The organism is Bacillus sp. PSXD-155, assembly GCF_049310765.1.
GTDB classification, from domain to species: Bacteria; Bacillota; Bacilli; order Bacillales; family Bacillaceae_G; genus Bacillus_A; species Bacillus_A cereus.
The window spans coordinates 115344-173014 of record NZ_JBMOWC010000009.1 but is presented as its reverse complement, the minus strand read 5'-3'; the positions used below and the strand labels follow the sequence as shown (position 1 = coordinate 173014).

Sequence of the window (57671 nt, the reverse complement as noted above, 5' to 3'; positions counted from 1 at the left end):
GAAGTTAGGGGTGGCTAGGATGGTTGCAGAAAAGGAACGAGTGTTAATGGATTTAAAAGATGTATTTGAATATGCGTTTGACGAAATTTTTGTTACAGATGAGCAAGGGATCGTTGTGCGTGTAAATAGTACATGTGAAAGGCACTACCAACTAGCTGCAGAAGAGTTAGTTGGTAAGCATGTAAAAGAACTACAAAAGGATGGAATCTTTTATCCATCAGCGACATTAGAAGTGATTGAAAAAACGAGGCCAATTGAACTCGTTCAAACTACAAAATCAGGAGAGTATTTACACGTTCGTACAAGGCCTGTTTTTGATGATGAGGGAAATTTAAGAAGAGTGATTAGTTATTCTCGCGACCTTACTGAACTCTATCAATTACGTCAAAAGGTAGAGGAAATGGATAATCAGCTAAAAACATATAAAAAAGAATTAAGAGAAACATATGAGCATGAAGGACTTATTTTTAAAAGTCTAGCTATGCAAAAAATAGTCGATACAATCAAAAAAGTATCTGTAGTGGATAGTACTGTTCTCGTTTTAGGCGAGACTGGAGTAGGAAAAAGTCGATTAGTACGCCATTTACATGAAGTGAGTCATCGGAAGAATGAAAGTTTCTATGAAATTAATTGTGCGGCATTGCCAACTAATTTAATTGAATCGGAGCTTTTTGGATATTCAGGTGGATCTTTTACAGGTGCGAATCGTGAAGGGAAAAAGGGACTATTAGAATCCGCGCATAAAGGAACTCTTTTTTTAGATGAAATCGGTGAAATGCCGCTTGAAATTCAAGCGAAGCTTTTGCAAGTATTGCAAGAAAAAACATTTCGTCCTATAGGCGGAAGAGAATTAAAAAAAGTAGATGTTCGAATTGTGGCGGCAACAAATAGAGATTTAAGCGAGATGGTGAAACAAGGAACATTTCGGAAAGATTTATACTATCGTTTGAATGTCATTCCAATTGCAATTCCCCCGCTTAGGGAAAGAACAGAAGATATTTTGCCGCTTATTTATCATTACTTGCAGCACTTTAATAAAAAGTACGGACGTGATGTGAAACTAGCGCCGAGTACGTTACAAATTTTTGTTGGATATCCGTGGGAAGGGAACAATAGAGAAATAGAGAATGTAATTGAGAGAATTGTTATTACTGTTGATGATGTTGTAACGGTAGAGGATTTGCCACTCTCTATGCAAGAGGCTGCAGTTGAACAATCGGGGCAAAGCCTTTATAAAATGCTGGAAGAGGTAGAGAGAAATATAATTCTTAAAGCGTATAAAACGTATGGATCAAGTTATAAAGTGGCTGAGTTTTTGCAAATTAGTCAATCTGCTGCTACTAGGAAAATTAAGAAGTTCATAGAGGAGGAAGAAAACATTGGATAAAAAGGCGATGTATATAAATGGTGAGTGGATTACACTACAAGAACAAATTGAAGTAAATAATCCTGCGACGAAGGAAATATTTGCAACTGTACCAAAAGGTGGAGTAACAGAGGCAAAGCAAGCTGTTGATGCTGCACATGAAGCTTTTAAAACGTGGTCTAAGTTAACGGCAGCAGATCGTGCCACGAAGTTAAAAAAGTGGTTCATGCTTATTGATAAGAATAAAGAAGAGATCGCAGCGATTATGACGAAGGAACAAGGAAAGCCGTTTGCAGAAGCGCTTGGTGAAGTAAATTATGCAAATAGTTTTGTTGAATGGTATGCAGAAGAGGGGAAACGTGTATATGGTGAAATGATTCCTGCTTCTCATCCGAATAAGCGCATTTTAGTTATGAAGCAACCAGTTGGCGTTATGGCAGCTATTACACCTTGGAACTTCCCGGCAGCGATGATTACGAGAAAGGTAGCCCCAGCGCTTGCAGCAGGCTGTACAGCCGTTGTGAAACCGGCGAGTCAAACGCCATTAACTGCATTGAAATTAGCTGAATTAGCCCATGAAGCAGATATTCCAAAGGGCGTAATCAATATCGTAACAGGTAGTGCAAAAGCAATTGCTGATACATGGATGGAAGATAGTCGCGTTCGAAAAGTGTCCTTTACAGGGTCAACGGAAATCGGGAAAGAGTTAATGGCTAGTGCGGCGCAAACGATGAAAAAAGTTTCGCTTGAGTTAGGTGGACACGCTCCGTTTATCGTAATGAATGATGCAGATTTAGATAAAGCAGTAGAAGCGGTGATTGGTTCGAAATTCCGTAATGCAGGACAAACGTGTATATGTACAAACCGAGTATTCGTTCAAGAAGAAGTATACGAAGTATTTGTAGAGAAGTTCCAAAAGGCAGTAGGGCAGTTGAAAGTAGGAGACGGTTTCGGTGACGGAACGACTGTCGGGCCACTTATTGATGAGAATGCAGTTTCAAAAGTACAAGAACATATTGAAGATGCTATTCAAAAAGGTGGAACAGTTTTATATGGTGGTCAAAAGGTCGCAGAGTTAGAGGGACATTTCATTCAACCGACTGTAATTGGGTTGGCAAATGATACGATGCTTTGTATGAATGAAGAAACATTTGGGCCAGTGGCACCAGTTGCGAAATTTAAAACAGTTGATGAAGTAATCGAACGTGCAAACAATACACCATACGGTTTAGCTGCGTATATTTTCACGAAAGACATTAGCCAAGCATTCCAAATTAGTGAAGCGTTAGAGTACGGTATTATCGGTCTAAACGATGGTCTTCCATCAGTTGCACAAGCACCATTCGGTGGATTTAAAGAAAGTGGTATTGGCCGTGAAGGAGGCCATTTCGGCATCGAGGAATATTTAGAAATTAAATATATTTCATTAGGACTATAAGTAGTATACTAGAATCTCTATAAGGTAACAGAGAAGGAGATTCTAGTATGGTATATTGGCTATTATTACTTGTTACAATTATTTTTGAAGTAGCTGGAACAATCGCAATGAAACTATCAAATGGTTTAACAAAGCTCGTTCCAAGTGTACTTATTTTCGTATTTTATGGAATTTGTTTCAGCGTGTTTGCTATCGTCGTTAAAAAGATTCATTTAAGTATTGCTTATGCCATTTGGTCTGGCGTTGGAACGTTACTTATTACAATCATTAGTGTGTACTTTTTTAAAGAGCATATTAGTTTATTCCAAGCATTTTGTATTCTCTTTATCGTATTAGGAGTAATTGGGCTTAAAGTATCATCAGCATCATAAAAGGCTATCTTCCTGTGTGGAAGATAGCCTTTTACTTTTATCCCGCTATTTTCCGGGCAGTAAGACCCCTACCTCAAAATTCAGCGAAAGCAAAGAAGTTAGATGGGGAATCGGGCTGCCCGGAAAAGCCCAATTGGTGAGGGCTGATTAAAGTTTCACTTTATTAAAACGCCCAGTTACCTTTACGGAAGATAGGCTCATGTCTGTCATCAGCTGTAATACCGTCGATATCAAGCTCAGCTGATCCAATCATGAAGTCGTTGTGTGTGATACTAGCGTTTGCGCCGTTTTCAGCAAGTTCTTCTTTAGACATTGTTTTTCCGCCAACTAAGTTAAATGCATAAGCATTTCCGATTGCAAGGTGGCAAGATGCATTTTCGTCAAATAGTGTATTGTAGAATAAAACATTTGTGTTTGAAATTGGTGAGTCATGAGGTACTAAAGCTACTTCTCCTAAGAAGTGAGAACCTTCATCTGTTTCTACTAAATGTTTTAAAGCTTCTTCACCAGCTTCAGCTTTATAGTCTACGATACGTCCGTTTTCAAATGTTAACGTGAAATTATCGATAATATTACCTGCAAATACTAACGGTTTTGTACTAGAAACTTGGCCGTTTACACCTGTTTTAAGTGGCATTGTAAATACTTCTTCAGTTGGAATATTAGCCATAAATGGTACGTTTTTTTCATTTAAGCTACCAGCGCCAGCCCATACATGTTTTTCTGGAAGTTCGATTGTTAAATCTGTTCCAGGACCTGTATAGTGAAGAGCTTTATAATGCTTTTCGTTTAAGTAATCCACTTTTGTATGTAATGTTTCATCATGTTCTTTCCATGCTTCTACAGGATTTTCTAAATCAGCACGAGTAGCTTTGAAAATAGCATCCCATAACTTTGCTTCTTGTTCTTCTGGCGCTACGTCAGGGAATACTTTCGCAGCCCATTCTTTCGTAGGAACAGAAATTACACACCAGCTTACTTTATCGGCTTGTACGTAATCACGGTATACTTTCATCGCTTCTCCAGCTACTTTATGAGCTGTTGCGATACGTGTTGCCTCTACACCTTTTAATAAATCAGGGTTTTCTGCATAGATAGACATAAATGCAGCGCCTTCTTTTGCTAATTCTTCACGAGCATGTGCTTTCCAAGAAGGAAATTCAGAGAAAGCTTCTTCAGGAGCTAGATCGAACTTTAAGCGTGTTAACGTCTCATCATTCCAATCCACATATACGTGTTTTGCACCAGATTTATATGCTTTCTCTGTAACGAGGCGTACAAATTGTACAGCTTCAAGAGGTGCGCTAATTGATAAAGTTTGTCCTGGTTGAATATTAACACCAACATTAACTGCAAGAGCAGCATATTTCTCTAACGTTTGTTCAAATGACATATGTATAATCTCCTTTAATTTGAAAGATTTCTTACTATATATAATACAAGAAAATTCTAAAAATATATATAAATATAAAGTAAAAAGAGAGCTCAAAATGTATTGAGCTCTTACATTTACTTAATTGAAGAAGCAAACTGCTCTACAGTCGTTGTATGGTGTATACGAACGCGCTTCATCTTTAACAATTCATCAGGTTCACCCTTCATAATGAATTGTCCAGGTTTTGTTGTCGTCGCAAATTGATAATACTTCTTCGTTTCTGCAACAACCTTATCATCTACATGACCGAATGGATAAGCAATTGCGATAACAGGCTTACCTGTTATTTTTTCTAGCTTTTCTTTTGAACCTTTTAACTCTTCCTCATAGTTTGTAATTTTCGGCAAGTCTGCATGTGTGGCAGTATGAGATTGCACGGAGAAAATGCCGGAATCAACCATTTCGTTTATTTCAGAAGTAGACAATGCACCTTCTACATCAACGTTATCAACAATCATATATTCTGTTGCTGCCGGTTTAAAAGTATCATCTTTTAGCTTTTGTAAAACGCGAAATGCATTCATATTATTTTTCATACCGTCATCAAATGTAACAAAAATAGGCTTATTTACTTTATTTATATCGCCCCAGCGTTCAAACGTTAACAACGTATAACCATTGTCCTTTAAATGTTTCATTTGTGCTTCAAAGTTAGCTGGTGATACGAATAAGTCTTTAATACCTTGACCATGATAATCATCAATTGCGTGATACATAAGAACAGGAACCTTTTGTTCGAAAGTAATAGTAGATTTCGTAAGCGGGATTGTTTTCCCATCTTCCTTCATTCCTGTTGCTTCAATTTGGAACTCACCGCGTTTTCCTTCAAATTCCTTGATATCAAAAGGAAGTGTAAATTGTTCCTCCTTTTCTTTAGAAGAAAAAGGTTTAGCACGTTCCTTTCCATCAGCTGTGCGCCAAATTTTATATTGTACCTCAGTTAAATTATCTTTTATATCTGTCATATGAATAGCAGTATTTGTAGATTCGTGTGTAACGGGCTGATAAGAAATTTTACCTTGTTCTTGCATAGTTTCTGTTTGTTTCTTAACTTCTTGAACCTTTTTCTCTTTTTTAGGTTCCTGGCTTACATCACTAGTATTACAGCCTACTAGAATGGCAGATGTACATAAAGCAATTGCTGCGTATTTTCTCATAAAAATCACCTTCTATTGTGTAGTATGTTGCATATTGACATTAAAATCCCCACCGCTATAAGAGTGGTGGGGGTATACCCTTGTTCATCATATCATTTGAAGAAAATGAGGGGAATATGATTTTTAGGAGGTTATTAATGTAATAGATTAGTAACTTTGAATAGATGTGTTTTTTTGTTTCTTATTAGAATTAATAATAATATAACCGACTACAAAGATAAGAGGAATAATGAAGACATAGATAGGCATTCCCCATACATAATAGCTTTTCAGGGTTAAGACTAGTAAATGTAAGAAATCGAAAAGGGCGTGAATTTTCATAAGGTCCTCCAATGTTTTTTACAAATTATAACATTAAATACTTGTTATTTGTATAATTTGGAAAGTGATTTAAGCTAATTTTAAAGTAAGAAGAAGACTTATTAATATGCAATTTTGCATAAGGATATGTATTTTATTAAAATATAAAGATTTTATACTATAATAAAAACCGCTATAAAACTAAGTAAGAATAATGTATGGAGTGGAGAATAGAAATGAAATATAAAAAAATAATATATATCTTTTTCATATCGCTATTTATAGTTGGTTGCCAAAGTGAAGTGAGTAAAGCGAATAGTGTGGAAGAGTATATTCCATCGCATCTTATGAATGCGGAAGTGACGGCGGATATTATGACACTAGAATTTCCTTATGAGATAAAAGAGAAATTAGAGAAAATCGGAAATAAAATGAGTGATAGTATTACAAATAATTTAGATTGGTATTTGAAGTATGCCGAAGAAGAAATTATACCGAAAAAAACGTTTCCTTATCATCAAAACTTAGGTATTACAAAAGAAGAATATGATTTTATGATAGATAAAATGAATAATGCAGAATATATAAATACCAAAGACGGAAAACTCTTTTTTAAACAGAAAGATCATGAAATTCAAATTCTCTCTGATGAAAATTTGAAGCTAATTAAAAATATTCGAATTGATACAGAGAAGAATACAATTAAAACTCCTTTAGGAGAATGCGAATATGAAGGTGAAATAAAGGCGTCGGATGAACAAAAAGCTACTGGTCCATGGAGTGGGAAGATGTGGACTTTAAAAAGCGATGGATTACTTTATCATTTTTCATTAGGAAAGTTAAAAAACATAAACAAATCTATCATTTACATTTCAATAAAAGGTATATATAAAGATAGGATTATCAATACAGAAGAAGCAGTTGAATTTCACTCGATTTCATAAAGAATCAAAAAAATCACCTTACTCGTTAAAGTAAGGTGATTTTTTATTAAATAAACAATCCAGCGATTGTCGCAGATAAAATAGAAGCAAGTGTTGATGCAAATAGCATTTTCCAACCAAATTTAGAAACAACGCTTCCTTGTTTTTCAGAAAGGGCACGGATTGTACCAACGATTGCACCAATTTGGCTAATACTTGCGAAGCTAATTAAGAATACTGTAACGATTCCAACTGTACGTGGAGCTAATGTTGTAGCTGTGTCTTTTAAATCAAGGATTGCTACAAACTCATTTAAAACAATCTTCGTACCCATAATACCACCAGCTGGGATAATATCTTGAGTTGGAATACCCATTAAGAATGCGAATGGAGAAAGTACGTAACCGAAGATTTGTTGTAAAGTAACAGCATGTCCCATTGCGCCTGAAGCTGCACTAATTACGTAGTTTACAACTTCCATCACACCGATAAAGGCGATCATTAATGCGGCAACGATACCAGCGACTTTTAAACCATCAAGCGCACCGTTAATCATTGCGCCGATAAAGCTGTCTCCGAATAGAGTTCTATCAAATTTCTGAATCACTTCATCTTCTTTTTTCGTATCAACTGGTGTTAATAACGAACAAACGATTAAGCTTGAGAATAAATTTAGCGGAAGAGCTGCTAGTACGTATTTTGCATCTAACATCATTACGTATGATGCTGTAACAGAAGCAGAAACGGAGCTCATCGCAGAACAACAAATGATAAACATACGATTTTTATTGAAATGCTGTAAATCGTTTTTAATAACGATTAACGCTTCACTTGAACCGAAGAATACAGAGTTTACTGCGTGGAATGATTCAACGCGTGGTAAACCAGTAATTTTTGAAATAGCACCGCCGACAACGCGAACGATGAATGGTAAAACACCTAAATAACTAAAGATTGAAAGTAGTGCTGAGAAAAATACGATAATTAATAATACGTTTAAGAAAAAGACAAAATCTCTGTGAATTCCATTAAAGAGAAAATCGACACCTGTCGTACCAAGTTTAATTAGTTTGTTGAAAACTTTACTAATGAAAATAATGATTTGTTGACCAACCTTTGTAGCAAACATAAACCAACCGATTAAAATTTGGAAACCAATCATAATTGCAATTGCACGGAAGTTGATTTTACTTTTGTTGTTTGACAAAGCAAAACATAAACCTAACACGGCAAGAATACCGATAATGCTCATTACATATTGCATGTAGTTGCCCCTTTCAGAAGTTCGTATAAAGTTTGTACATAAAACGCTCGTTATATTACTAAAAATAAAAGAACGAGGTTTTATGTCATACGTAAGATGTCTGACCTTTTAGAAAAATAAAAATAAAAAAAGACCCATATGGATTCACTTTCATCTATGAGAGAAAGCTAATCAATATGAGTCCTTTTTTGCGCATAGGCTAATATTCATTAGTTTTCCCCATAGTCCAGCAATTTAAGGTTGCCGGGTAGAAACTCTCGATCCATATTATCAAGTATATATGAGGTAACATCGTCCGTATTAAATTAGTAGTAGCGTAACATTAACAGAGAACTATCGTCAATAGCTTTTTTTCTTCCAATAGAAAAAGACCATATAAGTATGATAAAATGTAACGCAGTGTTATGAAAAAGAGAGGTCGGAAAATGAGTACTAAAATGACGCCACCAGTTGAGAAAAACGAGTTTATAGATGTAGTATTTGAAGATTTAACACATGATGGTGCCGGTGTTGCGAAAGTAAAGGGCTATCCTATTTTCGTTAAAAACGGATTACCAGGTGAAGAAGCGCAAATTAAAATTATTAAAGTGAAGAAAAACTTCGCATTTGGTCGTTTAATGAAGCTTCATACAGAAAGTCCATATCGTAAAGATGCAGAATGCCCAGTATATAACCAGTGCGGCGGTTGTCAGCTTCAGCATTTAACTTATGAAGGACAGTTACAAGCGAAAGAAAAACAAGTACGTGACGTTATGCAGCGTATCGGAGGACTAGGTGATGTTCCTGTTCATCCTGTACTTGGCATGAAGAACCCGTGGGTATATCGCAATAAAGCACAAGTACCAATCGGAGAACGTGAAGGCGGACTTGTAGCTGGTTTCTATCGCCAAGGAACGCATGACATCATTAATATGGAATCATGCTTAATTCAGGCAGAAGAAAACGATACATTAATTCAAGAAGTAAAACGTATTTGTGAAAAGCACGGTATCACTGCATACAACGAAGAGCGTAACAAAGGAACACTTCGTCACGTAATGGCTCGTTACGGACAAGTAACAGGGGAAATTATGCTTGTCTTCATTACACGTACAGCAGAATTGCCGAACAAAAAAGCGATCATTGAAGAAATTGCAGCGAAATTCCCAGAAGTAAAATCAATCGTTCAAAACGTAAATACGAAGCGTACAAACGTAATTTTCGGAGACAAAACGACAGTACTATACGGATCAGAATATATTTATGACTTTATCGGTGACATTAAATTTGCGATTTCAGCACGTTCATTCTATCAAGTAAACCCAGAACAAACGAAAGTGCTATACGATAAAACGTTAGAATACGCAAAATTAAATGGTAACGAAACCGTAATCGATGCCTATTGCGGAATCGGATCAATCTCGTTGTTCCTAGCGCAAAAAGCGAAAAAAGTGTACGGCGTTGAAATCGTCCCAGAAGCAATTGAAGACGCAAACCGAAATGCAGCACTAAACAACATGACAAACGCTGAATTTGGTGTAGGAGAAGCAGAAGTAGTCATTCCAAAATGGTATAAAGAAGGCGTAATTGCTGACACAATGGTCGTAGACCCACCGCGTAAAGGCTGTGATGAAGCATTACTAAACACAATCATCGACATGAAGCCAAACCGCGTCGTATACGTATCGTGTAACCCAGCAACATTAGCACGTGATTTAAAAGTACTAGAAGAAGGCGGATATAAAACACAGGAAGTACAACCTGTTGATATGTTCCCGCATACGACGCATGTGGAGTGTGTGGCTTGGCTTAAGTTAGTATAATAGGAAAGCAGTTGATATAGAAAAAATCTATACCATCTGCTTTTTGGTTTACAAAAATACCATTCATAAGCGATTTTAGTTAAAATAAATATTGCTGATTTTCACAAATTATAAATTGAGATTTTGAAATTGTATTCATAGTGAGAGGATTTGAATTTGAAATGATAGATAATTTTTGGCGTGAATTACCACGACCATTTTTCGTACTTGCACCAATGGAAGATGTGACAGACGTTGTTTTCCGTCACGTAGTAAGTGAAGCTGGTCGTCCGGACGTATTCTTCACAGAGTTTACAAACTCGGATAGCTATTGTCATCCAGAAGGTATGAAAAGTGTACGTGGCCGTTTAATTTTTACAGAAGACGAGCAGCCGATGGTAGCACATATTTGGGGAGACAATCCCGAATACTTCCGTCAAATGAGTATTGGTATGGCAGAACTAGGATTTAAAGGCATCGATATTAATATGGGTTGCCCAGTACCGAATGTAGCATCGAGAGGAAAAGGCAGTGGCCTTATTCTACGTCCAGACGTTGCAGCAGAACTTATCCAAGCAGCAAAAGCGGGCGGACTACCTGTCAGCGTAAAAACAAGACTTGGCTTTAAAGAGTTAAGCGAGTGGGAAGATTGGTTAACTCACATTTTCAAACAAGATATTGCAAACCTTTCTATTCATTTACGCACAAGAGAAGAAATGAGCCAAGTAGATGCGCACTGGGAACTAATTCCGGAAATTAAAAAATTACGTGATCGCATTGCACCCAATACGTTAATAACAATCAATGGAGACATCCTTGATCGTAAAATGGGGCTGGAACTTGCTGAAAAATACGGCATTGATGGCGTAATGATCGGACGAGGCATCTTCAAAAATCCATTTGCTTTTGAAAAAGAGCCAAGAGAGCATAGCAGTAAAGAGCATCTAGATCTTTTAAGACTACAACTTGATCTTCAAGATCAATATGCAGAAGTACTGCCACGCTCAATCACAGGACTTCATCGCTTCTTCAAAATTTATGTAAAAGGCTTCCCTGGAGCTGCTGAATTGAGAAATCAATTGATGAGTACGAAATCTACTGATGAGGTGCGTGCTTTGTTGGATAGGTTTGAGGATAGTGTTGGTGTGGCTCAGGATAGTGAGACGGTTTAACTTTTAAGCAGTTAAATCATTTCATATGTAGTGTATGACATGAGTGAGTTGAAAATAAGCGTAGAGCTGGAAAAGAACAGTGTATTTGAGAAATCAAAGCACTGTTTTTTTCTTTTAGTTAATGTTAAGAGAGAAATCTTTTTAAAGGCATATAAAAAACACGTAAGAGCTCGGTAGATACAATGATAGAGAAAAGTTCGGGTAAGACTATAAAACATATCTTTAAAATGTTAAAGTATTAATTTAGCGGACAATAACTAAAAGGTTAGATTTAAACATGATAATTTAAAGCACGTTATAGGATAAACTTTAACTGCTGAATAAATAATCAACATTTCAGGAGGAAACCCAATGGCAATGAGCAACAACGATATATTAAAAAGAGTAAGATACGCTTTAGATATAAAAGATATAGATATGGTAGAAATCTTTAAACTAGGCGGGATGGAAGTAACGAAAGAAGACGTAGTTGATATGCTTACAAAAATAAAGAAAACTCCGCAACATGAAGCTGAAAATGATGATGTAATCGAAGATGAGTACGTACTAACATGCGATATGATGATGTTAGAGGCATTTTTAAATGGATTTATTACGTTAAAAAGAGGAAAGCAAGATCCGAAACCAGGGCAGCCTGCACCTGTACAGAGCAAGGAGAGTGCCAATAACCTTCTTCTAAAGAAAATGAAAATCGCACTATCTTTAACGAGTGAGGATGTACTTGATATATTAGATAGCGTAGGCGTTACGGTAACAAAAGGAGAGTTAGGCGCTCTATTAAGAAAAAAAGGTCATAAAAATTACAAAGAGTGCGGCGATAGATACGCAAGGAATTTCATTAAGGGATTAGGTGTAAAGTATAGAGGGTAAGTACTGTAGCATTTATGGTAAAGCAGTAAATGATATAATAGGTAGAGTAGGACGTTCGTATCCTACTCTTTTTTATTTGTAAAAATACTATGCTAGGTGATGAAATGGTACATACATATTTAGGTGAGACGATTAATTTTCATATAACTTATAAGAAGAAAAAGTCCGTGCGTCTTTTTGTAGATTCATACGGAAATGTGGAAGTGCAGGCTCCGAAAGGAACACCTGTTGAATACTTAGTTCAGTTGCTAGAGGAGAAGTGGGATTGGATTCAGACAACACGTAAGGAAATGCAGGAGCGAGCGCATGGACCACAGGAAAAGGATTATGATCAAGGAGAGGGCTTTTTGTATTTAGGGAATACGTATCCGATACAGATTTCCAAAGATGCCAGTATTACGCAAGACAATGCGGTGTTTGAAGGAGATAAGCTACATATTTATGTGAAAGAGCTTAAGGATGAGAAAATACAGCAAGCTTTAAAACGATTTTATTATAAGCAGTGTAAAACTTTAGTAGAGAAGAGTATTAAAGCGCATCAAAGCAATTTCAAAACAAAACCACGTTCTATTCGTATTACAGATAGTAGTCGTACTTGGGGTACTTGCGATTCGAATTTACAACTAACATTCAATTGGAAGCTAGCGATGGCACCACAGCGAGTAATTGATTATGTAGTTGTTCATGAAATGTGTCATATGGTTCATTTAAATCATGATCGCTCTTTTTGGCGTCTTGTTGGGAAGATAATGCCTGATTATAAGGAAATGGAGAACTGGTTAGCGTTATCTAGTTGGAAGATGACGGTTTAGGAAGGGATATCGATTTTTGTCGGTAAATCGATATTTCTTGTCGAATCGTTGATATATTGTGAGTTTTGATAGATATATTTTAAAAATCGTTGATATATTGTAAGTTATGATAGATATATTCGAAAAATCGTTGATATAATTTCATTTACTACAGGATTGTTCAACAAATCGAAAAGAGGAGATGTCACAAGGGACATCTCCTCTTTTCGAGTACATAGATTATCGTCCAAACTTCACAACAAAATCCCCATCCACTTTCTCCATCTCATACCCACGATACCCTTCCGAAAGCAAAGCCTGCTGTCCACTAGCATCACTCATTAGAATACTTTGAATATCCGTCCAATCTCTTTCTTTATCTCCGCGCAATTTCTTCACAAAAACATACCGCAGACTACCACCATACTTCTCCTTCAGCGCAGCAATCTCCATCCCTTGCGCAAATTTATCCTTCAAACTCGGGATGTTAAAAGGAGCAACGGTGCAGCATACATAATCGTATTTGCTATCTTCTTTTTGCAATTCTTCCATAATGACTTTTGCTAATATTTTTTGCATCCCATTTCCTCTGCATCCCGGATGAACGTTTGAGATTTCTTGATAGATGACGCGGTGCAGTTCACTTTCTGATAGACCAATATCAAGCCCTAAATGTTCATCGTCGATAGGAGGGACGAGTAGAGCGCGAAATGCGATGAGTTCGTTTTCGATAAAAGCACCGATCATCATGCCGTTTCCTTCTAGAATGTATTGAAATTCTTCTTGTGAGAGTGGTTGTAAACGACTTTTATCTTCTAGTACTTCAACTACGATGTTTTGTAGTGATAAAATTTGTTCGATGTGCTCTAGTGATAGTAATGTAACGTGAAATGATTCGTTATTTTGTTTTAATGTTCCTTCGTATAGAACCGTCATATGATAGTCCTCCTTTAGCGTACAACGTCTTGAAAGACGGTTAGTTCTTGTAGTGTATCTTCGTTTATTTCAATGCCGAGTCCGGGCTTTTCGTTTAAGCGAATGAATGGTACATCGTAATGTAAGTTTCCAATGTCTTTCGTGAATTTTAATGGTCCTGTTAGCTCTACGCTCGTAATGATTTTCTTTGAGAAAGCGACATGGAATCCTGCGGAAGAGGCAACAGATGATTCGACCATTGATCCCACTTGGCATTCAATTCCGGCCATTTCAGCTTGATGAGCGAGCTTTACAGCTGGATATATGCCACCGCATTTCATTAGTTTTATATTCACTTTATCAGCAGCTTCTAATTTAATAATTTGGCGCATTTCACGAGAACTTTTTAGTCCTTCATCAATCATAAGCGGGAGGTCTGTTTTAGAACGAATATGAGCCATGGCATCAATATCGTCCGCGATAACAGGTTGTTCAATCCAGTCAATGTTTAAATGTCCTAATGAACGTAGTGCTGTTAATGTGTTTGCGCTATTTTTCCAGCCTTGGTTTACATCAACGCGAATAGCGATGTCATTTCCTACACGTTCTCGTACAGCTTCAATACGTTTTACATCTTCTTTTACATTTGTACCAACTTTCATTTTGAAAGATTGGTAACCTTTTTGAATCATAGAAGCAGCTTCTCCAGCCATATCTTCAGGATCGGCAATACTTAAAACGTGAGTGACAGGGAATTCTTCATGGTAGCGCCCGCCAATTAATTGATATACAGGTTGATTTAGCTTTTTGCCCATTATATCAAAACAAGCAATATCAATTGCGGCTTTCGCTGTTGGAACACCGTAAATTGTATTGTCCATCATGTCGTGTATTTTTTCGATATTCATTGGATTTTGCCCGATTAGAGCAGGGGTTAGCGTATGTTTTAAAGTATGGAAAGTACTTTCCCATGATTCACCTGTGACGTGATCATCAGCAACGCCTTCACCGTAACCGATAATACCTTCATCTGTTTCCATTTTGACGATAATAGAGGGCATATCAGAATAAGAACCATAACTAATAACAAACGGATTGCGAAGCGGTAAACGAATTGCGTAAAGATGAATAGCTGTAATTTTCATTGAATAGAAACCCCTTCCTGTTTACAATAGTTTTATACATTTGATATAGTTGACGTTAAATAGTCGTTAATTAATGATAAGGAGTTAGAGAAAATGATGATAAAAATTGCAGTTGTCGGTTCAAAGGAGTTTATGGAGAACCTTTTTCCTATTGCTCAAAAATTAGAGGGAATAGAAATTGATCCATATATTTACCTTCATCCGGCGGAATCTTCTGAACTATTAAAGTGTCTAAAGCCTTGTGATGTCATCTTTTTCTCAGGTGCTTTACCTTATTATATGGCAAAAGAAATAAGAGAACAATTACGAATTCCAAGTACATACTTACAGCAAGACGAGACAACTGTCGCATCTTCAATTCTTTCTATCATGTATCATCAAAGTATTCAACCACATAACATTTCCATCGATTTAGTAGACCGCTCGTTTATTACAAATGTGTTCCATGATATTGGTATAAAAGAAAGTCCGCAAGTGTTGGATTATGAAAATATGCTGTGGAGTAAAGATGAGATAAATAGAGTTATCGATTTTCATGTAGCTAAATATCAATCTGGAGAAGCTCATTTAGCTTTAACTAGTATTCACGCTGTTTACGACGAGCTTCAAAAAATAGGTGTTCCTTCAGAGCGCATGATTGATCCAACACAATCCATTATACATGGGCTAAAAGATGCAAAAATAAAAGCTGAGTTAGCAAAAAGCTATTCAGCTACTGTTGGTGCTTGTATTATTTCTTCCTTAGAATTACGAGCGAGTTTGCTTGAAAAACTAGATGTCATTTCAAAAGAACTACGTGGTTCATTTAAACAAGTGGATGAAATGACATGCATTTTGTATACAACTCGTGGTGATATCGAATCAATTATTAAAACAAATGCGATAGATAACTTGTTTGCGAGCGTAGAAGGAACGATAGCTATTGGATTTGGTTATGGGAAAACCGTGAAAGAAGCGGAGCAAAATGCAAAAATTGCTCAAAGTTTTGCAAAGAACAATCCAATAGATCGTTGTTTTTATATACTAACAAGTGATAAAGATTTGTTTGGTCCGTTCCCGAAAGAACAGAGAGTACAAAGTTTGAAAAATGATAATCCGGAACTAATGAAAATAGCGAAGGAAACAAAGCTTAGTCCGGCCAACTTGTCAAAAATCATTCAATTTAGTCAATCGCACCCGTCATTGAAGTTTACAGCAGCTGACCTTTCTGAGTATTTACAAGTGACTCGAAGATCGACAGAAAGGTTGTTAAAGAAATTAGTTGATTACGGGTATGCTCATATTTGCGGCGAGGAAATGCCCTATCAACAAGGGCGACCTCGCGCACTATATGAACTGAATTTACCGCTATTTTTAAGCTTCTAGTTGAGCTTTTTGTTTCTTTAGTAGTTCTGCTTTTTCAATGTCTGATAGTTTTACAATTGTGAAGCCTGTTATACCATAAATGATTGAGATAATAGGTACGATGAAATTCAAAATAGCATAAGGAGCATATTCAAATGCACCTACGCCAAGTGTTGCGAGAATAAATACACCGCACGTATTCCAAGGAACGAAGACAGAAGTTAATGTTCCACCATCTTCTAATGCTCTGGATAAGTTTTTTGAATGTAGTCCTTTTTCCGTGTATGCATTTGCGTACATTCTTGAAGGGACAACAATTGAAATATATTGTTCAGAGCAAGTAAGGTTTGTTGCAAAACAAGATGCGATAGTAGAAGCGATAAGCCCTTTTGCTGATTTCGCTAACTTTAAAATTTGATTTACAATTGAGCGAAGAATACCTGTATGTTCTAATACTCCTCCGAAAGTCATAGCGACAATTGTCATAGAGACTGTATTCATCATCGAATCTAAGCCACCGCGGTTAAATAGTTCGTCTACTAGCTTGTTTCCAGTGTCTATAACAAATCCAGCTTGGAGTGCACCGACAGATGCTGAGACAGAACCACCTTGAATAAAGACTTGTGATAAGAACCCTAAAATAATACCGACGAGAATGGCTGGTATGGCAGGAACCTTTTTAGCGACCAATACCATAACGGCTACGGGTATAATGAGTAGGAAAGGTGAGATAACAAAGTTTTGTTGCAATACTTGTAACGTTTGATCGATGCTTTTCGCATCAATATTGTTAGCGCCGAAGCTTCTTCCTAAGACCGCGTAGACGATAAGAGTAATAATTAAACCTGGAACTGTAGTAAATAACATGTGACGAATGTGTGCGAATAAATCTGTATTTGTTAATCCTGCGGCTAAGTTAGTTGTATCTGAAAGCGGTGACATTTTATCGCCAAAATAAGAGCCTGAAATAATGGCACCAGCAACCATTGGAGCTGGGATTCCCATACTTAGGCCAATTCCCATTCCAGCAACACCAATTGTTCCCATTGTAGACCAAGAGCTACCAATTGCTAATGCAACGATAGAACAAATGACGGTAATGGAAACTAAAAATAGTGATGGAGTTAAAAGTTTTAAACCGTAATAAATCATCGTTGCGACGATTCCACCGCCAATCCAAGCACCAATTGTTAAGCCGACAAGAATAATAATGACGATAGCGGGTAATGCAAGACGAATCCCTTTATACATTGCTTCTTCAAGATCATTCCATTTGTAACCATAACGCCAAGCGACAATAGAAGCAACGGTTGTACCGATAATAAGTGGAACGTGAGGGGTTTGTTTTAATACAACAATTGTAACCATCATAACTGCAACGGTAATGATAATAGGGATAATCGCTATTCCAAAAGGTATTTCTTTTTTCATAAAGTTCCTCCTTGTTACGTATGTTTGTTTGTATTTTTAGAATTGTCGTAAAATAGACGTTTATTAGGTTATGATAACTAAAAGTTTATGTAAGCGTCAACATAAAAAACAGAAAATAAGGAATGTTCTAGTTGTTTGTTTAGTTTGTAATATAGGTGAGGAGTAAGCTTTTTAAGTATTTAAAAATAAACAATTGACTTTTTTCTTAAAATTCAATATGTTCATAAAAACATCTGTTTTTCATAAGTATAATTAACCCAAATCGTTTGTAATGTGGGAAGGAGACTGGAACGTTGAAAACATTAGAACTACAAGAGCGCTTAACGGAGATTTTTCAGCATTTACACGAAAACCCTGAAGTAAGTTGGAAAGAATATGAAACGACAGCGTATATTACTGACTTTTTAAAAGAAGAAGGAATTTCATATAGAACATTTGATGATTGTCCAGGTGTAATTGCTGAGATTGGAGGCGGGAATCCAGTTATTGCGATTCGTGCTGATATGGATGCACTTTGGCAAGAAGTAAATGGAGAATTTAAAGCGAACCATTCATGTGGCCATGATGCTCATATGACCATTGTAATGGGACTTATTTTACAATTGAAAAATATGAGATGGAAAAGTGGTACGGTTAGATTTATTTTTCAGCCGGCAGAAGAGAAGGGGAATGGTGCTTTGAAGATGGTGGAGAAAGGTGCTGTAGATGATGCTGATTTCTTATTTGGCGTCCATCTAAGACCAATTGAAGAACTATCTTTGAAACAAGCAGCCCCATCTATTCGTCATGGAGCAGCAGGATTTTTAGAGGGTATGATTCATGGGGAGGATGCACACGGGGCAAGACCACACCAAGGTGTGAATGCAATTGATGTCATTTCCATGATTAATATCGGTTTGAAAAATATTTGGCTGCCACCGCAAAGTTCTTATTCAGTAAAAATGACAAGATGCCAAGCTGGTGGTGATAATTTAAATATTATTCCGGGAAATGGTCATTTCAGTTTAGATGTAAGAGCAGAGAGTAATATACTATTAGAAGAATTAAAGAAAAAGATTGAGCATGTAATAGAATCAGCTGCATCGATGGGGTCGAAAACTTCATACGAATGGATGGATCTTGCACCAGGAGCAGAGGTTTCCGAAGAAGCAGAGCGCTTTATGCGTAAAGGTATTCTCGAAGTGTATGGGGAAGAGAGATGCACAGGGCCTCTCTATACGACAGGAAGCGATGATTTCCATTACTATACAGTGAAAAGACCACATTTAAAAGCTGTCATGCTTGGACTAGGAGCAGACCTACAACCTGGATTACACCATCCGTATATGAGGTTTGATCATAGTTGTATTATGGATGGGGTAGAAATATTGAAACAAACTGTATTGAAAGTGTTAGAAGACAGGGGCTAGAGAGCTCCTGTTTTTTTGTCGTGAATTGTCGGTAAATCGATATATTTGAAAAACCGTTGATATATTTTGAGTTATGATAGATATATTGAGAAAATCGTTGATATATTTGAAGTTACGATAGATATATTAAGAAAATCGTTAATATAATTTCACGTACCTATTAATTTGATAAAAAATGACCCTCCAGTACATGGTGTATAATAATAAGTACCATTTTTTAATAGGAGAAAACGAATGAACGAACAATATTACGATGCAGTTTTACATATAAAAACAGTCGGTGAGCAAAAAGGGTTTAACAAGTCTATGCATTATCACCGCTATGAACCGACGCCGTATAGCGGGTTAGATGAGTTATTGAATCAATATGAGATACGAAGTAGCGACCGAATTGTAGACTTTGGGTGCGGAAAAGGGCGATTAAACTTTTATATGCATCATAAATGTGGTGCTTCAGCAGTTGGAATTGAAATGAATGAAGAGTTTTATAAAGAAGCAATGGATAATCGAGATCGTTATGCACGAAAGGTGCGAAACAGTAAGGGGAAAATTCAATTCCAATGTTGTTTAGCGCAGGAATATGAGATTGATTCGCATGATAATAGGTTTTACTTCTTTAATCCGTTTTCTGTACAAGTGTTTATGAATGTAGTAAATAACATTTTACTTTCGGTAGAAGAATTGGAGAGAGAAGTGGATATTATTTTATATTATCCTTCTGAGGACTATATTTTCTTCTTAGAAAATCAGACTGCGTTTGAGCTGAAGCAAGAAGTTAGATTGCCAGGTGCTTATGAGAAGAATGGGAATGAGAGGTTTTTAGTTTATACATTAGGGTAATAAAAAAACAGGTGCCAAGGCACCTGTTTTTTTATTAGTTACGGATTAAGTAATCAAATGCACCTAAAGCTGCGTTTGCACCTGAACCCATAGAGATGATGATTTGTTTGTACGGATTATTTGTACAGTCACCTGCAGCAAACACTCCTGGTACGTTTGTAGCGCCGTGCTTGTCTGTTACGATTTCACCGCGAGCGCGTTCAACTGTTTCGCCTAACCAGTCTGTGTTTGGCACAAGACCGATTTGTACGAATACACCTTGTAATTCAACGTGATGAACTTCTTCAGTTTCACGATCGATGTAAGAAATACCGTTTACTTTATCAGTACCAGTGATTTCTTTCGTTTGAACGTTTTTCAGAACAGTTACGTTTGGTAAGCTGTTAAGACGTTCTTGTAATACAGCATCAGCTTTTAATTCTGGCATGAATTCAAGAACAGTTACGTGCTTAACGATACCTGCTAAGTCGATAGCTGCTTCAATACCAGAGTTACCTCCGCCGATAACTGCTACGTCTTTTCCAGTGAATAATGGACCGTCACAGTGTGGGCAGTATGCTACACCTTTATTTTTGAACTCAGCTTCACCTGGTACGCCAACATTACGCCAGCGAGCACCTGTAGAAACGATTACGCTCTTACTTTTCAGAATAGCACCGTTTTCAAGTTCCACTTCAATAAGTTCTTTTTTCTCTAAACGTTTCGCACGTTGTAGATTCATTACATCGATGTCGTATTCTTTTACGTGCTCTTCAAGGCTTGCTACTAGCTTAGGACCTTCAGTGCGTTTTACGCTGATGAAGTTCTCAATGCCCATAGTATCCATTACTTGACCACCGAAGCGCTCAGCAACGATACCAGTGCGGATGCCTTTACGTGCTGCGTAAATTGCTGCACTTGCACCAGCAGGGCCGCCACCAACAACAAGAACATCGTATGGATCTTTATCAGAAAGCTCTGATGCATCTGGACCGTTACCCATTTTAGCTAAAATTTCTTCAAGTGTCATACGACCGCTTCCGAAAGATTCGCCGTTTAGGTAAACAGTTGGTACTGCCATGATGTCTTTGCTTTCTACTTCCTCTTTGAATGCAGCGCCATCAATCATAGTATGTGTAATACTAGAGTTAAGAACGCTCATTACGTTAAGAGCTTGTACAACATCAGGACAGTTATGACAACTTAGGCTGATATAAGATTCAAAATGATATTCGCCTTGAATGTTTTTAATTTGATCGATTAATTTTTGTTCAATTTTTGGAGCGCGTCCACTTACTTGTAGTAAAGCTAACACTAATGATGTAAATTCGTGTCCTAATGGAATACCAGCGAATACGACACCAGTGTCTTCACCAGGGCGGTTTACGCTAAAGCTTGGTGTTCTCTCTAATTCAACTTTTTCTACTGTAATCTTAGATGACATAGTAGCTAATTCGTCTACTAGAGCTAACATATCTTTAGATACGTTATCGTCTCCTGCGCTTACTTTAAGTAAAATATCGTTCTCCATTAACTGAAGGTATTGGGATAGTTGTGTTTTTATATCTGCATCTAGTATCATTTTGATCGAACTCCTTAGATTTTGCCTACAAGGTCAAGGCTTGGTTTAAGTGTTGCAGAACCCTCTTGCCATTTAGCTGGGCAAACTTCACCTGGGTTGTTACGTACGTATTGAGCAGCTTTAATTTTGTTAACAAGAATGCTTGCGTCACGGCCGATACCGTCAGCATTGATTTCCATAGATTGGATAACGCCGTCTGGATCGATGATGAATGTACCACGAGCAGCAAGACCTTCTTCTTCCATTAAAACGTTGAAGTTTGTAGTGATTGTGCGAGTTGGGTCACCAATCATGATGTACTCGATTTTGCCGATAGTTTCTGAGCTATCATGCCATGCTTTGTGAGTGAAGTGAGTGTCTGTAGATACAGAGTATACTTCAACGCCTAAGTCTTTTAGAGTTGCATATTGGTTTTGTAAGTCTTCAAGTTCAGTTGGGCAAACGAATGTGAAGTCAGCTGGGTAGAAACAAACTACACTCCATTTTCCTTTTAAACTTTCGTCAGTAACTTGGATAAATTCTCCATTATGGTAAGCATTAGCTTTAAACGGTTTTACTTCTGTGCCGATTAATAACATGTTAAAATTCCTCCTAAATGTTGGTTTTGAGCATCAAAAAATAGTGTGCTCATAAAATATATTTTTTAATTAACTATAATAATTCTAATTCGATATTAATTATCATATAGAAGTGGTTATTTTGTCAAGAGAATAAACCAACTTTATACCAATTTAATTAATATTTATTCTCAATTAAGGATATCAGGGAATAGAAAGGTAATTTTAAGTCTATAAATTTTAGCTGAGTGTTTGAAAAGTTTAGTGTGTATGTTAGAGATAGTGTGTAAGTTTAATTTCTTAGGAAGGAAATATTTCTTAGAAGTTGTGGTTTTGAAAAGGAACTGCTTACTTCTATTTTACAAAGAATTTTGTGATAAATAAAATAAAATGAATCGGAAATTTTTTGAACAATTTTTTTCATCTCAAATATATAATTAGGAAGTATATATTTGAGATGATAGTTAGAAACATTGACTCAAAGTGCTAACAAGATATAATAAAACCTAGATATACCTTTCAAAAAGAAGAATATATATTTATAGGATGAAAAAATTCAACCTATTATTTTTTATAGCTTTTAGAAAACGCTTACAATTAGTGTGGAGGGGAAACCATGTCTAAGTTCACGAAGTATTTTTTAATGGAAGCTAAAGATGTGATTGCATATGTGAAAGAGAAATTATCTAAGTTTGAAAATGCAAAGGGGTTACAGTGTAAAGAAATAGGTGATGGCAATTTAAATTATGTGTTTCGCGTTTGGGATGAAAAAGAGAACATGTCTGTCATTGTAAAGCAAGCTGGGGATACAGCTCGCATTTCAGATGAGTTTAAGTTGTCGACGAATCGTATTCGTATAGAATCAGATGTTTTGCAGTTAGAGGATGAGTTAGCACCTGGACTTGTTCCTAAGGTGTATTTATTTGATAGTGTGATGAATTGTTGCGTAATGGAAGATTTATCGGATCACACAATATTACGTACAGCACTTATAAATCATCAAATATTTCCGCGGCTTGCTGACGATTTAACTACTTTTATGGTAAATACACTTTTATTAACATCGGATGTTGTAATGAATCATAAAGAGAAGAAGGAACTTGTGAAGAACTATATAAATCCTGAATTATGTGAGATTACAGAGGACCTCGTATATTCAGAACCATTTACCAATCATAATAAGCGTAATGAGTTATTTCCGTTAAATGAGGGATGGATTAGGGAACATATTTATAGTGATAAAGAGCTTCGTATGGAAGTAGCGAAACGTAAATTTTCTTTTATGACGAATGCACAGGCATTACTTCATGGTGATTTACATACTGGTTCTGTTTTTGTAAGAGATGATTCTACAAAGGTTATTGATCCTGAGTTTGCTTTTTATGGACCTATGGGATATGACGTTGGGAATGTAATGGCGAATTTAATGTTTGCTTGGATGAATGCAGATGCAACGATGTCACCTGGAGCTGAGAAAGATACGTATATGGATTGGTTACAAACTACGATGGTAGAGGTAATTGATTTATTTAAGCAGAAGTTTTTAGGTGCTTGGGATATTCATGTGACCGAGATTATGGCGAAGGAAGAAGGCTTTAGCGAAGTCTATTTGCAATCTGTATTAGAGGATACAGCTGCAGTGACAGGTCTGGAATTAATTCGCCGTATTGTTGGATTAGCGAAAGTAAAAGATATTACTTGTATTGGGAATGAGGAAGCACGTGCTAGAGCGGAGCGAATTTGTCTTCAAGTAGCGAAGCGTTTTATTTTACGAGCGAATCAATATAGAACGGGCACAAGTTTTATAGAAACGTTAAAAGAACAGTCAATGCACTACGCGAAGTAAGGGGAGAATATGATGGAAGAGCAATTAATACCAATTCAGTGGAAAAATGATGCTTTAGTTTTGTTAGATCAAACGTTATTACCGAATGAAATTGTCTATGAATCTTTTAAAACAGCTGAAAGTGTGTGGGATGCGATTCAAGTAATGAAAGTACGAGGTGCACCAGCGATTGGTGTTTCAGCAGCTTATGGAGTGTATTTAGGGATAAAGGGATTTGCTGAAAATACGGAAGAAGGATTTATGGATGAAGTAAGAAAAGTATGTACATACTTGGCGACATCAAGACCGACTGCAGTAAATTTATTTTGGGCGCTTGAAAGAATGGAAAGTGTAGCGACAGATAATGCTCACTTATCAATCTCACAGTTGAAAAATAGATTACTAGAAGAGGCAAAAGAGATTCATAGAGAAGATGAAGAAATTAACCGTCAGATCGGGGAACATGCATTGACGTTATTCCATGATGGAATGGGAGTATTAACACATTGTAATGCTGGTGCGTTAGCGACGACTAAGTATGGTACTGCGACAGCTCCAATGTACTTAGCGAAAGAAAAAGGATGGGACTTAAAAATCTATTCAGATGAAACACGTCCTAGATTACAAGGTTCAACGTTAACGGCATTAGAACTACAGCGAGCGGGGATTGATGTTACTGTTATTACGGATAATATGGCAGCTATGGTCATGTCACAAGGAAAGATTGATGCGGTGATCGTTGGATGCGACCGTGTGGCAGCAAATGGTGATGTAGCAAATAAAATTGGGACATTAGGCGTATCTATTTTGGCGAAATACTACAACATTCCGTTTTATGTAGCAGCACCAACACCGACAATCGACTTAAAAACACCGACAGGAAAAGAAATTCCGATTGAAGAAAGAGATGGTTCTGAAGTGATTAATCGCTTCGGACAATATTCTGCTCCGAAAGAAAGTAAAGTATATAATCCAGCATTTGATGTCACACCATATGAAAATGTAACAGCGATTATTACGGAAAAAGGGATTGTAAAAGCACCGTTTATGGAAAACTTAAAAAAGCTATTTCAATAAGTAGATAGATACAAAGTCAGTCATCATAAGCTTCATACTTAGGGGGATGTATATGTTATTACAAAAAGAAAGAGAAGAAATTGTAGCATACGGAAAGAAAATGATTTCTAGCGGTTTAACAAAGGGGACAGGCGGTAATATTAGTATTTTCAATCGCGAAAAAGGTCTTGTTGCGATTAGTCCAAGTGGTTTAGAGTATTATGAAACAAAACCTGAAGATGTAGTTATATTAAACTTAGATGGTGAAGTGGTAGAGGGAGAGAGAAAACCATCCAGTGAGCTAGATATGCATCTTATTTATTATAGAAATCGTGAAGATATAAATGCGCTTGTGCATACACATTCACCCTATGCGAAGACGATTGCATCATTAGGGTGGGAGCTTCCTGCTGTATCATATTTAATTGCTTTCGCAGGCCCGAATGTTCGCTGTGCACCGTATGAAACATTTGGTACGAAGCAATTAGCAGAGGCTGCTTTTGAAGGCATGATTGATCGTCGTGCTGTGCTACTTGCAAATCACGGTTTAATTGCTGGTGCAAATAATATAAAAATGGCGTTTACTGTTGCAGAAGAGATTGAGTTTTGTGCTCAAATTTATTATCAAACGAAAAGCGTCGGAGAACCGAAGCTTTTGCCAGAAGATGAGATGGAGAATTTGGCGAAGAAGTTTGAAGGGTATGGGCAGCAGTAGAATGAAACAAAAACACCCTCAAGAAAAGATCTTGAGGGTGTTTTTTACGCTTTTTTAAGTAACAAATACATAAAGTAAGGAGCCCCAATTAAAGCAACGACAATACCTGCTGGAATGCCATTAGGATCAACGATATTTCGTCCAATTGTATCTGCTAATAATAATAGCCATCCGCCGATTAAAAGGGCGATAGGCATGAAGATTTGATGTCTTGGACCTACTAAAGATTTCGCGATATGAGGAGCCATTAATCCGATAAAGCTAATTCCTCCTGTTACGGAAACAGCTGCAGCTGCAAGTGCAACGGCTGCAACTAATAAGTACCTGCGTTCTTTTTCAATTTCAATTCCAACGCCGATTGCGACTGGTTCGTTTAATGCTAAGATGTTTAATCGATTTGCTTTATAGAAAATAAACGGAATTAATATGATTAACCATGGGAGCATTGCTAAAACGAAGATCCAGTCATCTCCCCAAATATTTCCGGCAATCCATTTTGAAATAAAGTCTACTTTCATACGATCCGCGGATGAAATAAGGACAATCATCGTTCCAGATAGTGCAAATGCAAAACCGATACCAGTTAATGTTAATCGTATTGGTTGAAGTCCAGTTGATTTACTATATGAAAATACGTAAATTAGAACAGCTGTCAGAAATGCCCCAATAAATCCAACGACAGGTAGTAAGTAAAGAAATGAACCTACGTCTATTGGAAAGTATAAAAAGAAAATAGCAACAGCAACACCAGCCCCAGAGTTAATACCAAGAATACCAGGTTCAGCTAAATCATTTCGGGTAATTCCTTGCAGAATAGCCCCTGATAAAGCGAGAGCCATACCAGCTAATAATGTAATGACAATTCTAGGTAGTCTTAAAGAGTATAAAACGAACTCCTCTTTAAAAGTCCCTTGCCCCATTAATGTTGGGAGTAGTCGATCATAAGATAAAGATGCTGAACCAAGTCCCATTCCAACTACAATGGTTGTGATGATTACTATAAGTAAAGCGAGTATAATGAGACGCTGTTTTCTTAAAATAGATTGCATCATGAGAATGTTTTTCCTCCTTTACGTACAATGAACAGGAAGAATGGTAATCCTACAATCGCGACAATTGCCGCAACTGGTGTTTCGTACGGAGCGTTAATAGTACGTCCGATTGTATCTGCAAGTAGCATAAAGGAAGCTCCAGTAATTGCTGACATCGGTATAACAAATCGGTAATCTGGACCGACAATTGGGCGTACCATGTGAGGTACCATTAAACCGATAAATGCCATATTTCCAACAAGCGCTACAGATGCACCTGCAAGTAAGATAATAATGATAAATAAAATAGTTTTAATAACAATAATTTTTTGACCTAGTCCAATAGCCACTTCCTCACTGAAACTAAGAACTGTCAATTTTTTTGCTAGTAAGATAGCGATAAAGATACTAATTGAAATGACTGGAATAATAATTTTTAATTGGCTCCAAGTTGTTCCAATTACGCCCCCAGCAGTCCAAAGTGATACATCTTGTGAAATTTTAAAGTAAATGCCAATTCCTTCTGAAATTGCGAGTAGAAATGCTGAAACTGCAGCGCCCGCTAATACAATTCGAAGAGGAGAAAGGCCGCCTTTTTTCACCATACCAATTCCAAATACCATAATTGCGCCAATTGCAGCACCGATAAAGCAAGCTAACGTTAAGTAAAGATAGCTGATGGAAGGATTGAAAGCAAGTGTTAGTGCAAGCGCAGCATTTGCTCCACCAGATAGCCCTAATAATCCAGGGTCCGCAAGTGGATTTCGTGTTAATCCTTGCATAATTGCTCCAGAAACGGCTAATCCAGCTCCTACAAAAATAGCAGCAACTTCACGTGGTAAACGTATTTCTCGAATAATAGATATTTTGTCTCCTTTAGCGGAGGAAGTGAGTGCTAACCATACATCTTTTATCGAAGTATCTGCAGCACCTAATACCATTGCAACCATAAAAATAAGAAAGAATGCAATTAAGCTTAAAATTAGTTTGTATGTAAAAGCTATAGAACGTGGATTGTCATGATCTTTTGTCATTCGTTTCACATCTTTTCTGTTCATAGAATAAAGGAAGAGGAATTCTTAAATTAAGAATTCCTCATGTTTGTATTATTTACCAAGAAAGCTCTTCTTGAAGAAGTCTAGTTGGAAATCTAATGTAAGTGGATCATTGAAATAGAATTCCATCATGTTTGCTTCATATACGCGATTATTTTTTACTGCTGGGATGTTTTTATATGATTCTGTCTCTTGGAATGAGTTATCAGTATCTTTGTTTTTACTTACGATTAAGTAATCGCCAGCAAATTCAGGTAATACCTCAGTAGATAATGCGTAGTAACCTTCTTTTAATGCTTTTTCTTTTACTTTTTCAGGCATTTTTAATTTCATTTCTTGGTACAGGATTTCTGTTCCACGGCCCCAGTTCTCGCCGTATACATAAAGCTGTTTGTTGAAGTTTTCTACAACAGAAACTGTTGCATCTTCACCGATTTTTGCTTTAATTTCTTTGCCAGCTTCTTGTGCACGTTTCTTGAAGTCATCAACCCAAGTTTTTGCTTCTTTTTCTTTATTTAATAACTTACCGATTTCTAAATGCTGTGTTAAGTAATCAACTTTTCCGTAAGTGTATGTTACAGTAGGCGCGATTTTCTTTAACTTATCGACATTTTTAACATTTGATAAACCGATGATTAAATCTGGATTTAGTTCAGCGATTTTTTCAACATTTTCATCAGATACTTCAGCAACATCTTTAAGTTTGCTATCAAAACGTGGGTTTTGTTTAGACCATGAATCTACCCCAACAAGATTTACACCTAATGACATTACGTTACCAGCGAATGATGATAATACAACAACGCGTTTTGGATTTGCAGGAACTTCTACTTTTTTACCATCTTCAGATTGGTATGTAATTGTTTCTGATTTGCTACCTTTTGCATCGTTCTTTTTGTCTGTAGAGCTATTGCTACAAGCGCTCATAACAAGAACGAAAAGGACTGTTAGTGAAATAAATACCTTTTTCATCGTCTTTCTCCTTTAACATAGATGATATGTGTATACAATAATTTGTTTAACTGCAATCTTTTTGAAATAGTAGTGGTAATGCAAAATAATTTATTAAAAATCTTGAATATGAGATTTTATAATATAGTAATAACCATATTAATGAAAGAAGATGTAATCTCAAATTTGCTAATTATTAACAAAATGATAATGATTATCACTATTGATTCTTTAAATAATATAATTTTATATAGGTGTATTGTCAATAGTAATTTTGATTGTAAATTTTGCGGAAACAGGTTATATTTTATTGAGAATGATAATCAATGATTAATAGCTGAGGAGTGAGCACGAATGAATCGAGAAGAATTGTTTGATGTAACCGTGATAGGCGGAGGACCTGCAGGGCTTTATTCAGCTTTTTATAGTGGACTCAGAGAAATGAGAACGAAAATAATAGAATTTCAACCACATTTAGGTGGAAAAATACATGTGTATCCGGAAAAAATGATTTGGGATGTAGGAGGACTATTGCCAGTTACAGGTGATAAGTTAATTGAACAACTTGTACAGCAAGGGTTAACATTTAAGCCGGAAGTTGTATTAGATACAAAAGTAGAATCGATTATTCGTAATCAAGATGGTACTTTTACATTAAAAACAAGTACTGGCGAAGAACACTTTTCAAAAACAGTTATCGTCGCAACAGGAAGTGGTATATTGAAACCGCAAAAGTTATCTATTGAAGGTGCTGAGCGATTTGAAGTATCGAATTTAAATTATACAGTTAAATCTTTAAAGCGTTTCAAAGGTAAAACAGTTATTATTTCCGGTGGAGGCAATTCTGCTGTTGATTGGGCAAATGAATTAGAACCAATTGCGAAAAAAGTGTATGTAACCTATAGAAAAGAAGAATTATCTGGTCATGAAGCACAAGTAAAACAACTTATGAACAGCTCAGCGGAGTGTTTCTTTAATACATCGATTACAAAATTAATTGCTGGTGATAATCATGAAGCGATCGAATATGTAGAATTAACAAATCATGAAACAGGTGAGGTTTCTCATTTACCTATTGATGAAGTTATTATTAATCATGGATATGAACGCGACATTACATTATTAGAAAATAGTGAGTTAGACGTTGCAATTATAGATAATTATTATATTGCAGGTAATGCAAATAGTGAGTCTTCAGTAGATGGATTATATGCTGCTGGAGATATTTTAAAGCACGAAGGGAAACTACACTTAATTGCAGGTGCATTCCAAGATGCTGGAAATGCTGTGAATAAAGCAAAACAATTTATCCAACCAGATGCAAGTGAGTATGGAATGGTTTCTTCTCATAATGAAGTATTTAAGAAGAGAAATCGCGAACTGATTAAGCAGATGATGAAATAATAAGGAACAAGTATACCCCCACGTATTTCTCTATTCCAATGGATGAGAGATGTACGTGGGGGTTTTCCTGTTTACTATATTTTCTATCATTATAATGACACCGGTTTCATCAGTTCATATGATATGAACATTTTATTGGTAAAGCATCCTAGAAAACAATTTAGCTATGTTTTGCTTACGCAGAACATGGCTAAATTACGCTGTCCCTTTAGCGCGTTCATTAGGAAATGGCATATTTAGTATAGAAGCAATATACTGTTTTCCATGCATTCGAGCTAATGATTCTAATATTTGGCGAACACGTTTTGTAAGATGACCTTGTTTTTTGATGGCTTCACAATATGCGTCATAGAAGGCATATTTAGCCCAAAGGAAATCATCTTGTTGGAATAAGAAATGATTTTTGTACCATTCACCAATTGTATGATAACAATTGTTTTCATGTATTGCTGTGCTTTGAGAAAGAAAACGATCAGATAAAGATACATTCAAATGAGAAATTGTGTTTTCTGTTTCAACTTGTAGTGTTTTTTCTAACATTGTAATGATGTGACGAGTAGCCATATGTTAACTCTCCTTTGTGTAAATGGGTAATACCATTCTATATTTAAAAAATTCTTACTATATAATACTATACAATATATGGAATGCATCTACCTGCTTTTTGAACTGCATTTACAAAATCTTTTTTATTTGTTTACAAAAATAAAGTAAAGTAAGATACAGTATAGATGAAAAAATAATAAAGGAATGAACGCATTGTATATAACAGTAGAAGAGACTGCGGAGTATTTGAATTTACCAAAATCGTATATTGAAGAGTTAATTCAGCAAAAGAAAATTCGTGCGCTATTCGATGGAGAGCAATATTTAGTAAATAAAGAACAATTCAATACGCATTTAGAACAAATGGAGAAATATAAGCAATTAGTGGAAGAAATATTGAACGAACCAATTCCAGAAGATATGGATGTTAAAGACGAAGATTAAACTATGGGAAATCCCTTATGAAGATATGCAGAAATGTATCTTCATAAGGGTTTTTTTGTTTAAAGATATCAAAAACATAAGGAGTTCTTAGCCTTTCTTCAAATTTTGATAGGTAGTAGTCTACCATGTTAAAAGCATATTTTTTTCTAGCTAGGACAAACATAGAGAACGTAACCTGTACAGATACATATACTATCAGTGCAAAAGCTTATAAATTAATGGAAGGGGTTTTCTCGTGAGTTTATTTCATTGTGATTTTTTGAAAGACTTAATTGGATCTTTTGTGAGAGTAAACAGGGGTGGTCCAGAATCTCAAAAAGGAACAATAATATCAGTATGTCCGGACTACTTTGTATTGCAGAATGAAAAAGGTGAGCTTTATTACTATCAACTTAGTCATCTAAAAAGTATTACAAAAAATGCGAAAGAATGTGGATCAAGTGATGGTGAGTGGGAAGATTGCGAATGTGCAGACGACTTTGAAGCACTACTTGAAAGTTTCAAATATTGCTGGGTGAAAATTAATCGCGGTGGTCCAGAGAAAGTGGAAGGCATTTTGCAAGATGTTTCTTGTGACTTCGTTACATTAATTGTAAAAGAAGAAGTTATATTAATTGCAATAAAGCATATTAAAAGTGTTAACTATAATGCATTAGCATGCGGAGAGAGCGATGAGAGCGACGATAGTAACAGTAAGGAAAGTAGTAGCGATAACTCAGGTCGCGCTCGTGCACAAAGACAATCAAGTAGAGGAAGATAATAAGAAAGGGGGATACGAAATTGGAGAACGTATTATGCTGTGACCAAATTAGATGTTTAGTTGGTGAGAATGTAAAAGTAAATCTTCGTGGACCAGAAAGTCGAGTTGGTGAGCTCGTATCGTTAGGAAAAGATTATCTAACGTTACAGTTACCTCATGGTGAATTAGTATATTATCAGTTGAAACATGTGAAGAGTCTAGTGAAGAAAGTGAAAGAAAGTAAATGTGGCGATTGCTATAGTTCATGTTTCTGCTCTGATGAGGATACTTTTCTAGATATATTAAAAGACTTGAAGTATAAGTGGGTAAAAATTAATCGTGGCGGTCCAGAGTGTGTGGAAGGTTTATTAAGTGAGGTACACCATGGCTGTATTACACTAGTAAACGGCGATGAAGTTATTTATGTAATTAAGTCTCATATTAAGAGTGTGAGTCAAGTAGTTAAATGTAAAAAGAATGAAGATGAATAATGTTTAATAAATAAGAGGGGCATTATGAGGGAAAGAGAAGAACAATTTCTTATTTCGATAGTATGAAAAGGAATTACTTACTATTAAAACAGAACTTTGCCCTGATTATTTTTTTAGAAATGGAAGACAGGTAAGAAGAAATTCATAGGAAGGAGGATATAGATGAATGAGTTAAACAAAAGTATTGGAGAAAATATATATGTTAAATTAATCGGTGAAAAAAGGTTTAAAGGTGTATTAATTGATGTAGGAAATGATATCGTTGTTCTTTACAATGGACAAGATTACGTATATATATCTTTATATCATGTACAATACTATAAATTTTTAAGACCATATGACGAAGAAATATTAAAACCAGATGTTGATTCTGTAATTAAGAGGGAATCCCCTTCAATTTCTTTGAGAAAAGTATTAAGTACTTCTAAAGGGATTTTTACAGAAGTTTATGTAGCAGGAAATGCTCCAATACATGGTTATGTTACAAGTGTGATGAACGATTATATTGTTTTTTATAGTCCGGTTTATAAAACGGTATATATATCTTTAAAACACTTGAAATGGTTAATTCCGTATAAAGAAAATCAAGTGCCTTATGCCCTCAATAAAAATGAACTCCCCGTGAATCCGTTAAATATTACGTTAGCTCGAACGTTTGAAGAACAGCTTATTAAAATGGCTGGGAAAATTATGGTGTTCGATTTAGGTGAGGAGTCCAATAAAATTGGAAAAATGGCGAAAATTGATGAAGGTCATATTGAAATATCAAAAGCACGTGATGCGAAAATGTATGTAAATATTCAACATGTAAAATCTGTCCATTGTCCGTAAGCTAGTTGAAAGGGCTGGCTTTTTCTTTTATATGCAGAAGAAAAGGTCGAGCCTATTTGTTTAGCTCGATTTGAATATGAGGGGAAAATGAATTGAATATAAATATATTATGGTGTGATTTTTTTGAGAAAATTTTGCACTAATTTATAAAGAAATATGTACGAGCTATCTTTTTATGTATTCAATTTATTTTTTGAGGAGGAGCTGCTCAACTAATTTATTAAAGGGGTTTTGTTTGTGGAGCAGTTTCCTAATTCTTTATCAATTACATTGCTTGGTAGTGCTGGTGGAGCAGCAAAAGCAGTTTTAGCAATTTTAAATCAAGCGATAGCAAATGAAAAAGATCCAATTTATGAAGTATTAAAGAATGCCAAATTTCATTTGGTGGATATAAAACAAAAAGATAGGACTTATTATGATGAGTTGTTTTCGAATCTGAAAGGTCAATTATATTTATATGAAATAAACCTTCAAAATGTAGTGGAATTTAAAAAGCATTTAAAAGAAAAAAGAACGAGTGTTGTGATTGATGTTTCAGGGGCAGATACGATTAGAGTATTAAGCTGCTGTAATGAACTAGGAATTTGTTATATTAATTCAGCCTTGGAAAATGAGACAGTAGATCAGGACGATAGCTTAATCGGCTTTCAGCTTACGGAAAGATATACAAGGTTTGAGAAGGAGAAAGAGAAATTTACAAATACAAAAGCGATTATAGGTTCCGGTATGAATCCAGGTGTTGTTCAATGGATGGCTGTTGAGCTTATGAAGGAACGACCAAATGAAAGGCCAAGAGCATGTTATATTGTAGAACATGACACATCATTTTTGAATGATACAGCACTTATAAAGCCACATACACTTTATGCTTCCTGGGCAGTAGAGCGATTTTTAGATGAAGCGATCTGGAGTTATCCGATGTATATGAGTCATCATCGTCCTCTTTACTTTTATGAAGATGTATATGCTTCAGAGTATAAAGTGAAGTTAGGAGAAAAAGAATTCTATGGCTGTTTAATGCCACATGAGGAAGTATTAATTTTAGGGAAAAATTTCAATATGGAAGTTGGTTTTCTTTACCGAATTAATGAGTATACAACAAATATAATTAGACAGAACTTAGATCAAGTAGAAGATTTATGGAACTGGAATCGTAAAGTGTTTAATCCAGCGGAAGAAGAGGTTGCTGGAGAGGACTTGGTCGGTGTGTTACTCGTTTATGAAAATAGTGAGACATATATGTATAATGTGATGAATAGTAGCCAAGTTTTTCGTAAATATAAAACGAATGCAACGTATTTTCAGGTAGGGTGCGGGATTTATGCGGGCTTGTCCAGTTTACTTTTAGATCAATTTGAACAAGGTGTTTATTACGTCGAGGAGTTGTTATTAAATACAGAAAGTAAGTACGGTGAGTATTTAAATCTATATATGAAGGATTTTGTAATGGGGCATAATAATTTTACGGATGGATTGTTACATGACAGGGTAAGATGGATGTAAGTTGTTACCAAAAGGAAGGAGAGATCTCCTTCCTTTCATTATTATAAGGTTAAATATTGCCCTGAAAGCAATTTCATACTTATACTTTAAGGAGATAACAATGAAAGTTTTTTGTATCGATCAAGGGGAGTTTTTATATGAATAAATACAAGAGCTTGATTTATGAAGAAAGAAGAGCCTTAAAGGTATTTATATTATTATTTTATATTATATTCTTTTTATATGACGCTATATATTATTTTGTATATCCTGCTATGAATATTAGTGGAACAGCGGTAGGTTGGCCAGAAGGTAGTCTTGGGATAGGTGTGCCTATATTTGTAATAGCATTATTTCCTATTTCTATATATCTTCAAAAAAGAGGGTATGTATATTCTGTAAAATATTTATTTTTATTTGGGTACATGTTTATCAATCTTGTGAATAATTTAATGATTTATTTGCGAACGGATAGACCTTTTGAACATGGCAGTATGGTAGAAATGTTATTAATTTTATTTGCCCCAGTTTTCGTGAATAAAAAATACTTTTATTTAGTGTCCTTTAGTGTAATTGGAAAGTACGTATTTTTCACATTGCTATTACAAGATTTAAAAGTGATAATTCCACTTGTTTTATGTGTATTTTATTTCATTATTTCACATTCTTTATTAAAACGATTTCAATCTTATGTAAGAACAGTGGTTGAAATGATGAACAATATGAAAGAGACGGAAAATTTAGCTGTGATTGGGACTATGTCTACAACAATTGCCCATGAAATTCGAAATCCGCTAACAGCGTTAAAAGGGTTTACGCAAATGCAAAAAGAAAGAAATCCAACTGATACGATGAGCTACGACATTATGCTACAAGAAATTGAAAGAGTCAATGGATTTGTTAGTGAATTGATGTTGTTAGGAAAACCAAAGCCAACAAATTATGAAAGGTGTAATATAAGAGACATCCTTCTATATGTTGTGCATCTAATGGAAAGTTATGCAACGCAATATAGAGTTAAATGTCATTTACAAGTAGATGGGAATTTACCGGCTATAAACGGTGATGATAAGCAATTAAAGCAAGTGTTATTAAATATCATTAAAAATGGAATAGAATCAATGCCAGAGGGTGGAGAAATTCACATTCGTGCATATCAAAAAACGCAAGGACATTTGTGTATTTCTGTTGAAGACCAAGGATTTGGTATAGAGAATGAGAAGTTAGAAAAAATCGGCAAGGCGTTTTACACAACAAAGGAGACTGGTACAGGACTTGGGTTAATGATTACATATAAAATTATTAAGGAACATCAAGGGAGTATCACGATCCAAAGTAGTGTAGGAGTAGGAACGAAAGTAGAAATTTTTCTGCCGACCGTTTAATGTATTGGGAGAAAAGATTTTTCAGAAAAGTGTTCTTGTTGTGTAAATATAAACATTTTATAAAATGTTTCAAGAAGGGTTTTTTTTATAAAATACTTCGTTTATAATGGAGGAAAATATCGACATGAGATTGATTGCTCATGTAGCGGTTCAGTAGTGTTATGAAAAGATAAGAAGGGGTGCACGCGCATCCTTTTTTCTATGCAGATATTATGAAAGAGGTGGTATGATGGAATTAACATTAAATTCGACTGTATGTTTACACACGATTCAATTTCGAAAAGAGCAAAAGAATTATATTGTAAAAGATACAATTACAGGAGAAAAATATGAAATGCCGCCACTTTGGATTGATGCATTGGCAATGATGCGTGACGGTTTTTTATTGGGGGAAATTGAGGAGAAATTAAAAGAAGAGTATCCATCCGAAGAAGTGAATATGTTAGCATTCACGAGGCAACTGTTAGAACTAGAACTTGTTGAAATGGTAGATGGAGAAGAGATAGCTTGCACAAAGAAGAAAGAGATAGATTGTTTAGCTTGGGTGCGTCCCCGTGTGGAACAATTCTTTCTTAATTTAAATAGAAAATATAGAAGCAAAGACCAATAGTGGCCTTTGCTTTTTTTATAGGTTGTGTTTAAAATATAACAGCAAATGCTCTTGCGAAAGCACCGTCACTATTTTTAATTTTTAAAGGTGCGGCTGAGAAAAAGAAACGTTTTGTTTCGATAGCATCTAGATTTGTTAAGTTTTCGATTAAATAAATATTATTCCCTAGTAATATGTGATGAATCGGTGATGTTTCTGTTGTGACTTCATCAGGAGAAATGAAATCTAAACCGATAGATTTTACCTTTAATCGCACTAGTTCTTTAGCTAATTCTTCAGAAAGGTAAAATGCTTCTTTCTCATAAGCTTCTGTATTCCATTTAGTGGATAGATTAGAATGAAAAATAACAATATCACCTTCTTTTATGACAGTATTATGCAATACTGCCTTAGGTAATTTTCGCTCTTGAATATGTGTTACATCTATAAGAACAGCTTCGCCTACAAATTGATCCAGCGGTAATTGATCGATGGTCGTTGCGCCTGAAATAAAATGCGCAGGGGCATCACAATGTGTGCCAACGTGAACGACAGAATGAAAATCTGTAACTTGATAGCCTGATTCTTCAACACTTGTAACAGCTTCTAGTTGTATTTTAGGTGTTCCAGGAAATTGAGACATATTATTTTCAAATGTTTGCGATAGATCAATTACTTTCATTTTACATACCTCCAATATATATTTTTCAAATAATAAAAAGCTCATCCTTCAGTATCAAGAAAGATGAGCTTTACATGCTAGTTGAGTTTTATCTTCCAAAATGCAATGCATTTTGCAGGAATTAGCACCTATTCAGTTTGTATAAACTGAGGTTGCTGGGCTTCAAAGGGCCGGTCCCTCTGCCTCTCTTGATAAAGAAGTATTTAATTTTGAAATCGGAATTTTCCGATAGTTAAATTGTAATTCATTTCCTTTTTTCGTGCAATGCAAAATAGGTATTCACCCAAATAAAGCTGCTCGCATATTGTAGCTTATGTAAATAGAATGCTGCGAAGGAGTGAGTGCAGTGACAGGAAATGTATTAAATTATTATGCTGGTGGTAATACAGCTAGGGGATTTCACAATTTATACGAAGAGAATTTAAAAGGATTAGACAGGTTATTTATCTTAAAGGGTGGCCCAGGAACGGGAAAATCTTCTTTAATAAAGGCAATAGGTCGTGAATGGATTGAAAAAGGATATGATATTGAATTTTTACATTGTTCTTCTGATAATAAATCGGTTGATGGTGTAATTATCCCAAAATTAAAAGTAGGAATTGTTGATGGGACATCGCCGCATGTTATTGAGCCAAAAATGCCAGGAGTTGTTGAAGAGTATATAAATTTAGGAATTGCTTGGGACTCAGATAAACTAAGAAAGCAGAAGTTAGAAATTGAAAGATTTGTTTCAGAAGCAAGCAAAGCTTTTCAGTCTGCTTACGCACGTTTTAAAGAGGCATTGGTTATACATGATGAGTGGGAGAAGATATATATTGATAATATAGATTTTAATAAAGCAAATGAACTAACCAATCAGCTAATCCAGAAATTATTTGCAGATAAAAGCGGGAGACAATCGCTTGTAAAACATCGTTTTTTAGGAGCTGCTACACCGAAAGGAGCAGTTGATTTTGTTCCTAATTTAACAGAAGGGTTACCACATCGTTATTTTATAAAAGGGCGCCCAGGCTCTGGAAAATCAACGATGCTCAAAAAGTTAGCTAAGGCAGCTGAAGAAAAAGGGTTTGAAGTTGAAGTATATCATTGCGGATTTGACCCGAATAGTCTTGATATGGTTATCGTAAGAGAATTAGGATTTGCAATTTTTGATAGCACCGCACCACATGAATATTTTCCAAGTCGCGAGGGTGATGAAATTATTGATATGTATGCCCTTATTGTTACGCCAGGGACGGATGAGAAATATGCGAAGGAAATTCGTGATGTCTCCATTCAATATAAAGCAAAAATGAATGAGGCGATGTCTTTCTTAGCGAAAGCAAAATCGGTTCGTGATAAATTAGAACGAATTTATATTGCTGCTATGGATTTTTCAATAGTAGATGCATATAAAGAGGAGATTCAAAAAGAGTTTGAACGAATTGCTACTACTGTAATCGAAAAGCAACAATAGACGTTTCATTAGGCTGTCAGTAATTTCTGACAGTTTTTTTGGTATGTAGTAAAATTAGTATTGTATTTGTCGAATTTCCAAGGAAATAATCAAAAAATGGAGGTGTTATGCAATGAGAGAGAAAATCGAGTCGGAGTTAGAAAGAATTGAAAAAGAGAATGATGTGAAAATTTTATTTGCGGTAGAATCAGGGAGTCGTGCTTGGGGTTTTCCATCGAAAGATAGCGATTATGATGTTAGGTTTGTTTATATACATCCGGTAGAATGGTATTTATCAATTCATGACAAACGAGATGTAATTGAATATCCAATTAGTGATGATTTAGATATAAGTGGTTGGGATATTAAAAAGTCTTTGCAACTATTCGCGAAGTCGAATCCTGCTTTACTTGAGTGGATTCGATCACCAATTTTTTATTCGAAAAACTCTAATTTTCCAGAACTACTTCAACAGATGAGTGAGAAGAATTTTGATCCAAAAGCAACGATATATCATTATTTACATATGGCGTCGAAAAATTATCGTGAATTTTTGCAAGGTGAGAATGTAAAGCTGAAAAAGTACTTTTATGTATTACGTCCCATTTTAGCTTGTAAGTGGCTAGAAGAGAAAACGACTTTACCTCCTGTAGAATTTGACCGATTGATTACAGAATTATCATTAGAACGTAGCGTATTAGATGAAATTGAAAAGTTGTTAATAAAGAAAAAAGCAGGTACTGAATTAGATGTTGGATTGAAAATTAAGGTGCTAAATCAATTTTTAGAAGAACAAATTCATTACTATCAGCAATATGTAAAAGGAATTGAAAAGGGATCAGGAATCGATATTGAGAGTTTAAATACATTGTTTCGAGATATGTTGTTTGAAGCATATGAAAAAGAGCACAAGTAAGTTTGTGCCCTTTTTATTTTGTAGGAATGAAGAAAACAGATATAGCTGCGATAAGACCTGCAAAGGAGAATAAGTAAAAATTCCATGCTAAGTCATATTGCATTGTCATAATAATACCGACGAGAATTGGGCCAGCAATTGCACCAACTCGGCCAAGCCCCAGTCCCCAGCCTAAGGAGGTAGCTCGGATATGTGATGGGAAGTATTGTGTTACATATGCATTTAATATTTGAGTAATACCGACTGATCCAATACCAGCAAGGCCAATTAAAAGATAAATGATTGTAACAGATGGTTTGATTGTTAATAGTCCGATACATATGGCTGCCATAAGATAAGAGATGCTAATAATAATTTTTGCTCCTATACGATCAGCAATTGCTCCAGCGAATAATGCGCCGATAGCTGCGGTAATATTTAGCATAAGTAGAAATGACAGACTAGACCCAAGAGGATATCCTGCCTGGCGCATCATCTGTGGTAACCAAGTGTTTAAACCATATATTAAAAACATTCCCATTATATAAGTGATCCAAAAAAGTAGCGTTGCTTTTATGTATTCTTTTGAGAATAAAGTAAAAAATCCATTTTTCTTTCGTATAGTAGATGGGTCTTGATGAGTTTTATCTTTTACATGAAATTCAATTTGAAAACGATTAAGAATTTGGTTCACTTCTTCTTGGCGATTACGTGATAATAAAAATTGAATGGACTCGGGTAAATAGCGAATAATGAAAGGAATGAGGAGTAGTGGAATCATTCCGATACCAAACATAATTCTCCATCCGAAATCTTCTAACATAAGCATGGACAAAATAGCACCTAACACGATACCTAAAGGATAGCCAGTAAACATAAGAGCATAAATAAAAGATTGCCTTTTTTTTGGTGAATATTCAACAGTAAGTGCTGAAGCTGTTGGGATAACACCGCCTAATCCGATTCCTCCTATAAATCGAGATAATCCAAATAACTCAGGAGAAGGAGCGATAGCCGCTAAACCCATTGTGATAGAAAAAAGTGCTAAACAGCATATAAGCGTCCATTTACGCCCAATTAGATCTGTAATCGTTCCAACTAGAATAGCCCCAATAAACATCCCAAATAAAGCATAGCTTGCAATTGTACCAGCATGCGCTGGTGATAGCGCCCAGCTTTTGTCTTCTAGGAGCTTTGGTAGAACGGCACCGTAAATACCTAAATCATATCCATCAGCTAAAATGGCTAGCCAACAAATAAAAACAACAAGTTTTGTAATAGAGCTTGGAAAGATAGTTTCTGTAGATTCTAGATGAGGTGGAGCTGAAGGTTGCATAATATTCACCCCTTTTAATTTGTAGATGAATATATTATTTTATTTAATGTTAATATTTTCCTCCTTGTGTCGAATTTTATCTGAAAAGGGTTTATAACAAATAAAGAAGTTCAACAGTAATTTTGTTGAACTTCTTTATTTGTTTACTCATTATCAACTCGTTTTAACGGTTGATCTGCTGGGCCTTCAAGAACGTCTCCCTCAATTGAAAAACGAGAACCATGGCAAGGGCAATCCCAAGTACAATCACCATTATTCCATTCAACTTCACAGCCGAGATGTGTACAAGTTGTATCGACGATATGTAATTTTCCTTCTTTATCCTTATAAGCACCTGCTCGTTTACCGTTAACATGTACGACAGATCCTTCACCAACTTCGAGATCTTCTGGCTTACGTAATGCGGTTTCAATCTTTCCTGCAATTAAATGTTTCGCAACATCAATGTTTTGGGAGAGGAACGTTTTTATATCTGGATTTGCATGGAAGCGTGATGGTGCATACAGTTCTTTATAGGGACTGTGAACTTTTAGGATGGAGTCCTTCAGTAGGTGAGCGGCAGCAGTTCCAGTTGTCATTCCCCATTTGCGATATCCAGTTGCAACAAATATATTTGGATTTCTTTCGTTAATATGTCCGATATAAGGAAGCTTATCTAGAGTAATTAAATCTTGTGCTGACCATCTATAAGGAACTTCATCTATTCCAAAAGTGGCTTCAGCAAAAGAATAGAGTGCTTCATAATGAAGCATTGTATTTATTCCCTGACCTGTTTTATGACTCTCTCCGCCAATCAAAATTAATTTTTCTCCATTGTTTGTTATATAGCGTAAGGAGCGCTTTGGATCATCAATACTTAAATACATGCCACCTGGATACTCCGTTTTTGCTTTTATTGCAAGAGCGTAGGAGCGTTCTGCGTACATTCGCGTAAAGAAAAAGCTATTCGCATCATAAAAAGGAAAATGTGAACAAGAGACGACATATTCACAAGTGATATGATGGCCCTCTTTTGTAATTATTTGTGGATAATCGCCCTTTTCCACATCCATAGCTGTTGTTTGTTCGTAAACTTTGCCGCCCATCTCCACAAACTTTTCTAAAAGTGTTTTTAAATAAAGAAGGGGATGGAAGTGTGCTTGATTTTTCATTACAAGCGCAGATTGTACTGGAATAGGAATCGATAGAGATTGAACATAGTCACAAGGTATATTTAATTTTTGATAAGCTTCATATTCTTTCGATAAATTTCTTAATCCGTTATCAGTAGTTGTATATAAATATGAATCTTCATTTGAGAAATTACAGTCGATTTTATATGTTTGAACAGTTTTATTTATGAATTGTAGAGCCTTATTATTTGATTCATAGTAAAGCCGGGCCTTTTCTACACCGAAATGATTTATTAATTCATCATAAATAAGATCATGTTGTGCTGTTACTTTCGCTGTTGTATGCCCAGTCGTTCCGTTTAAAATACGGCCGGAATCAATTAAAACAACATCGACGCCTTCTTTTGCAAGTAAATAGGCAGTAGTAATACCTGTAATACCAGCACCGATAATAGCAACTTTCGTCTTTATATTTTCGGATAAACGAGGGAAAGTAGGAAACTGAGTAGATTCAATCCAATAAGATAGCGGCAGTTGTGGAAATGTATCACTTGTCATTGCGGAAACCTCCTGATTTTAGAACAATTTTCCTTTTAATATTTCCATATTATATGAAATTCATGTGTGTTGTTTTAGAAGTAGTCTATTTTTATTAAAAGAGGTTATAAATTATTTTAATATAATTAATTAGGTGGGGCATTATGAAGTAGTAGGATTTATATAAAACTAAATTCAAGTGATTCAGTTTTGTTGATTACATAGGGAGTTATTGAATGAGATAGAGTCTATGGCGTTTAAGAAAATGTCTATATATATTGGGTAAATCCTTATGGAATCTATACATTTTCTTTAGTGAAATAAAGTATGATTATAAAAATATAACCACCTTTTATTACTAGGTCATAAAAGGTGTTGACAATATAGAAATTCTATTGTTATGATTCATCATGTGGAAAGGTTGATAGAGAGTAAAAAGAGAAATGTTTTTCATTGATAATAAAAGCGAAAAATAAGTGACGATAGAGTGAGTATATTTTCCTTATAATAGATGCTTTTTGGATCACCTAGTAAAATCAATCTGGAAGCAAGAATTAATATATGTAAGTTGCGCAAGGCGCGGCATAAGAAAGGAGCAAAAGGATGAAGGAGCTTCATACGTTTGGGTGGTATGCAGCACGTGTATCACCACATTTGCCGAAAAAAGCATTTAAACCAGTGCCTACTCGTTTATTTGGTGGACTGGCTTATTTGCTTGTGGCATTGGCGGGGTTAATAGCGATTGGTGTATTTGAATTGAATGTGTGGGCGAATCTAGGAATTGCAATTGTTCTTGGATTATGTTTTGCTTCACTTGGATTTTTAGGGCATGAAATTTTACATGGAACTGTTGTAAGAAAGGCATGGCTTCGTGACTTCTTAGGCGCGATTGCATTTATGCCATTATCAACAGGGCCAAAGCTTTGGAGAAAGTGGCATAATGCAACGCATCATGTTCATACACAGCATGAAGAGAATGATCCAGATGCATGGCCGACACTTGAGAAACTTAAGAAGAGTAAGTTTTTGAGTTGGGTATATCGTATGCCCCTTCATGTACGTTCATTCTTTAGTTTTCTGTCACTAACAATTCAATTTACATTGCATTCGACTCGAATGTTCTTTCATTTTATAAAAGAATTTAAGTCATCCAATCAAAAATCTGTATGGCTTCAACTTCTTTTACCTTGGACAGTTTGGATTAGTTTATTGTTTATTATGGGACCAGGAAAATGGTTATTTGCATATGTCATTCCGTTGTTAATTGCTAACTTTATTGTAATGGCATATATCGCAACAAATCACCGCTTAAATCCAATTGTTCCAGTAAATGATCCATTAGCAAACTGTTTATCAGTAACAGTGCCGCGCTGGGTAGACGTTTTACATTTCAACTTCTCATATCATACAGAACATCATCTGTTTCCTGCTATGAGTTCAAAATACTATCCGTTAGTAAAAGAGAAGATTAAAGAAATGTGGCCGGAACGCTATCACGAAATGCCGATGACAAAAGCATTGGCAGCACTTTGGAATACACCACGTGTGTATTATCACGGAAGTGAATTAGTTGATCCGCATAGAGAGCATTTCTATGGTTCTTTAGGAAATGGACTAGATCCTCATAATATTTCATATCGTGAGGAACATATAGAAGAAAAAGAGAGTATTAAAAAAGTAAATCAGTAAAAATAGATGTATTTTATAGCAAAAAAGCAAGCTCTTAGTGAGCTTGCTTTTTTGCTATAAAGAAACTTCTTTCTTGTTTTTTCTGCTCACTTGGACGGAGTTAGTTTCTTTTCGTTGTAATCGTTTTTCTAAAAGATTAACAAAATAAGTAAATAGAAGAACAAGTACGAGATAGTATGCACCAACGATTATGTAAGTATCTAATTGTTGGAAGTTACCTGCTGCAATTGATAAACCTGATCCCCATAATTCGGACATTCCTACATAAGCAACAAGTGAAGAATCTTTTAATCCGATAATAAATTGGTTTCCTAGAGGAGGAAGAGACAGACGAAATGCTTGTGGTAATATAATTCGTCGCATAGCTAAAGGATAAGGCATGCCTAAAGAGCGAGCTGCTTCTAATTGTCCCCGGTCAACGGATTGAATAGATCCACGGAAAATTTCGGTAATATATGCACCGTTATGAATTGCTAAAGCGATTGCTCCTGCCCAAAAAGGGGTGAAAACAACAACGGATGTAATTCCAAAATAGAGAATGGCAATTTGAACAATTAAAGGTGTACCACGAATAATAGCAATGTAGACATGAGCGATACTATTTAAAACTTTATTGTTAGAGATTCGAAAGAAAGCGAATAATAATCCAATTAATGAACCGAGTACTAGGGAAGTTAATGTTAATTGTAATGTGACAATAGTAGCTTTTAAGAGTGTGGGATAGGAAGAGATAAAAATTTCAAACATGCGTTTCACCTCATATTGTATAGATTTTAGTAGAGAATGAAATGCCCCACATAAAATGAACACTTAATCAGTGGGGCACTGTTTATGAATCTTTTGAATGGCTAACTTACTTACTTCGTTTTTTCCTCTTCACCAAGAATATTACGCCCGAACCATTTTTTACTGATCTTTTCATACGTACCATCTTTAATGATTTCATCTAACGCTTTATTTACTTGCTCAACCATTTCTTTATCATCTTTGCGGATAGCAATTCCCATTTCATCAAGATTTAATGGTTTTCCGGCTTCTTTTATATTCGATTTTCCTTCTTTTATCATACGTAGACCAACCATTTGATCCGTAATTACTGCATCAACACGCCCAGGCTCTAAGTCCATAAGAGCAGTAATATCACTGTCATATTCTGTGATTTGATCTGTATATTTTGCAACAAGATTTTTAAAGGTACTAGCTTTTACAACACCAATTTTCTTACCTTTTAAATCTTCTGGAGAAGAGATAGCGGTATTCTTTTTAGCCACAAAAATTTGGGCGCCAGAGCGATAGTACGGATTTGAGAAACTAACAGCTTTTAAGCGCTCCTCTGTAATTGCCATACTACCCAGTATTACATCATATTTCTTCGCTTGAAGACCTTGAATTAGCGTTTCCCATGGGTTTGTAACTGGCGTAGCCTTCATGTTCATCTTTTTAGCAAGAGCTTCACCGATTTCTACATCAAAGCCGACAAGTTTGCCGTCATTTTCTTTATAGTTAAAAGGTTTGTATAATCCACTCATCGCATAGCGAAATTCTTTTTCACCATTTGATGAAGTAGTAGAGCTTTCTTTGCTACAAGCTCCTAGTATGAAGGATGTACATAGTGTAATGCTCGCAACAATGGTTAATAGTTTTCTTTTCATAAAACCCCTCCTATATATTGATCATACGGATGGTTTTTTAGTATGTTATTGAAATATTTTATTTGGATGATTAGTTGTGCACCGTATGAATATATTCCTTTTCGTTTGAAACAGAAGTTACATTATAAAACGTTGCGTAAAAATTGTTTTGCTCGTTCATGTGATGGAGCTGAAAAGAATTGTGCTGGCGGAGCATCTTCTACAATCTTTCCATCGTCCATAAAGATGACGCGATCAGCTACATCTTTTGCGAAATTCATTTCATGAGTAACAATAACCATTGTCATCCCTTCTTCAGCAAGTTCTTTCATAACTTGCAATACTTCTCCAACAAGTTCAGGGTCTAAAGCTGAGGTAGGCTCATCAAATAGCATAATCTTAGGGCTCATTGCAAGAGCTCGTGCAATGGCAATGCGCTGTTTTTGACCACCTGAAAGAAGATGAGGAGTTACATCCGCTTTATCTTGAAGGCCGACTTTTTGGAGAAGTTGATTTCCAATATCCTTTGCATTTGCTTTCTCTAATTTTTTTACGTGAATAGGTGCTTCTATGATGTTTTCTAGTGAGGTCATATGAGGAAAGAGGTTAAAGTGCTGAAAAACCATACCGACATTTTCACGGACTTTATTTAAATTTGAATGCTTTGGATCAATTCGCTCACCTTGTAAGTGAATTTCGCCTTCATCGTACATTTCTAAAAAGTTAAGACAGCGAAGTAATGTACTTTTACCAGAACCACTGGCACCAATTAAAACAACAACTTCTTTTTCTTTTACTTCTAAATCAATTCCTTTTAACACATCAAGTGAACCGAATGATTTTACTAGATTTCGAACTTGAATCATACAAAACCCCCAGTTAAAAATATATTTTACAAATGTTGCCCCTTATTTCTGTTATTAGTCATAAATTGTCAGAATCCTTTATTTTTTTCGTGCAATTTGATATTCAAAGAAATAATAATTTTTAAAATCCCTATATCCTTCTATAATGAAAATATGGATAATAATATATAGGTAGTATTTATATTGCTTATAAAAAGGGGGAAAGGGAAGATGGAAAAAGAAAGGAAAACATTTTCTTTTGGATTACGTACACAACTTATGCTATTCACTACAGTTTTAGCTCTCATTACATATTCAACAAGTATATTTTTTATTTACGTGATATACGATTATTTTCAAAGTTATGTAAGTCAAACAGTATATAATATTATCGTTATGTTATTAGGGGTAGTATGGTCTGGAATTTTAGCATATGGAGCAGCCGTATTTTTAATTAAACCGCTTCGCAAGTTAGAGGAAGCGGCAAGAAAAGCAGCTGAGGGTGATATTCGTGAAGATGTTCCATTACCGAAGACAGATGATGAAATTAAATCTTTAAGTGTTGCATTTAATATGATGTTAGGAAACTTAAGGGGCATGGTAAAAAATATTGATACAACATTTTCTTATACAAACAATCAAGTACAGCAGATTAGAAAACAAACAGGCGAAGCAACGAGACAAGCGCAAGGTGTATCTGAGACTCTTGCAGAGATTTCTTCAGGCGCTGAGCAATCAGCAGCATCAATTCAAGCAATTGTTTCTGCTGTTGATACAACGACGTCTATTGCAAGTGAAGTAGAAGAAAAAGCGAAGCAGTCTGATACGTTGTCTTCAGAAATGGTTCAAGCTTTAGGGCATAGTACTCGTGTCTTTACGTCTTTAATTCAAGGTATTCAAACATTGGCAAAAGAAAATGAAGATTCCATGCAAAATGTACAGAAGTTAGAAGAACGAATGAAACAAGTAGAACATATTGTGTCTGTTGTGAGTGCGATTGCTAGCCAAACGAATTTATTAGCACTAAATGCTTCTATTGAGGCAGCTCGCGCAGGAGAGCATGGAAGAGGTTTTGCGGTTGTTGCGGAAGAAGTACGTAAACTTGCTGATGAAAGTGATCATTCTGCAAGAAACATATCTCAGTTATTACGGAATATGCAAGATGAAGTACAACAAGTTGCAATGAAAATGACAGAACAAGTGAAAATAGCTAAAGAAGAGGCGAAACGTGGGGAAGCTACGGAATTAATTTTAAAAGAAATGTCATCAAGTGTTATGGAAGTAGCCGATGCAACTCAGCAAATTAGTAGTTATATGAATGAACAAGTGAGCCACATTCATCAAACAGGAGCACAAACAAAAGCTGTAGCAGCAATTGCTGAAGAAACGTCAGCTGGTTCGCAAGAAGTGGCGCGTGTAACGCTACAACAGTCTAAAAATATGATAGTAATCGATCAATTATTAAAGGACTTAGAGAAGCAAGCAACTGATTTGAAACAAACAATTGAACGATTTTCAATGTAAAAGGAAGAACAGAATGCTGTTCTTCTCTTTTTTATTTAGTTTGATTTAATATTTACAGTTAAACTATGAACGTTTCCGCAACATTCTTTTCTCTCCCTTTCGGATGAAAATTATAGCGAGCTATAATATTAAAAGGGGTGTCTTTTATGAAAAAAGAAAAAAGACAACGGTTAATTAAACAATTTGTAAAGGAGTATGAAATAGATAAGCAAGAAAGATTAGTAGAATTGTTAGCAAAAAAAGATGTATTAGTAACACAAGCTACGGTTTCTCGCGATATTCGTGAGTTAAACTTAACGAAGGTACCTTCTCAAGAAGGATTAATGATATATAAAGTTTTCTCAGAAGAGCATTTACAAACTGATATAAAGTTAAAGAAAAAATTACGAGAAGTTGTTGTGAAAATTGATTGTGTAGATCAATTAATGGTTATTAAAACATTACCTGGTAATGCACATGTTATTGGTGTTTTATTTGATGAGTTAGATTGGAAAGAAAAAATAGGATGTATATGTGGAAATGATACATGCCTTATAATTTCACAGTCGAAATCAGATAGGGAGATTATAGAAGAAAGATTAAATTTAATTATTTAGATGCAAAAATCCTGTTTTTAATAAAATTAAAAACAGGATTTTTGTTTAAATACGGAAGTTAAATATTCAACATATATGCGTAATATATGTGTTTTTTATTGAAAAAGCGAGAGAGTTTGTTATAAAAATACAAATTCGTATGATTTTAAAAAAATAACTTGTTTAATATTTCACAATGATAATGTGGATGCTTTCACAAAGATAAAAGTGCAGAGCATTTATTATGTACTTGTAAGACATCAAACATATTTAAAAGGAGGTACAACAAATGAAACATCCGATACATGTTACTTCAGAAATTGGGGAATTACAAACGGTTTTATTAAAACGACCGGGTAAAGAAGTGGAAAACTTGACGCCAGATTATTTGCAACAATTATTATTTGACGATATTCCATACTTACCAATTATTCAAAAAGAGCATGATTATTTTGCACAAACGTTACGCAATCGGGGTGTTGAAGTTCTTTATTTAGAAAAACTAGCTGCTGAGGCGTTAGTAGATAAAAAACTTCGAGAAGAATTTGTTGATCGTATTTTAAAAGAAGGACAGGCTGACGTAAATGTTGCACATCAAACTTTAAAAGAATATTTACTTTCCTTTTCAAATGAAGAATTAATTCAAAAAATTATGGGCGGTGTACGGAAAAACGAAATTGAAACAAGTAAGAAGACACATTTATATGAATTAATGGAAGATCATTATCCGTTTTACTTAGATCCAATGCCTAATTTATATTTTACTCGTGATCCAGCAGCTAGCGTGGGCGATGGCTTAACGATAAATAAGATGAGAGAACCAGCGCGTAGACGTGAATCATTATTCATGGAGTACATCATTAAATATCACCCAAGATTTGCAAAACATAATGTACCAATCTGGTTAGATCGTGATTATAAATTTCCAATTGAAGGTGGCGACGAGCTAATTTTAAATGAAGAAACAATTGCGATTGGAGTGTCTGCTCGTACTTCAGCTAAAGCAATTGAACGTTTAGCTAAAAATCTCTTTAGCCGACAAAATAAAATTAAGAAAGTGTTAGCAATAGAAATTCCAAAATGCCGAGCATTTATGCATTTAGATACAGTATTTACAATGGTTGATTATGACAAGTTTACAATTCATCCAGCCATTCAAGGGCCAAAAGGGAATATGAATATTTATATTTTAGAAAAAGGATCAGATGAGGAAACTCTTAAAATTACACATCGTACTTCTTTAATGGAAGCATTAAAAGAGGTATTAGGCTTAAGTGAATTAGTTCTTATTCCATGTGGAGGAGGAGATGTAATTGCTTCTGCTCGTGAACAATGGAATGATGGCTCGAACACATTAGCAATCGCACCAGGTGTAGTTGTTACATATGATCGCAACTATGTATCCAATACGTTATTACGGGAGCACGGTATAGAAGTAATTGAAGTGCTAAGTTCGGAATTATCTCGTGGTCGTGGGGGTCCACGTTGCATGAGTATGCCAATTGTTCGTAAAGATATTTAGTATAAATAACGGAGAAAGTAGGGATGAAGTATGTTAATGACTAGACCAAATTTAAAAGGAAGAAGCTTTCTAGCAGAAAAAGATTTTACACAAGAAGAATTGTTATATTTTCTAGATTTGGCAGCAGAATTAAAAGAGAAAAAGAAAAATGGTATCCCGCATCATTATTTAGAAGATAAGAATGTAGCGCTCTTATTTGAAAAAACCTCCACTCGTACGCGCTGTGCATTTACAGTAGCATGTACAGATTTAGGGGCGAATCCTGAATATTTAGGGAAAGGTGATATTCAGCTTGGGAAAAAAGAATCCGTAGAGGATACAGCAAAAGTGTTAGGGCGTATGTTTGACGGAATTGAGTTTCGTGGATTTAATCATGAGACTGTAGAATCTTTAGCACAAAATTCTGGTGTGCCAGTTTGGAATGGATTAACAGACATGTGGCATCCAACACAAACACTAGCAGATTTATTAACAATTAGAGAACATGTAGGGAAGTTGAAAAATGTGAAGCTCGTTTACGTTGGAGATGGACGAAATAATGTTGCTAATAGCTTACTAGTTGGTGGAGCAATCGTTGGAATGGATGTACGTATTTGCACACCAGAATCTTTATGGCCTGCACAAGAAGTAATTGATTTAGCAAAAAAATATAATGAACAGGTAATGATAACAAGTAATGTGGAAGAAGCTGTTGCGAATGCAGATGTAATTTATACAGATGTATGGGTGTCTATGGGGGAAGAAGAAAAATTTGCTGAACGTGTCGAGTTATTGAGACCTTATCAAGTAAATATGAAAATGATTAAAGAAACAGGGAATGAAAACGTGATTTTCTTACATTGTTTACCTGCATTTCATGATGTTGAAACGATGTATGGCGAAGAAGTTTACGAGAAATATGGGTTGAAAGAAATGGAGGTAACTGACGAAGTATTCCGCAGTAAACATTCAAAAGTATTTGATCAAGCTGAAAATAGAATGCATACAATTAAAGCGGTTATGGCAGCTACTTTAGGAAACATGGAGTAAAGAAGAAAGGGAGTCTTCCTTTCTTCTTTCTCCTCCTTTAGACACTATCATTCACTATTGCTTTTGTATTGTTATTGCAATTAAAGAGAGGTGAGTGGAATGGGTGAAGATAAGAAATTAGGGTTGTTTACACTAACGGCTCTTGTAGTTGGGTCTATGATTGGCGGTGGAGCCTTTAATTTAGCGAGTGATATGGCAAAAGGTGCTGGTGCTGGAGCCATTATTATTGGCTGGGTTATAACAGGAATTGGGATGATTGCACTTGGATTATCTTTTCAAAATCTAACTGTAAAACGGCCAGATTTAGATGGTGGTATTTTTAGCTATGCAAAAGCAGGATTTGGTAATTTTATGGGATTTAATAGTGCGTGGGGATACTGGCTATCTGCTTGGCTTGGGAATGTAGCTTACGGTACATTATTATTTTCTTCATTAGGATATTTCTTCCCGATCTTTGAAGGCGGTCAAAATGTAGAATCCATTATTGGTGCAAGCGTATTATTGTGGTGTGTTCACATGTTAATTTTACGTGGAGTTCAATCAGCAGCACTTGTGAATTTAGTAACTACAATCGCAAAATTAGTACCTGTATTTGTATTTATTGTCATAGGAATCTTCGCGTTTCATATTGATACATTCTTAGATGGATTTTGGGGGCAAACTGGTTCTTTTTCATGGGGAGCAGTTGGCAGCCAAGTTAAAAGTACAATGCTTGTAACTCTATGGGTATTTATTGGGGTAGAAGGGGCTGTTGTTTTATCCAGTCGAGCAAAAAATAGAAGTGATGTAGGGAAAGCAACGGTTATTGGCTTAATTGGTACACTCATCATTTACATTTTAATCACATTATTGTCTCTTGGACTTATGCAGCAAGCAGATATTGCTGGTTTGAAAAATCCAGCTATGGCTTATTTATTTGAAAGTGTTGTTGGAAAATGGGGTGCTATCTTTATAAATTTAGGTTTGGTCATCTCTGTATTAGGTGCTTGGTTAGGTTGGACTTTGCTCGCTTCTGAAATTCCATATTTAGCCGCTAAAGATGGAGTATTTCCAAAATGGTTCGCAAAAGAAAATAAAAATAAGGCTCCAGTAAATTCATTATGGATAACAAATGGTTTAATTCAAATATTCTTGTTAACATTCGTCGTTTCTGATCAGGCGTATAACTTTGCATTCTCTTTAGCATCTTCAGCCATTTTAATTCCATATGCTTTTTCAGCATTTTATCAACTGAAGCATAGCTTAAAATCTGAAGAAGTAGATCGAAATAAAAATATAATAATTGGTTTGATAGCAAGTATTTATGGTGTGTGGTTAGTTTATGCAGCTGGTTTAGAGTATTTATTATTAACAATGACTTTATATGCGCCAGGTATTTTTATTTTTTACAATGTTCAAAAGCAAAAGAGTTCGAAGCAAATATTTACTCGAGTGGAATTAGCATCATCCGTAGCAATTGGTGCTTTAGCATTCTTTGCGATTTATGGATTAATTACAGGCAGTATTACTTTATAAAGCGCTGTGAAAGCGAAATGAACTGGAGGGCTGAAATATGGCACGAAGAAAAATTGTAGTTGCACTAGGGGGAAATGCGATACAGTCTGGAGAAGCTACTGCGGGAGCGCAGCAAGAAGCGTTGGAAAAAACAGCGGAACAACTTGTGAAAATAATGGAAAATGATGTGGATATAGTAATTGCGCATGGAAATGGCCCACAAGTGGGGAATATTTTATTACAGCAAAAAGCTGCAGAAACGGAAAAGACACCTGCAATGCCATTAGATACTTGTGGGGCAATGAGCCAAGGGATGATTGGATATTGGATGGAAAATGCGATTGAAAAGGCATTAAAAAAACGGAATATACAAAAAGATGTAGCAACGGTTATAACGCGCGTTGTTGTGGATAAAAAAGATGAGGCATTTAAAAATCCAACTAAACCAATTGGTCCTTTTTATACAGAAGAAGAGGCCAGAAGATTAATGGATGAAACAAAAGCAGTGTTTAAAGAAGATGCTGGTAGAGGATGGAGACGTGTTGTTCCATCACCGAAGCCTGTAAGTATTCATGAACATAAAGTGATTAATTCTTTGGTGGAAGATGGAAACATAGTGATAGCTGTTGGCGGGGGTGGAATTCCAGTAATTGATTCCGAAGAAGGGTTAAAAGGAACTGAAGCGGTTATCGATAAAGATTTCGCTGCGCAGAAATTAGCAGAATTAGTAGATGCCGATACGCTCGTTATTTTAACTGCAGTTGATCATGTGTATGTAAATTATAATCAACCGAATCAAAAAAAATTAGAGCATGTCACAGTGAATCAATTAGAAGAATATATTGAAGAACAACAATTTGCTGCGGGAAGCATGCTTCCAAAAATTGAAGCTGCTATTAATTTTGTTAATACAAATCCAAAAAGAAAAACAATTATTACGTCTTTAGAAAAAGTATATGAAGCACTAGAAGAAAAAGCTGGTACTATTATTTCAAAACAGAATGTATGCATGTATGTTTAAATTATTATGTACGCTACTTAATAGTAAAAAAAAGAATGAGGTTAATAACTTCATTCTTTTTATTTATTAATATTTTTTGTACTCATTGTTCATAAAGTTTTCATGATGAAATCTGAATATATAAGTTAATTATGATAAAATTCAAATTGAATACGCTTTCTTGATTTTTCGCTCCAACATACAGCAAGAGAGAGGGAATTTTATGAATAGACGGAACGTAGTGAAAGACTTAAAGCAGTTCGAATTATTTGCTCATTTAACAGAAAAAAAATTGAAAGGCTTAACAGAGTTTGTTTATTGGCGAACTTATAAAAAAGGTCAATTTTTATTTTTAGAAGGGGATTCAAGGGAAAGAATTTACTTCATGTTAGATGGTTTTGTAAAGTTAGAGCGGGTTAATCAAAATGGGAACTTATTATACGATGACTATGTAAAGCGGTATTCTATTTTTCCTTATGGTGGTATGTTTACAGACAGAGGATATAACTATACAGCAGAAGCAATGACGGATGTGGAGGTATATTATATTCCAACGGTAATCTTTGAAGATATGGTAAAATCGAGCAGAACGCAATTGATGTACGTTGTTCAGCAATTATCATCTATATTAAAATTGAATGAAAATCGAGTGCAAAATATTACAATTCCTAATGCACAAGATCGTGTTATCCAAACGTTAAATTATTTAATGCAGGATTTAGGAGAACAGAGTGGGGAAAAGATTGTAATTTCATGTCCACTTACAACAATTGAAATATCCAAAATATCTGGAACATCTCGAGAGACAGTTAGCAGCGTATTAAAACAATTAAAAAATGATAGCATTGTTACAATTTTAGATAAAAAAATTACAATACACAATCCAACATATTTTGAAGAAATCTCTATGTGAAAATTGTATATTGATTTTTTAATTCATAATGTATATTAATAAGGTTCTTTATATATTTATAAGGAACTTTTTTACGTTATCCTCTATAAAAAGATTGTATAGTATGGTAATAATAGCTAAAATCGATAATAAAAAACAAAGTGAAGGGGAGAAAGAATGATTCGTATTGAGTATGATCGATTAGTAGCTATTTGTTACAGTATAGGGGTTTTGTTATTATTAAAAATTCCAAATGATAATGAATTAATTGGGGAAAAACTATTCAATGTCTATAAGGTTCCGATACATACGTATGTTTATATGGATTATAAAGTCTCAAATATATTGATTGTTTCTTTCATACTACATGTACTTGCATTTATATTATTTTTAAAATGGCTAGGAAAAAAGGAGTCTAGTGCATTTAGAAAAATGAATAAGATAAAAGTAGTAGGCATTAGTATTTTGATTGTAATGATGCCGTTTATTTTAAATACAATCCTCCAGACATTGAATAAAACATGGTATTACGCAGGAAAAACAGGGGTAGAAGCAATAGAATATAAAAAAGAAGATAGCCAGTGTAGAATGGAGAAAAATGGAGAGAATATCCAACCGAAGTGCATTGTTACTTTAAAAAATTATCGTAATCATTCACAAGCATTAAAAGTTGTTTTATATGATAATGCAAACGAGAATTCAAAAAGCTATCCAGTACCGAAACCAGTCTATTTACAAAAACATGAGACAAAGCAATTTGAATTTCAAGTTCCTGTTTCTTATAATAGAGGTATTGAACAAGATAAAGTACCAAATATTAAATTACATTCATTGCATGAAAATAATACGAAATACAATTAATCTGTAAGTAAAAGTTTATGAGTAGGAGCAAGAATTTGAAACGATATAGAAAATCAACTTGAATCATCCAACATACTGCGAGGTAACGGTATATTGGATGATTTTTTTATGTTATCCCCTTTTTTCACGTATGAAAAGGAGGAATACTTTGTTGGAAATGAAAAACATCACAAGGATCATACATGGTTTTTACTTTACGTAATCTGTGAAAGTTAGAGCCATAATAACTAGTTTGCCAATTTTTAATGTCGATATCGGGCCAGTTCACATAGTCACCTAGTGTATAAGGATCTAAGCTTTCTCGTAAACCTTTAACCCAGCGTATATTTCGATTTTCTTCATCATCGCATTTCCAAGAGGTAATGTATTCTTGAGCAATAATTGCTTTACGATGAAAATAAGCCGTTTCATTCGGCGAAATATTTTCAACAGCACCTATGAGCGATTGATGCCAAATACTAGCATCTTTATTTGGTGCATGAGAAAGAAAGGATTGCATGATTTGAATGCCTTTAAGGGAAATAGGTTTATAGACATAGGAACCAGAGCGCTTGAAATTTTCAGGGATGTTACCGCCATTAAAAAATTCAACAGCCTTTATATAAGGAACTTCTTCTATAAAGAGAGAGGGGCTACCAGTTTCAAGAAGAGGGGATAATAGGGAATGGAGTTCAGAGGGAGAACCGACAAACTCGCCTTGTGCTTCGATTTTATTTCGTTGCTTGGCGAATAATTCGATCGATGAAGTGAGACGTTCATCTATATAAGGTGCCCAGTTTTGCCACGCTTGAAATGCAGCAATAAAGTCTTCCCATTCCCATGTAATTGAGAAAATTGATACATTTTTTATCGGGTGGACTCGAAAAGTTAAGGAAGTGATAATTCCGAAGTTTCCACCACCGCCACCACGGCATGCCCAAAAAAGGTTAGAGTTTTCTTGTTCATTTGCACGAATGAGTTTGGCACCAAATTTTCCACACGCTTGTACCATTTCCACTTCCATTAATTGATCACATGTTAATCCAAATAAGCGTGAAAGCATACCAATACCACCGCCAAGTGCTAATCCAACAATTCCAACGCTTGCACTTGTACCAGCAGGAATTGTAACACCGTAATTCCAAAGTTCTTTATAAACAGTGCCAAGATTTGCACCAGCCTCAATTGTTGCTGTTAATTTCTCTGTATTAACAGTAATGCGATGCATTTCACTCACATCAATAATAAGTCCTCTATTTAAAAGAGAGAAATTTTCATAGCTATGACGTCCACTTCTTAACCGAAATGGTATATGACGTTCACGTGCCCATTTTAAGGCGTTACATACATCCTTGTTATTTTGACAAAAAACAATAATACAAGGGAGTTTTGGAATACTTAAATTTAAATTCATTCGGGCTACGTCGTAGTCAGGATCTGTGGGAACAACGATACGACCTGTTAATTTTGTTTGCTTCAATTTCTTACTCCTTTCCAAAATAATCAGAGCTTTTTATTAATATATGAAAAATGTCTGTAATACGCGTGGACAAGGAGAGGTGGAGAATGAGATTTACCTTTGTGAGAAATAAATAAAGCATAAGAATAAAGAATCTACATAGAGTTCAATGAAAACAGTTGCAAACTGTTCATATTTTGTTATGATAGTGTTACGAAAACGTTTGCATAAAATTCTGATGGGATGCAAAAGGAGAGAAGGACTATGAATAAGACATGGTGGAAAGAAGCAGTTGCTTATCAAATTTATCCACGAAGCTTTATGGATTCAAATGGTGATGGTATTGGAGATTTACAAGGTATTATTGCAAAACTGGATTATTTAAAAGACTTAGGTATAGATGTAATTTGGATTTGTCCAATGTATAAGTCGCCTAATGATGATAATGGTTATGATATTAGTGATTATCAAGATATTATGGATGAGTTTGGTACAATGGCAGACTTTGATGCTTTACTAGATGAAGTTCATAAGCGTGATATGAAGCTTATTATTGATTT

At 35.3% G+C, this 57671-nt stretch carries 52 protein-coding genes, 2 pseudogenes and 2 riboswitches (1 of these 56 only partly in view); of the genes and pseudogenes, 35 read left to right on the top strand and 19 right to left on the bottom strand.

Annotation, left to right across the window (positions count from 1 at the left end; genetic code table 11):
- The first annotated feature begins 19 nt into the window (after positions 1-19).
- The 3 genes from ACO6VI_RS13310 to ACO6VI_RS13300 are packed head-to-tail and all read left to right on the top strand — an operon-like array spanning position 20 to position 3175.
- Positions 20-1387 carry a sigma-54 interaction domain-containing protein gene (locus ACO6VI_RS13310; RefSeq protein WP_161520404.1) on the top strand — a complete coding sequence of 456 codons (1368 nt, stop codon included), beginning with the start codon at positions 20-22 and terminating at the stop codon, positions 1385-1387.
- A 7-nt stretch (positions 1388-1394) separates the two neighbouring features.
- Entirely contained in the window at positions 1395-2804 is a 1410-nt protein-coding gene (gene gabD / locus ACO6VI_RS13305; RefSeq protein WP_002004316.1) for an NADP-dependent succinate-semialdehyde dehydrogenase, read from the top strand.
- A 47-nt stretch (positions 2805-2851) separates the two neighbouring features.
- Positions 2852-3175, top strand: coding sequence for a DMT family transporter (locus ACO6VI_RS13300; RefSeq protein WP_000263262.1), 324 nt, complete (start codon positions 2852-2854; stop codon positions 3173-3175).
- A 163-nt stretch (positions 3176-3338) separates the two neighbouring features.
- Here ACO6VI_RS13300 and ACO6VI_RS13295 read toward each other — a convergent pair whose 3' ends face one another.
- Positions 3339-4568 (bottom strand): aminopeptidase, encoded by a 1230-nt coding sequence (locus ACO6VI_RS13295; RefSeq protein ID WP_161520403.1) that lies wholly within the window; start codon positions 4566-4568, stop codon positions 3339-3341.
- 116 nt (positions 4569-4684) lie between these two features.
- Positions 4685-5767: a polysaccharide deacetylase family protein gene (locus tag ACO6VI_RS13290; RefSeq protein WP_161520402.1), complete on the bottom strand. Its 1083-nt coding sequence runs from the start codon at positions 5765-5767 to the stop codon at positions 4685-4687.
- Positions 5768-6303: 536 nt separating this feature from the next.
- Here ACO6VI_RS13290 and ACO6VI_RS13285 point away from each other — a divergent pair.
- Entirely contained in the window at positions 6304-7011 is a 708-nt protein-coding gene (locus tag ACO6VI_RS13285; RefSeq protein WP_161520401.1) for a hypothetical protein, read from the top strand.
- Between the two features lie 46 nt (positions 7012-7057).
- Here ACO6VI_RS13285 and ACO6VI_RS13280 read toward each other — a convergent pair whose 3' ends face one another.
- On the bottom strand, positions 7058-8254 hold the full coding sequence (locus ACO6VI_RS13280) for a NupC/NupG family nucleoside CNT transporter (protein ID WP_001200494.1): 1197 nt from the start codon (positions 8252-8254) through the stop codon (positions 7058-7060).
- 202 nt (positions 8255-8456) lie between these two features.
- Positions 8457-8558: riboswitch (purine riboswitch) on the bottom strand.
- Positions 8559-8679: 121 nt separating this feature from the next.
- Here ACO6VI_RS13280 and rlmD point away from each other — a divergent pair.
- The 4 genes from rlmD to ACO6VI_RS13260 all read left to right on the top strand — a co-directional run bounded on the left by rlmD (position 8680) and on the right by ACO6VI_RS13260 (position 12889).
- Entirely contained in the window at positions 8680-10056 is a 1377-nt protein-coding gene (rlmD, locus tag ACO6VI_RS13275; protein ID WP_000105032.1) for a 23S rRNA (uracil(1939)-C(5))-methyltransferase RlmD, read from the top strand.
- 161 nt (positions 10057-10217) lie between these two features.
- Positions 10218-11207, top strand: a complete 990-nt coding sequence (locus ACO6VI_RS13270) for a tRNA dihydrouridine synthase (RefSeq protein ID WP_016083712.1) — start codon at positions 10218-10220, stop codon at positions 11205-11207.
- A 351-nt stretch (positions 11208-11558) separates the two neighbouring features.
- Positions 11559-12077: a DUF1456 family protein gene (locus tag ACO6VI_RS13265; RefSeq protein ID WP_161520400.1), complete on the top strand. Its 519-nt coding sequence runs from the start codon at positions 11559-11561 to the stop codon at positions 12075-12077.
- Between the two features lie 104 nt (positions 12078-12181).
- Positions 12182-12889 carry a M48 family metallopeptidase gene (locus ACO6VI_RS13260; protein WP_161520399.1) on the top strand — a complete coding sequence of 236 codons (708 nt, stop codon included), beginning with the start codon at positions 12182-12184 and terminating at the stop codon, positions 12887-12889.
- 219 nt (positions 12890-13108) lie between these two features.
- Here ACO6VI_RS13260 and ACO6VI_RS13255 read toward each other — a convergent pair whose 3' ends face one another.
- Positions 13109-13804 carry a GNAT family N-acetyltransferase gene (locus tag ACO6VI_RS13255; RefSeq protein WP_422423466.1) on the bottom strand — a complete coding sequence of 232 codons (696 nt, stop codon included), beginning with the start codon at positions 13802-13804 and terminating at the stop codon, positions 13109-13111.
- A gap of 14 nt (positions 13805-13818) precedes the next feature.
- Entirely contained in the window at positions 13819-14928 is a 1110-nt protein-coding gene (locus tag ACO6VI_RS13250) for a mandelate racemase/muconate lactonizing enzyme family protein (protein ID WP_161520397.1), read from the bottom strand.
- Positions 14929-15021: 93 nt separating this feature from the next.
- Between ACO6VI_RS13250 and ACO6VI_RS13245 the strand changes: the two genes are divergently transcribed.
- Complete coding sequence (locus ACO6VI_RS13245; protein WP_000972806.1) at positions 15022-16293, top strand: hypothetical protein; 1272 nt, start codon at positions 15022-15024, stop codon at positions 16291-16293.
- Here ACO6VI_RS13245 and nhaC read toward each other — a convergent pair.
- Positions 16282-17703 carry a Na+/H+ antiporter NhaC gene (gene nhaC, locus ACO6VI_RS13240; protein ID WP_063546295.1) on the bottom strand — a complete coding sequence of 474 codons (1422 nt, stop codon included), beginning with the start codon at positions 17701-17703 and terminating at the stop codon, positions 16282-16284. The genes ACO6VI_RS13245 and nhaC overlap by 12 nt on opposite strands.
- 293 nt (positions 17704-17996) lie before the next feature.
- Here nhaC and ACO6VI_RS13235 point away from each other — a divergent pair, with 293 nt between their 5' ends.
- On the top strand, positions 17997-19112 hold the full coding sequence (locus ACO6VI_RS13235) for a M20 peptidase aminoacylase family protein (RefSeq protein WP_000853516.1): 1116 nt from the start codon (positions 17997-17999) through the stop codon (positions 19110-19112).
- 234 nt (positions 19113-19346) lie between these two features.
- Positions 19347-19952 (top strand): SAM-dependent methyltransferase, encoded by a 606-nt coding sequence (locus ACO6VI_RS13230; protein ID WP_161520396.1) that lies wholly within the window; start codon positions 19347-19349, stop codon positions 19950-19952.
- 34 nt (positions 19953-19986) lie between these two features.
- On the opposite strand, the gene ahpF is transcribed toward ACO6VI_RS13230, so the two are convergent.
- The gene (ahpF, locus tag ACO6VI_RS13225; RefSeq protein WP_053565379.1) at positions 19987-21513 is read right to left on the bottom strand and encodes an alkyl hydroperoxide reductase subunit F; all 1527 of its coding nucleotides are present in this window, start codon (positions 21511-21513) and stop codon (positions 19987-19989) included.
- A 14-nt stretch (positions 21514-21527) separates the two neighbouring features.
- Entirely contained in the window at positions 21528-22091 is a 564-nt protein-coding gene (ahpC, locus tag ACO6VI_RS13220) for an alkyl hydroperoxide reductase subunit C (RefSeq protein ID WP_000924420.1), read from the bottom strand.
- A gap of 595 nt (positions 22092-22686) precedes the next feature.
- Here ahpC and mtnK point away from each other — a divergent pair.
- The 3 genes from mtnK to ACO6VI_RS13205 are packed head-to-tail and all read left to right on the top strand — an operon-like array spanning position 22687 to position 25666.
- Positions 22687-23916, top strand: a complete 1230-nt coding sequence (gene mtnK, locus ACO6VI_RS13215) for an S-methyl-5-thioribose kinase (protein WP_161520395.1) — start codon at positions 22687-22689, stop codon at positions 23914-23916.
- 9 nt (positions 23917-23925) lie between these two features.
- Positions 23926-24972 (top strand): S-methyl-5-thioribose-1-phosphate isomerase, encoded by a 1047-nt coding sequence (mtnA, locus tag ACO6VI_RS13210; protein ID WP_161520394.1) that lies wholly within the window; start codon positions 23926-23928, stop codon positions 24970-24972.
- Positions 24973-25024: 52 nt separating this feature from the next.
- On the top strand, positions 25025-25666 hold the full coding sequence (locus ACO6VI_RS13205; protein ID WP_161520393.1) for an L-fuculose-phosphate aldolase: 642 nt from the start codon (positions 25025-25027) through the stop codon (positions 25664-25666).
- Between the two features lie 44 nt (positions 25667-25710).
- Here ACO6VI_RS13205 and ACO6VI_RS13200 read toward each other — a convergent pair whose 3' ends face one another.
- From ACO6VI_RS13200 to ACO6VI_RS13190, 3 genes are read right to left on the bottom strand one after another with little or no spacing between them, the layout of a single operon-like run.
- Positions 25711-26718 carry a FecCD family ABC transporter permease gene (locus ACO6VI_RS13200; protein WP_088019929.1) on the bottom strand — a complete coding sequence of 336 codons (1008 nt, stop codon included), beginning with the start codon at positions 26716-26718 and terminating at the stop codon, positions 25711-25713.
- A complete protein-coding gene (locus ACO6VI_RS13195) occupies positions 26715-27755 on the bottom strand; it encodes a FecCD family ABC transporter permease (RefSeq protein WP_140157275.1) in 1041 nt (346 codons plus the stop codon). Before ACO6VI_RS13195 ends, ACO6VI_RS13200 begins: the two co-directional genes overlap by 4 nt.
- Positions 27756-27803: 48 nt before the next feature.
- Positions 27804-28724, bottom strand: coding sequence for an iron-hydroxamate ABC transporter substrate-binding protein (locus ACO6VI_RS13190; protein ID WP_422423462.1), 921 nt, complete (start codon positions 28722-28724; stop codon positions 27804-27806).
- 333 nt (positions 28725-29057) lie between these two features.
- Here ACO6VI_RS13190 and ACO6VI_RS13185 point away from each other — a divergent pair, with 333 nt between their 5' ends.
- Entirely contained in the window at positions 29058-30107 is a 1050-nt protein-coding gene (locus ACO6VI_RS13185) for an NAD(P)/FAD-dependent oxidoreductase (protein ID WP_001078299.1), read from the top strand.
- A gap of 195 nt (positions 30108-30302) precedes the next feature.
- On the opposite strand, the gene ACO6VI_RS13180 is transcribed toward ACO6VI_RS13185, so the two are convergent.
- Entirely contained in the window at positions 30303-30671 is a 369-nt protein-coding gene (locus tag ACO6VI_RS13180; RefSeq protein ID WP_000235475.1) for a hypothetical protein, read from the bottom strand.
- Between the two features lie 186 nt (positions 30672-30857).
- On the opposite strand from ACO6VI_RS13180, the gene ACO6VI_RS13175 reads away from it, so the two are divergent.
- From ACO6VI_RS13175 to ACO6VI_RS13145, 7 genes are all read left to right on the top strand, one after another.
- On the top strand, positions 30858-31097 hold the full coding sequence (locus tag ACO6VI_RS13175) for a helix-turn-helix domain-containing protein (RefSeq protein WP_001998970.1): 240 nt from the start codon (positions 30858-30860) through the stop codon (positions 31095-31097).
- Positions 31098-31332: 235 nt separating this feature from the next.
- A complete protein-coding gene (locus ACO6VI_RS13170; RefSeq protein ID WP_063546307.1) occupies positions 31333-31857 on the top strand; it encodes a hypothetical protein in 525 nt (174 codons plus the stop codon).
- A 20-nt stretch (positions 31858-31877) separates the two neighbouring features.
- A complete protein-coding gene (locus tag ACO6VI_RS13165) occupies positions 31878-32327 on the top strand; it encodes a hypothetical protein (protein ID WP_063546309.1) in 450 nt (149 codons plus the stop codon).
- Positions 32328-32489: 162 nt separating this feature from the next.
- Entirely contained in the window at positions 32490-33158 is a 669-nt protein-coding gene (locus ACO6VI_RS13160) for a hypothetical protein (protein ID WP_063546311.1), read from the top strand.
- Positions 33159-33395: 237 nt separating this feature from the next.
- Positions 33396-34661 (top strand): S-adenosylmethionine decarboxylase related protein, encoded by a 1266-nt coding sequence (locus tag ACO6VI_RS13155; protein ID WP_161520392.1) that lies wholly within the window; start codon positions 33396-33398, stop codon positions 34659-34661.
- 137 nt (positions 34662-34798) lie between these two features.
- A complete protein-coding gene (locus ACO6VI_RS13150; RefSeq protein ID WP_161520391.1) occupies positions 34799-36025 on the top strand; it encodes an ATP-binding protein in 1227 nt (408 codons plus the stop codon).
- Positions 36026-36254: 229 nt separating this feature from the next.
- Complete coding sequence (locus ACO6VI_RS13145; RefSeq protein WP_000424116.1) at positions 36255-36635, top strand: hypothetical protein; 381 nt, start codon at positions 36255-36257, stop codon at positions 36633-36635.
- A 28-nt stretch (positions 36636-36663) separates the two neighbouring features.
- Here the strand turns inward: ACO6VI_RS13145 and ACO6VI_RS13140 are convergent, their stop codons facing one another.
- Complete coding sequence (locus tag ACO6VI_RS13140; RefSeq protein WP_063546317.1) at positions 36664-37296, bottom strand: cyclase family protein; 633 nt, start codon at positions 37294-37296, stop codon at positions 36664-36666.
- A gap of 85 nt (positions 37297-37381) precedes the next feature.
- Positions 37382-37494: riboswitch (SAM riboswitch) on the bottom strand.
- Positions 37495-37642: 148 nt separating this feature from the next.
- On the opposite strand from ACO6VI_RS13140, the gene ACO6VI_RS13135 reads away from it, so the two are divergent.
- Positions 37643-38752, top strand: coding sequence for a PRK06851 family protein (locus ACO6VI_RS13135; protein ID WP_063546319.1), 1110 nt, complete (start codon positions 37643-37645; stop codon positions 38750-38752).
- Positions 38753-38864: 112 nt separating this feature from the next.
- Positions 38865-39647 carry a nucleotidyltransferase domain-containing protein gene (locus ACO6VI_RS13130; protein WP_063546321.1) on the top strand — a complete coding sequence of 261 codons (783 nt, stop codon included), beginning with the start codon at positions 38865-38867 and terminating at the stop codon, positions 39645-39647.
- Between the two features lie 13 nt (positions 39648-39660).
- On the opposite strand, the gene ACO6VI_RS13125 is transcribed toward ACO6VI_RS13130, so the two are convergent.
- Both ACO6VI_RS13125 and ACO6VI_RS13120 read right to left on the bottom strand, forming a co-directional pair.
- Positions 39661-40962, bottom strand: coding sequence for an MFS transporter (locus ACO6VI_RS13125; protein WP_001183081.1), 1302 nt, complete (start codon positions 40960-40962; stop codon positions 39661-39663).
- Positions 40963-41105: 143 nt separating this feature from the next.
- The gene (locus ACO6VI_RS13120; protein ID WP_000199990.1) at positions 41106-42632 is read right to left on the bottom strand and encodes an FAD-dependent oxidoreductase; all 1527 of its coding nucleotides are present in this window, start codon (positions 42630-42632) and stop codon (positions 41106-41108) included.
- Between the two features lie 582 nt (positions 42633-43214).
- On the opposite strand from ACO6VI_RS13120, the gene ACO6VI_RS13115 reads away from it, so the two are divergent.
- The gene (locus ACO6VI_RS13115; RefSeq protein WP_000661208.1) at positions 43215-44300 is read left to right on the top strand and encodes a fatty acid desaturase family protein; all 1086 of its coding nucleotides are present in this window, start codon (positions 43215-43217) and stop codon (positions 44298-44300) included.
- Positions 44301-44354: 54 nt separating this feature from the next.
- Here ACO6VI_RS13115 and ACO6VI_RS13110 read toward each other — a convergent pair whose 3' ends face one another.
- From ACO6VI_RS13110 to ACO6VI_RS13100, 3 genes are all read right to left on the bottom strand, one after another.
- Positions 44355-45110 (bottom strand): amino acid ABC transporter permease, encoded by a 756-nt coding sequence (locus ACO6VI_RS13110; RefSeq protein WP_003269335.1) that lies wholly within the window; start codon positions 45108-45110, stop codon positions 44355-44357.
- 47 nt (positions 45111-45157) lie between these two features.
- Entirely contained in the window at positions 45158-45952 is a 795-nt protein-coding gene (locus tag ACO6VI_RS13105; protein WP_000823755.1) for an ABC transporter substrate-binding protein, read from the bottom strand.
- Between the two features lie 122 nt (positions 45953-46074).
- The gene (locus tag ACO6VI_RS13100; RefSeq protein ID WP_000616920.1) at positions 46075-46797 is read right to left on the bottom strand and encodes an amino acid ABC transporter ATP-binding protein; all 723 of its coding nucleotides are present in this window, start codon (positions 46795-46797) and stop codon (positions 46075-46077) included.
- A 210-nt stretch (positions 46798-47007) separates the two neighbouring features.
- Between ACO6VI_RS13100 and ACO6VI_RS13095 the strand changes: the two are divergent.
- The 9 genes and pseudogenes from ACO6VI_RS13095 to ACO6VI_RS13055 all read left to right on the top strand — a co-directional run.
- Positions 47008-47358, top strand: a pseudogene (locus tag ACO6VI_RS13095) (HAMP domain-containing protein); the annotation flags it as partial.
- Positions 47359-47727: 369 nt separating this feature from the next.
- A pseudogene (locus ACO6VI_RS13090) lies at positions 47728-48300 on the top strand (methyl-accepting chemotaxis protein); the annotation flags it as partial.
- A 146-nt stretch (positions 48301-48446) separates the two neighbouring features.
- A complete protein-coding gene (gene argR, locus ACO6VI_RS13085) occupies positions 48447-48896 on the top strand; it encodes an arginine repressor (RefSeq protein WP_000711826.1) in 450 nt (149 codons plus the stop codon).
- A gap of 268 nt (positions 48897-49164) precedes the next feature.
- Entirely contained in the window at positions 49165-50397 is a 1233-nt protein-coding gene (arcA, locus tag ACO6VI_RS13080) for an arginine deiminase (protein ID WP_000682331.1), read from the top strand.
- Between the two features lie 30 nt (positions 50398-50427).
- Positions 50428-51426 (top strand): ornithine carbamoyltransferase, encoded by a 999-nt coding sequence (gene argF / locus ACO6VI_RS13075; RefSeq protein WP_000930283.1) that lies wholly within the window; start codon positions 50428-50430, stop codon positions 51424-51426.
- Between the two features lie 99 nt (positions 51427-51525).
- The gene (arcD, locus tag ACO6VI_RS13070) at positions 51526-52941 is read left to right on the top strand and encodes an arginine-ornithine antiporter (RefSeq protein ID WP_000503413.1); all 1416 of its coding nucleotides are present in this window, start codon (positions 51526-51528) and stop codon (positions 52939-52941) included.
- Between the two features lie 37 nt (positions 52942-52978).
- Complete coding sequence (gene arcC, locus ACO6VI_RS13065; protein ID WP_000113953.1) at positions 52979-53941, top strand: carbamate kinase; 963 nt, start codon at positions 52979-52981, stop codon at positions 53939-53941.
- Positions 53942-54143: 202 nt separating this feature from the next.
- Positions 54144-54833, top strand: coding sequence for a Crp/Fnr family transcriptional regulator (locus tag ACO6VI_RS13060; RefSeq protein WP_001081906.1), 690 nt, complete (start codon positions 54144-54146; stop codon positions 54831-54833).
- 156 nt (positions 54834-54989) lie between these two features.
- Positions 54990-55673 (top strand): hypothetical protein, encoded by a 684-nt coding sequence (locus ACO6VI_RS13055; RefSeq protein ID WP_000619195.1) that lies wholly within the window; start codon positions 54990-54992, stop codon positions 55671-55673.
- 124 nt (positions 55674-55797) lie between these two features.
- Here ACO6VI_RS13055 and ACO6VI_RS13050 read toward each other — a convergent pair whose 3' ends face one another.
- On the bottom strand, positions 55798-57132 hold the full coding sequence (locus ACO6VI_RS13050) for an FAD-dependent oxidoreductase (RefSeq protein ID WP_161520389.1): 1335 nt from the start codon (positions 57130-57132) through the stop codon (positions 55798-55800).
- 243 nt (positions 57133-57375) lie between these two features.
- On the opposite strand from ACO6VI_RS13050, the gene ACO6VI_RS13045 reads away from it, so the two are divergent.
- Positions 57376-57671: the 5' portion of a glycoside hydrolase family 13 protein gene (locus ACO6VI_RS13045; RefSeq protein ID WP_001044706.1), read on the top strand. 1369 nt of this gene lie beyond the right edge of the window; 296 of the gene's 1665 nt are visible here — the first part of the coding sequence; the start codon lies at positions 57376-57378; its stop codon lies beyond the right edge, outside the window.

Bases quoted from the DNA above. Each gene is read 5' to 3' on its own strand.
- ACO6VI_RS13310 (WP_161520404.1), top strand. From the start codon at position 20: ATGGTTGCAGAAAAGGAACGAGTGTTAATGGATTTAAAAGATGTATTT.
- gabD (WP_002004316.1), top strand. From the start codon at position 1,395: ATGTATATAAATGGTGAGTGGATTACACTACAAGAACAAATTGAAGTA.
- ACO6VI_RS13300 (WP_000263262.1), top strand. From the start codon at position 2,852: ATGGTATATTGGCTATTATTACTTGTTACAATTATTTTTGAAGTAGCT.
- ACO6VI_RS13295 (WP_161520403.1), bottom strand. From the start codon at position 4,568: ATGTCATTTGAACAAACGTTAGAGAAATATGCTGCTCTTGCAGTTAAT.
- ACO6VI_RS13290 (WP_161520402.1), bottom strand. From the start codon at position 5,767: ATGAGAAAATACGCAGCAATTGCTTTATGTACATCTGCCATTCTAGTA.
- ACO6VI_RS13285 (WP_161520401.1), top strand. From the start codon at position 6,304: ATGAAATATAAAAAAATAATATATATCTTTTTCATATCGCTATTTATA.
- ACO6VI_RS13280 (WP_001200494.1), bottom strand. From the start codon at position 8,254: ATGCAATATGTAATGAGCATTATCGGTATTCTTGCCGTGTTAGGTTTA.
- rlmD (WP_000105032.1), top strand. From the start codon at position 8,680: ATGAGTACTAAAATGACGCCACCAGTTGAGAAAAACGAGTTTATAGAT.
- ACO6VI_RS13270 (WP_016083712.1), top strand. From the start codon at position 10,218: ATGATAGATAATTTTTGGCGTGAATTACCACGACCATTTTTCGTACTT.
- ACO6VI_RS13265 (WP_161520400.1), top strand. From the start codon at position 11,559: ATGGCAATGAGCAACAACGATATATTAAAAAGAGTAAGATACGCTTTA.
- ACO6VI_RS13260 (WP_161520399.1), top strand. From the start codon at position 12,182: ATGGTACATACATATTTAGGTGAGACGATTAATTTTCATATAACTTAT.
- ACO6VI_RS13255 (WP_422423466.1), bottom strand. From the start codon at position 13,804: ATGACGGTTCTATACGAAGGAACATTAAAACAAAATAACGAATCATTT.
- ACO6VI_RS13250 (WP_161520397.1), bottom strand. From the start codon at position 14,928: ATGAAAATTACAGCTATTCATCTTTACGCAATTCGTTTACCGCTTCGC.
- ACO6VI_RS13245 (WP_000972806.1), top strand. From the start codon at position 15,022: ATGATGATAAAAATTGCAGTTGTCGGTTCAAAGGAGTTTATGGAGAAC.
- nhaC (WP_063546295.1), bottom strand. From the start codon at position 17,703: ATGAAAAAAGAAATACCTTTTGGAATAGCGATTATCCCTATTATCATT.
- ACO6VI_RS13230 (WP_161520396.1), top strand. From the start codon at position 19,347: ATGAACGAACAATATTACGATGCAGTTTTACATATAAAAACAGTCGGT.
- ahpF (WP_053565379.1), bottom strand. From the start codon at position 21,513: ATGATACTAGATGCAGATATAAAAACACAACTATCCCAATACCTTCAG.
- ahpC (WP_000924420.1), bottom strand. From the start codon at position 22,091: ATGTTATTAATCGGCACAGAAGTAAAACCGTTTAAAGCTAATGCTTAC.
- mtnK (WP_161520395.1), top strand. From the start codon at position 22,687: ATGTCTAAGTTCACGAAGTATTTTTTAATGGAAGCTAAAGATGTGATT.
- mtnA (WP_161520394.1), top strand. From the start codon at position 23,926: ATGATGGAAGAGCAATTAATACCAATTCAGTGGAAAAATGATGCTTTA.
- ACO6VI_RS13205 (WP_161520393.1), top strand. From the start codon at position 25,025: ATGTTATTACAAAAAGAAAGAGAAGAAATTGTAGCATACGGAAAGAAA.
- ACO6VI_RS13200 (WP_088019929.1), bottom strand. From the start codon at position 26,718: ATGATGCAATCTATTTTAAGAAAACAGCGTCTCATTATACTCGCTTTA.
- ACO6VI_RS13195 (WP_140157275.1), bottom strand. From the start codon at position 27,755: ATGAACAGAAAAGATGTGAAACGAATGACAAAAGATCATGACAATCCA.
- ACO6VI_RS13190 (WP_422423462.1), bottom strand. From the start codon at position 28,724: ATGAAAAAGGTATTTATTTCACTAACAGTCCTTTTCGTTCTTGTTATG.
- ACO6VI_RS13185 (WP_001078299.1), top strand. From the start codon at position 29,058: ATGAATCGAGAAGAATTGTTTGATGTAACCGTGATAGGCGGAGGACCT.
- ACO6VI_RS13180 (WP_000235475.1), bottom strand. From the start codon at position 30,671: ATGGCTACTCGTCACATCATTACAATGTTAGAAAAAACACTACAAGTT.
- ACO6VI_RS13175 (WP_001998970.1), top strand. From the start codon at position 30,858: ATGAACGCATTGTATATAACAGTAGAAGAGACTGCGGAGTATTTGAAT.
- ACO6VI_RS13160 (WP_063546311.1), top strand. From the start codon at position 32,490: ATGAATGAGTTAAACAAAAGTATTGGAGAAAATATATATGTTAAATTA.
- ACO6VI_RS13150 (WP_161520391.1), top strand. From the start codon at position 34,799: ATGAATAAATACAAGAGCTTGATTTATGAAGAAAGAAGAGCCTTAAAG.
- ACO6VI_RS13145 (WP_000424116.1), top strand. From the start codon at position 36,255: ATGGAATTAACATTAAATTCGACTGTATGTTTACACACGATTCAATTT.
- ACO6VI_RS13140 (WP_063546317.1), bottom strand. From the start codon at position 37,296: ATGAAAGTAATTGATCTATCGCAAACATTTGAAAATAATATGTCTCAA.
- ACO6VI_RS13130 (WP_063546321.1), top strand. From the start codon at position 38,865: ATGAGAGAGAAAATCGAGTCGGAGTTAGAAAGAATTGAAAAAGAGAAT.
- ACO6VI_RS13125 (WP_001183081.1), bottom strand. From the start codon at position 40,962: ATGCAACCTTCAGCTCCACCTCATCTAGAATCTACAGAAACTATCTTT.
- ACO6VI_RS13120 (WP_000199990.1), bottom strand. From the start codon at position 42,632: ATGACAAGTGATACATTTCCACAACTGCCGCTATCTTATTGGATTGAA.
- ACO6VI_RS13115 (WP_000661208.1), top strand. From the start codon at position 43,215: ATGAAGGAGCTTCATACGTTTGGGTGGTATGCAGCACGTGTATCACCA.
- ACO6VI_RS13105 (WP_000823755.1), bottom strand. From the start codon at position 45,952: ATGAAAAGAAAACTATTAACCATTGTTGCGAGCATTACACTATGTACA.
- ACO6VI_RS13100 (WP_000616920.1), bottom strand. From the start codon at position 46,797: ATGATTCAAGTTCGAAATCTAGTAAAATCATTCGGTTCACTTGATGTG.
- argR (WP_000711826.1), top strand. From the start codon at position 48,447: ATGAAAAAAGAAAAAAGACAACGGTTAATTAAACAATTTGTAAAGGAG.
- arcA (WP_000682331.1), top strand. From the start codon at position 49,165: ATGAAACATCCGATACATGTTACTTCAGAAATTGGGGAATTACAAACG.
- argF (WP_000930283.1), top strand. From the start codon at position 50,428: ATGTTAATGACTAGACCAAATTTAAAAGGAAGAAGCTTTCTAGCAGAA.
- arcD (WP_000503413.1), top strand. From the start codon at position 51,526: ATGGGTGAAGATAAGAAATTAGGGTTGTTTACACTAACGGCTCTTGTA.
- arcC (WP_000113953.1), top strand. From the start codon at position 52,979: ATGGCACGAAGAAAAATTGTAGTTGCACTAGGGGGAAATGCGATACAG.
- ACO6VI_RS13060 (WP_001081906.1), top strand. From the start codon at position 54,144: ATGAATAGACGGAACGTAGTGAAAGACTTAAAGCAGTTCGAATTATTT.
- ACO6VI_RS13055 (WP_000619195.1), top strand. From the start codon at position 54,990: ATGATTCGTATTGAGTATGATCGATTAGTAGCTATTTGTTACAGTATA.